Origin of the sequence: Streptomyces sp. CA-243310, assembly GCF_050936775.1 — a bacterium.
Taxonomy (GTDB): domain Bacteria; phylum Actinomycetota; class Actinomycetes; order Streptomycetales; family Streptomycetaceae; genus Streptomyces.
The window spans coordinates 2,897,916-2,955,586 of sequence record NZ_JBNJMF010000002.1 but is presented as its reverse complement, the minus strand read 5'-3'; the positions used below and the strand labels follow the sequence as shown (position 1 = coordinate 2,955,586).

The window sequence follows — 57,671 nt, the reverse complement described above, 5'->3', positions numbered from 1 at the left end:
AGCCCCCTCTCCCTCGGCAGCGACAGCCACGCCGTGATCGACCTCCTCGAAGAGGCCCGCGCGATGGAGCTGAACGAGCGGCTGCGCAGCCGCACCCGCGGCCACTGGACGGCGCACGCCCTGCTCGCCGCCGCCACCGAGGACGGGCACGCCGCCCTGGGCCTGCCCGACGCGGGCCGGCTGGAGACGGGCGCCCTCGCGGACTTCACCACGATCGCCCTGGACTCCGTACGCACCGCCGGTCCGCTGCCCCGACTGGCGGCCGAGACCGCCGTGTTCGCCGCGTCCGCCGCCGACGTCCGCCACACCGTGGTGGGCGGCCGGCACATCGTCCGCGACGGCGCCCACGCCCTGATCCCGGACGTCCCGTCCGCCCTGGCCACATCCATCGCCGCCCTGCGCGGCTGACCCGGGCGCCTGCGGCGGGACCACACGCTCTGAGAGGAACCCCCGTGACCACGACCGTCATCACGAACATCGGCAGCCTCGTCACCAACGACCCCGCCCTCGGGGACGGCAGCCCCCTCGGCCTGATCGAGAACGCGGCCGTCGTCATCGAGGACGAGCGCGTCACCTGGGTCGGCCCCGCCGACCGGGCGCCCGCCGCGGACGAGGCGTTCGACGCGCACGGCCGTGCCGTCGTCCCCGGCTTCGTCGACTCCCACTCCCACCTGGTGTTCGCGGGCGACCGCACCGCCGAGTTCAACGCCCGGATGTCCGGGCGCGCCTACTCCGCGGGCGGCATCCGCACCACCGTCGCCGCGACCCGCGCCGCCACGGACGCGGCGCTCGAAGCCAACCTGCTGCGCCACCTCGACGAGGCCCGCCGCCAGGGAACCACCACCTTCGAGACCAAGTCCGGCTACGGCCTCACCGTCGCCGACGAGGCCCGCGCCCTGCGCATCGCCGCCGCGCACACCGAGGAGGTCACCTACCTCGGCGCGCACATCGTGTCCCCCGACTACGCCGACGACCCCGCCGGCTACGTGGACCTGGTCACCGGCGAGATGCTGACGGCCTGCGCCCCCCACGCCCGCTGGGTGGACGTGTTCTGCGAGAAGGGCGCCTTCGACGGCGACCAGGCCCGCGCGATCCTCACCGCGGGCGCCGCCGCCGGGCTGATCCCGCGCATCCACGCCAACCAGCTCTCCCACGGCCCCGGCGTCCAGCTCGCCGTCGAGCTGGAGGCGGCCTCCGCCGACCACTGCACCCACCTCACGGACGCCGACGTCGACGCCCTCGGCCAGGCCTCGGCCACCACCGTCGCCACCCTGCTGCCCGGCGCCGAGTTCTCCACCCGCGCCCAGTGGCCCGACGCCCGCCGGCTCCTGGACGCGGGCGCGACCGTGGCCCTGTCCACGGACTGCAACCCCGGTTCCTCCTACACGAGTTCGATGCCCTTCTGCATCGCGCTCGCCGTCCGGGACATGCGGATGACCCCCGACGAGGCGCTCTGGTCCGCCACCGCCGGCGGTGCCCGGGCCCTGCGCCGCACCGACATCGGCACACTCGCCCCCGGAGCCCGCGCCGACCTGGTCCTGTTGGACGCCCCCAGCCACGTCCACCTCGCCTACCGCCCCGGCGTCCCGCTGGTCGCCGCGGTCTGGCAGCGGGGGACCCGCGCCGTCTGACGCGAGCACGGGCCGCACGAGCACCACGGGCCCGCACCGGCACCCACCGGCTCGGCCCGCACCGGGCCGAGCCGGCCGAAACAGGTGCGTCCGACGCGCCGTCGAACCCCCGCCGACCGGCCGCCGATCCGGGCCCGTCCCGTGTCTTCCCTCCGCAAGGCCCCCGGCGTACCTTGAGCCACCAATCTGATGTGCCGTCAGTAACTTGTCGGACATCCACGGTTCACGGTTCGAGGGGAAGACGAAGGTGTCCCACCGCACACGCACCACCGCGCTCGCGCTGGCCTCCGCGCTGGCCGGATCGGCGGCCGTCCTGACGCTCGCGCCCCCGGCCCACGCCGACGTGGTCGACGTCGCCTACAACTGCGCCACACCCATCGGGGACAAGTCGGCCGTCTCGCCCATCGACATCAAGGCGGTCAGGGCCGGCGACGGCTACAAGCTGACGATGTCCTTCCAGAAGGGCGTCTCCTCCAGCCCCATCGAACTCGGCAAGGGCGCGATGAGCCCCGGCGCCGTCATCCTCGTCGGCGGCGCCGACAAGGACTCCGTCCCCGTCTCCGGCCCGCCCAACCCCGAGGCCGTGCCCGCCGACACCCCCATCAAGATCACCGACCTCTCGGGCACCTACACCCCCAAGAAGAGCGGCAAGGTCACCTTCACCGCCGGCGTGCTCACCATCAAGGCCATGGGCACCACCACCACCTGCACCCCCGGCAACAGCCCCAAGCCCTCCCTCGAACTGGACGTCACCGCCCCCGGCGGCGCCGCGGCCCCACCCCCCGCGTCCACGGCGGCGGGCGGCGACAGCCTCCCGCAGACCGGCCCCGCCGACTCCGCCCTCGCGCTCGGCACCCTCGGCGCGACCGTGCTGCTCTCCGGCGCCGCCGGCGTGCTCTGGCTGACCCGGCGCGGCCGGCAGGCCCGGTCCTGAACGGAGCGGCCCCGCCCATGCCCGCACCCCCCGCCCCCCGACGCCTCGATCCCACGCTCCGGCGCCTCGGGTCGGCGCTGCTCGCCGGCGCCGCGCTGCTCCTCGGCGCGCCCGCCGCCGTCGCCGACGAGCCCGGCTGGACCGCCGAACCGGCCGCCGGACGGTCCGCCGGCGCCGTACGCCCGTACTTCTACCTCGCCGGCCCCTCCGGCAGCGTGCTGGAGGACCGCCTCGCCCTGACCAACACCACCGACCGGGAACGCACCCTCACCCTGCGCGGCGCCGACGCCGACAACGCCGCCGACGGGGCCCTCGCCGTACGCCCCGCCCGCCGGTCCACCGACGCCGGCTCCTGGCTCAGCTTCGGAGCGAGCGCGACCGTGAGGATCCCGCCCCGCACCCGCGCCGTGGTCCCCTTCACCGTCTCCGTGCCCCCCGCGACCCCGCCGGGCGACCACCCCGCCGCCATCGTCGCCACCGAGGCCGGCCACGAGGTCGGCGTACGCGTCCACCTGCGCGTCGGCGGGCCCACCCTGGCCGCCCTCACCGTCGAGAACGTCTCCGTACGCGGCAAGGGCGCGGCGACGCGCGTCGCCTACACCCTCGTCAACCGGGGCAATGTGACCCTCGCCCCCGAACTCGCCCTCCACGCGCGCGGTCGCTTCGGCGAGGTCCCGGGGCGCGCCGCCCACGCCCTGCCGGTCGAACTGCTGCCCGGCCGGCGCGTCGAACTCACCGAACCCTGGCCCGGCGCACCGGTGTTCGACCAGGTCCGACTGACCCTCACCGTCACCGCCCCGGGCGGCACACGGGCCACGGCCGGCGCCTCCGAATGGTTCGTGCCCTGGGGTCTCGCCGGCCGGACGGGCCTCGGACTGCTCGTCCTCGGCGCGACCACCGCTGCCGCGCTGCTCCTCGTACGCACGCGACGGACGCCCCGGGGCGAGCCGCCGGCGCCGGCCGGGTCCGTACCGCGACCGAGGCAACCCACGCCGACGGAGCACGAGTTGACGGGAGCACCCAGGTGAGCGCCCAGGTGAGTGCCAAGGTGAGTGCCAAGGTCGGCGGGACGGGCGGCGGGGCGGCCGGAGCCCGCGTCGCCAGGGTGCCGGCGGCGTCGGCCCTCGTGGTCTCGGTCCTGGCCCTGGTGGCCCTGACCCTGTTCCCGGCGGCCCCGGCCGAGGCCGCGGAGGCCAAGCCGACGGTGGCGCTCTCCCTCCAGGAGGTCGCCAAGGGCACCGGGATCACGGTCACCGGCGCCGGCTGGCGGGCCAAGACCATGGTGATGCTGTTGGTCTGCGGACAGAACATGATCGGCGGCACCAACAGCTGCGCGAACGCCGACGGCGTCGCCGTCGCGGTGGCCGACGACGGACGGTTCACCGCCCGACTCCCCGTCGTGGAACCGCCCAAGCCCTGCCCCTGCGTCGTGAACGTGACGTCCGTCAACGGCGACCAGTCCACCGTCGCCGCACCGCTGAAGATCACCGACCACCCGGTGGCCGAACTGCCCACCGACTCCGGTACGGCCCGTCTCGCGGTACTGACGGGGGTCCGGCTGGAGGGCGACGACGGGGTCCTGACCTGGTTCGGCGCCCCGCCCACCCGGAAGTTCACCGTCGTCGTCGGAAACCTGGGCTCCGCACCCGTCACCGACCCGGTCTTCCAACTCGGGACCGCCCACGGGGTGTTCGCCCCGCTGTGGGAGGAGGCCCGGTGGAAGGGCACCGTCCCGCCCGGCGGCAAGGCGGAGATCCGCCTGGACACCACCCTTTCGGCGGGGGCCCACGGCGACTACACCGTCTCCCTCAAGTACGGGGACAAGGTCCTGGCCACGCAGCCGTGGGGCGTGGACCGCCCGTACGGGGTCCTGCTCTTCTGGGGCCTGCTCCTGCTGGTCGTCCCCGCCGCCGTCTTCCGCGTCGGCATGGCCGTCGTCGACCGGGTCCGACCCCGCGGGACCGCGACCGGCGGTCGCCACCGGGGCGCCAATGCGCTCGACGCGGCGGCGACGGCGGTGACGGCCCGACTGCCGCGCATCGCCGCCGGCCGCGGATCCCCGCCCGCGCCGCCCGCCGCCGACACCCCGGCGGCCTCCCTCCAGACGACCACGGCGGTCCTGCCGTGGTTCACCCCGGACAGCGCGCCGGGACCCCAGGCACCACCAGGCCCACCTGCCCCACAGGCGTCCGCACCGTCTGAGAACCGTCCGACAACGAAGGGACATTCGTGAAGACCCAACGGAGGGTGAGCGCGGCGGCTGTCGCGCTGCTGTTCGGCGGCGCGGGCATCCTGGCGGCGGCCGCCCCCGCCCAGGCGGCCGACGCCACGTTCAAGGTGAAGTGCGTACCGCCCGCCGGCGGCGGCGCCCCGGTGGAGGGAGAGACCACCGCCAAGATCAGCGCACCCGCGACGGCCAAGGTGGGCGACGAGGTCGACGTGTCGTGGGAGACGGTCAAGCCCGCCTCCAACAACACCGACCTGATGGTGATCCCCAAGGACTCCGTGGTGCCCACCGGCTGGTTCACGGTGAGCGGCGGCGGGGCCGAGCTGAAGGTCGTCGGGGAGAAGAAGAACCCGGAGATCCCGAAGAAGGCCCCGATGGTCATGTCGACCATGAAGGGCAAGCTCAAGCTGACCAAGGCGGGGAAGATCACCCTGACGCCCGGCCGGTACGAGGTCGCCGTCTCCTTCCCCTTCGGGACCTTCGTCACCAAGTGCGCCCCCGTGGGCACCGTGATGGGCGGGACCACCATCGACGTCTCCGCCGGCTCGACGGGCGGGACGACGGGCGGCGCCACCACAGGCGGCGCGACGACGGGCGGGGCGACGACGGGCGGTGCCACGACCGGGGGAGCGACGACCGGCGGTGCCACGACCGGCGGTGCGACCACCGGCGGCGCCACCACCGGCTCCACCACGGGCGGCAGCGGCGGTCAGACCGACTTCCCGGGCAAGGCCGTCGAGGTCGCCTTCGACTGCGGCCCGGTCGTCCCCGGCGGCATCAAGACCCCGGTCACCGTCAACGCCAAGAAGAACGGCGGCGCCTACGACCTGACGGTCAAGACCGCCAAGGGCGCCATGGCCGCGCCCATGGCCTTGCCCGCCGGCGCCCTCAAGCCCTCGATGAACGTCAAGCTCGGCGGCGCCGACAGCGGCACGGTCAAGGTCTCCGGCCCTGCCAACGCCGAGCCGATCCCCGACAAGGCCCCCGTCAGCCTCAGCGACATGACCGGCACCTACAAGCCGGGCAAGACCGGAAAGGTGACGTTGACCCCCGACCAACTGACCATCGACGTCACCATGGCACCGGGCTCCACGCCCATCAACGTGCCGTGCAAGGCCACCAGCAGCGCCGTCTCGCTGGAACTGGACACCACCGCCCAGGCCGGCGGATCCGGCTCACCGTCCTCCACCGGCGGCACGAGCGCGGGCACGCCCTCGGGTTCGGGCGGCCTCGCCGAGACCGGCGCGCAGGACGACGGCGGCATCAAGGCCCTGGCCCTGGTCGCCGGCACGGTGATCCTGCTCGGCGGGGCGGTCTTCACCTTCACCCCGTGGCGCCGCCTGCGCGGCACGAGGTAGCCGCGGGAGCCCACAGGAACACGGCGGTGCGCGTTTCGTTCCGAGAGGGCGGGGCGCGCACCGCTTTCGCGCACTGGGCACGGATCAAGCCAATGATGTCCGAGCCTGGCGTGTATCGAATTAATTTCTTGTGACGTGCCCGCTTGGTGGATAGTTTTCTCGATGTCGATCAGGTGCGGGTTTTGACCAGCCCGGGCTCTTCCGGATCGGCTTTGAATTCTCATCGGGGAACGGAAAATCGCATGAAGATGAAATATGCGGTTGCGACACTGGTCGCAGCCTCAGCCTTGACGGTGTTCGGCGCGCCGACGGCAGGCGCGGCTCCTGCCGGCGGGATCGACGGCGGCTGCAAGGCGACCGCTGACTTGGACCGTCTGGGTCGCCCGAACGTCACCTCCAACTGCTCCGGACGCTTCCCCTCTGGTGCGCAGCATCGCGCGAAGATCATCTGTGACACGGTGCAGGGCGTTCGCGAGCACGTGGTCCGTCGGACCTATTACAGTGGCTGGACCTCGACCGGCGGGGCGGCCAAGGTCGGATGCGGATTCAAGTCGTTCCTCGTCGGATTCAATTCCGAGGTGCGCGGCGCCTGAGGTGTCGGTAGCCGGGGTGATTGCGCTATCTCGGTTCCGGTGAAAGTCGTGATTACTCGGAACCCCGTGTGTGCGACTTCTGGCAGCGGAAAAGCGAAAAGGATCGGCCCGGCACGCCGAAAGGCGTGCCGGGCCGTTGCCCATGCGTCAGTGCGTCAGTGCACGCCACCCATGAGGGGCTGGACCTTCTTGCGATACATGTAGATCGCGATGCCGGCGAGGATGGCCAGCGCGCCCTGGCTGGCGAACCAGCCCTGGGTGTCCGTCGGTGCGCCGATCAGCTGGAGAAGGGCGATCGCGGAGTCACCGGCGGTCACCGCGAGGAAGAAGACGCCCATCATCTGGGAGGCGTACTTCTGCGGAGCCAGCTTGGTGGTCAGCGACAGCCCGACGGGGGAGAGGCACAGCTCGCCGACCGTCTGGACGAAGTAGACGCTCACCAGCCACATCGGGCTGACCTTGCCGTCGGCGGCCAAGCCCTGGGCCATCATCATGATGCCGAAGGAGACACCGATGGCGACCAGCGCGAAGGAGAACTTGGCGAGGGTGCTCGGCTCCTTGGAGCGTCGGTTCAGTGCCACCCAGACCCAGGCGAAGATCGGCGCCAGAGCCATCACGAACAGCGGGTTCAGCGACTGGAACCAGCTCTCAGGGAAGTCGAAGCCGAAGAGGCTGCTCTCGGTGTTGTTCTTGGCGAACAGCGAGAGGGTCGAACCGGTCTGGTCGTAGATCGCCCAGAAGATCGCGGCGGCCGCGAAGAACCAGACGTACGCCGACATGCGGGACCGTTCGACCTGCGACAGGTCCTTGTCGCGCTTGATGCGCAGGATCGCCCACGTCGGCAGGACGAGACCGGCGATGGTCAGCGGCCACAGGGCGTAGTTGATCGTGAAGATGCCGGCCAGGCCGATGATCGCGTAGGCGGCGGCGGCGACGCCCAGCCAGATCAGGCCCTTCTTGAGGACGGAGGACTTCTCCTCGGCACTCAGCGGGCTGGGTACCTGGTTCGAGACCGGGTTCAGGTAGCGGAAGCCGAAGAAGTAGCAGGCGAGGCCGAGGGCCATGCCGACACCGGCCATGGCGAAGCCGATGTGCCAGTTGACCTCCTGGCCGACCCAGCCGATGGTCAGCGGGGCGACGAAGGCACCGAGGTTGATGCCCATGTAGAAGATCGTGAAGCCACCGTCACGGCGCGGGTCGTTCTTGTCCGTGTACAGCTGGCCGACCATCGTCGAGATGTTGGCCTTCAGTACGCCGGAACCGGCGGCGATGAGCGCCAGACCGATGAAGAACGAGATGGTCGCCGGTACGGCCAGCAGGAAGTGGCCGACCATGATGACGACGCCGGCGACGGCGACGGCCTTGCGGGCACCCCAGAGACGGTCGCCCAGCCAGCCGCCCGGGAGGGCGAGCAGGTAGACCATCGCGTTGTAGACGGAGTAGATCGCGACCGCGGTCGCGTCGTTCATCCCGAGTCCACCGTCGGCCACGTTCGTGGCCAGGTAGAGCACGAGCAGAGCGCGCATGCCGTAGAAGCTGTAGCGCTCCCACATCTCGGTCATGAAGAGGAAGGCCAGGCCGGTGGGGTGGCCGAGGAAGGTCTTCTCGCCCGTACCGGGCAAGTCCTTCGTCAGGCTGGAAGCCATCGTCGATCCTTGTTCTGCTCGGGACGCGTGGCTTCGTGAGCTGAACGACGCCCGGTGGGGGGTGGCCGGCACCGGCGACGAATGTCCCACCCCACGCCCCGGGGTCTCGCCCTCCGGGATGCCGGGGGTGAAGGGTCAGTCGTCACCGGGATCCACGCCCTCCGCGCATCTCGCGCGCAGGGCCCGGCCCACAGGTCATTCACTGTCATCTGGGTCGGTCGAACCGACCAGAGCAGAAGTTGAGGATCTCGGTGCGCATTTCGGCACAAAGATCCCCGGAGTAGTGCATCAGGCGTCTCGCCACCATACGACACGACACTGAGGGATATGGAAGGACTTGAGAGATGGATCACAGGTTCGCAGGGAACCGTTCGGCCACATTCGAAGGCCGTAAGTCCGTCGTGTACCCAGATGGAGAGGGCTCTATCGGCGTGCCACTCCTTTGACCCCGTGCGGACTACCATCACCCACATGACGCGTGTACTGCTCGCCGAGGACGACGCATCCATCTCGGAACCCCTGGCCCGCGCCCTGCGCCGGGAGGGCTACGAGGTCGAGGTCCGGGAGGACGGCCCCACCGCCCTGGACGCGGGACTGCAGGGCGGCGTCGACCTCGTCGTCCTCGACCTCGGGCTGCCCGGAATGGACGGCCTGGAAGTGGCCCGACGGCTGCGGGCCGAGGGACACGGGTTCCCGATCCTCGTCCTGACCGCCCGCGCCGACGAGGTCGACACGGTCGTCGGCCTGGACGCCGGCGCCGACGACTACGTGACCAAGCCCTTCCGGCTCGCCGAACTGCTGGCCCGGGTACGGGCCCTGCTGCGCCGCGGCGCCACCGAGGCCTCCCAGCCGCCCGCCACCCACGGCGTGCGGATCGACGTCGAGTCGCACCGGGCCTGGATGGGCGAGGAGGAGCTCCAGCTCACCGCCAAGGAGTTCGACCTCCTGCGCGTCCTCGTCCGCGACGCCGGTCGGGTCGTCACCCGTGACCAGTTGATGCGCGAGGTGTGGGACACCACCTGGTGGTCCTCCACCAAGACCCTCGACATGCACATCTCCTGGCTGCGCAAGAAGCTGGGCGACGACGCGGCCAACCCCCGTTACATCGCCACCGTCCGGGGCGTCGGCTTCCGCTTCGAGAAGAGCTAGTACTTACTGAGTCATGCGCCGCCGCCTGATCAACTCCACGCTCGCCGTGGTGCTCGTCGTGATCGCCGTGTTCGGGGTCTCCCTGGTCATCGTCGAGACCCGGACCATCACCAGCAGCGCCCAGGACCGCATCGGGTCCGAGGCGCTGCGCCTGGTGGGCATCGTCGAGTCGAACGTCCTGGAGAACAAGCCGATCAACCCCGCGGCGCTCGCCGAGCAACTGGACGTCGGCAAGTACGCCCGCATCACCATCCCGGGGCAGGCGCCCGTCGAGGTCGGCGACCCCATCGACGAGAGCGTCATCCGGGGCACCGCCCACGGCGAGCAGGGCGAGGAGGTGGTCGTCGAGGCCACCCGCTCGACGGTCACCCGGGAGGTCGGGCGCACCCTGGCCGTGGTCGGCGCGGTGGCGCTGCTGGCGGTCGTGGCGGCCGTACTGCTCGCCGTGCGCCAGGCCAATCGGCTGGCCTCCCCGCTCACCGACCTCGCGGAGACGGCGGAACGGCTGGGGTCCGGGGACCCGCGGCCCCGCCACAAGCGGTACGGGGTTCCCGAGCTGGACCGGGTCGCGGACGTGCTGGACTCCAGCGCGGAGCGGATCGCGCGGATGCTGACGGCGGAGCGGCGGCTCGCCGCGGACGCCTCGCACCAGTTGCGGACGCCGCTGACGGCCCTGTCGATGCGGCTGGAGGAGATCACGGTCACCGACGACCTGGAGACCGTGCGGGACGAGGCGACCATCGCCCTCACCCAGGTGGAGCGGCTCACGGACGTGGTCGAGCGGCTGCTGACGAACTCGCGGGACCCGCGGACCGGCTCGGCGGTCCCGTTCGACCTGGACGAGGTCGTCAAACAGCAGGTCGAGGAGTGGCGGCCGGCGTACCGCAGTGCCGGGCGGGCCATCGTGCGCTCGGGCAAGACGGGCATGCGGGCCGTGGGCACGCCCGGCGCGGTCTCGCAGGTGCTGGCCACCCTCGTGGAGAACGCGCTCATGCACGGCGGCGGCACGGTCGCCCTGCGTACCCGGGTGACCGGCAACCAGGCGGTGCTGGAGGTCACGGACGAGGGCCCCGGCGTCCCGCCGGACCTCGGCAACCGGATCTTCGAGCGGGCCATCAGTGGCCGGAACTCCACCGGTATCGGCCTGGCCGTCGCGCGCGACCTCGCGGAGGCAGACGGCGGACGCCTGGAGCTGTTGCAGACCCAGCCGCCGGTGTTCGCGCTGTTCCTCAGCCGCACCGCGCCGGAGCGGGAGGAAGACCCCGAGCCGACGGTGCGCTGAGCCGGGCGGCGGGCCGCGGGCCTGCGGGACGATGGTGGCCCGACCGGGCACCGGGTGACCGGGCGACCGGGTGACCGGTCTACTGGGCGGCGGACTCGTGCGCCAAGGGGACGACCGGCGTGACCGGGACCGCCGGTGTGACCGCGACGGCCGGGGCGGCCGGGCCGTCCGGCTCGGACGCGTGGCGTTCCCGCTGCTCGACGACGGTCGAGACCGCCGGGGGGCGGCTCGCCGGCAGGGCCTTGAAGACCCAGGTGCGGTAGGACCAGAAGCGGAAGACGGTGGCGACGCCGATGCCGGCGAACTTGAAGACGTTCGTGGCCAGCCTGCCGTCCATGCCCAGGCCGTAGGTCCCGGCGTAGAGCACGCCGCTCTCGATGACCAGGCCGATCGCGCTGAAGAGGGCGAACAGGGGCAGCTCGCGGGTCGGGGGCCGGCTGCCGTCGCCGCCCGACCGGTCCCGGTAGGTGAAGAAGCGGAAGCCGATGTAGTTCGTGCCGATGGCCACCACGATGGCTATCACGCTCGCCCGGACCACCTGGAGGTCGGTGGTCGCCCGCAACAGGTTGAAGACACCCAGGTTGACCAGGACACCGACTCCGCCGACGGCCCCGAATCTGGCGGCCTCCCGTGCCAGGCCGCGCAGGCGTTCGAGGGCGGATCCGTTCTTCGGCGTGCTCATGTGATCGGTCAGTCCCTGTTCGTCGTGTCCGCGGTATCCGTCGTGTCCGTGCTGTCCGTCGCCGTACCTGTCGCCATGTCCGCCCCCGGTGCGAGGGCGTCACCCGTTCTCGTCAACCCGTCCATGTTAAGTGTCGCCCCCGGAGCCCGCCCGTGCCTTCGCGTGCCTCGCGGCCCTTGCGGGGTCCGGCACGGGGTGTCCCGCGAGTCCGCGCCAGGGCTGCGTCCGGATGGCGCAATACCGACGGATACCCTGGAGAGGTGACGTTCCCGGTAGTCGGCATGGTCGGCGGCGGACAGCTCGCCCGCATGACCCACGAGGCGGGCATCCCCCTCGGCATCAGATTCAAGATCCTCAGTGACACCCCACAGGACTCGGCGGCCCAGGTCGTGAGCGACGTCGTCATCGGCGACCATCGCGACCTGGAGACGTTGCGCGCCTTCGCGCGCGGCTGTGACGTGATCACGTTCGACCACGAGCACGTACCCATCGAACACCTGCGGGCCCTGGAAGCGGACGGCATCCCCGTCCGCCCGGGGCCCGACGCGTTGGTGCACGCCGCGGACAAGGGGGTGATGCGCGCCCGCCTCGACGAGATCGGCGCGCCCAGCCCCCGCCACCGGATCGTGGCCGATCCGGCGGACGTGGTGGCCTTCGCGGACGAGGTCGGCGGCTTCCCCGTCATCCTCAAGACGGTGCGCGGCGGGTACGACGGCAAGGGCGTGTGGTTCGTGCGCACCCCCGAGGACGCGGCGGCGCCCTTCCACGCGGGTGTCCCGGTGCTCGCCGAGGAGAAGGTGGACTTCGTCCGCGAGCTCGCGGCGAACATCGTCCGCTCCCCGCACGGCCAGGCGGTGGCCTACCCGGTGGTCGAGTCCATCCAGGTCGACGGGGTCTGCGACACCGTGATCGCCCCCGCGCCGAACCTCTCCGAGGAGCTGGCGGGCGAGGCCCAGTCCCTGGCCCTGCGCATCGCCAAGGAACTCGGCGTGACCGGCCACCTGGCGGTGGAGCTGTTCGAGACCACCGACGGCCGGATCCTCGTCAACGAACTGGCCATGCGCCCGCACAACAGCGGCCACTGGACCCAGGACGGGGCGATCACCTCCCAGTTCGCCAACCACGTACGGGCGGTCCTGGACCTCCCGCTCGGCGACCCGCGCCCGCGGGCCCGCTGGACGGTCATGGCGAACGTGCTCGGCGGGGACTACCCGGACATGTACGCGGCGTACCTGCACTGCATGGCCCACGACCCCCAGCTGAAGATCCACATGTACGGCAAGGACGTGAAGCACGGCCGCAAGGTCGGCCACGTCAACACCTACGGCGACGACCTGGACGACGTGCTGGAGCGAGCACGTCACGCTGCCGGCTACCTCCGAGGGACGATCACCGCATGAGCACCTCTTCCACAGGCCCCGTCATCGGCATCGTCATGGGCTCGGACTCCGACTGGTCGGTCATGGAGGCCGCGGCCCAGACGCTGGACGAGTTCGAGATCCCGTACGAGGTCGACGTGGTCTCCGCCCACCGGATGCCGCGCGAGATGATCGCGTACGGCGAGCGGGCCGACGGCCGCGGCCTGAAGGCGATCATCGCGGGCGCGGGCGGCGCCGCCCACCTGCCCGGCATGCTCGCGTCCGTCACCCCGCTGCCGGTCATCGGCGTGCCGGTGCCGCTGAAGTACCTCGACGGCATGGACTCCCTGCTGTCGATCGTCCAGATGCCCGCCGGGGTTCCCGTCGCGACCGTCTCCGTCGCCGGGGCGCGCAACGCGGCCCTGCTGGCCGTCCGGATGCTCGCCGCCCACGACCCGGAGCTGCTGGCCCGCATGCGGGAGTTCCAGCAGGAGCTGAACGAGCAGGCCACCGAGAAGGGCAAGCGGCTGCGGGCCAAGGTCGCGGGCGCGGACTCCTTCGGATTCGGCAAGTGAGCGCCGCGCAGCGCCTGGGCGAGGCGCGTGAGCTGCTGGCCGAGCACCCGGTCGTCGACGGCCACAACGACCTGCCGTGGGCGCTGCGCGAGCAGGTCCGGTACGACCTCGATCGGCGGGACATCGCCGCCGACCAGTCGGGCCACCTGCACACCGACCTGCCCCGGCTGCGCGCCGGCGGCGTCGGCGCGCAGTTCTGGTCCGTGTACGTGCGCTCCGACTACGCGGGCGACGAAGCGGTCAGCGCCACCCTGGAGCAGATCGACCTCGTCGACCAGTTGCTCGCCCGTTACCCCGCCGACCTGGTGCGGGCCCTGACGGCCGACGACATGGAGGCGGCCCGCGCCGAGGGGCGGATCGCCTCCCTGATGGGCGCCGAGGGCGGGCACTCCATCAACAACTCGCTCGCCACCCTGCGCGCCCTGCACCGGCTGGGCGTGCGGTACATGACGCTCACGCACAACGACACCATCGACTGGGCGGACTCGGCGACCGACGAACCCCGGCACGGCGGGCTGAGCGGGTTCGGCCGCGAGGTCGTCCGCGAGATGAACCGCGTCGGCATGCTCGTGGACCTCTCGCACGTGGCCGCGACCACGATGCGCGACGCCCTCGCGGTCTCGACCGCGCCGGTGATCTTCTCGCACTCCTCGGCGCGGGCGATCTGCGACCACCCGCGCAACATCCCGGACGACGTGCTGGCACTGCTGCCCGCCAACGGCGGCGTGGCCATGGCCACCTTCGTGCCCAAGTTCATCCTCCCCGAGGCCGTCGCCTGGACCCTGGCCGCCGACGAGAACCTGCGGGCCCACGGGTTCCACCACCTCGACACCACACCCGAGGCGATGGCCCTGCACCGCGCCTTCGAGACGGAGCGCCCGCGCCCGGTGGCCACCGCCGCGACCGTCGCGGACCACCTGGACCACATGCGCGAGGTGGCGGGCGTCGACCACATCGGCATCGGCGGCGACTACGACGGCACGGCCTTCACCCCGGCCGGGCTGGACGACGTGACCGGCTACCCGAACCTGATCGCCGAGCTGCTGGCACGCGGCTGGTCGCACGCCGACCTGGCGAAGCTGACCTGGTCCAACGCCGTACGGGCGCTGCGCGACGCCGAAGCGGTGGCCCGCGAGCTGACCGCGGCGCGGGGACCGTCCAACGCGGTGCTCTTGCCGTAGCGGCGCGGGAGGGGACGGCGGGCCCGCCGTCCCCTCCCGGCCGATCACCGAGCTCTTGGATCGGCCGCGCGACACGTGGTCCACCTCACGCGCCGCACGGCACCGCGGGAACGCCCGGAGCGTCGCCGTCGCACCGTGCCGTCAGGCCCGGGGGCGGCCCATGGCGCGGTAGGTCCAGCCGGCGGCGCGCCAGCGATCGGGGTCCAGCGAGTTGCGGCCGTCCAGGACCAGCCGGTCGGAGACGACCTCGCCGAGCTCCGCCGGGTCGAGGTCGCGGAACTCGCGCCACTCGGTGAGGTGCAGCACGACCTCGGCGCCCCGGGCTGCCGCGAGCGCGGAGTCCGCGTAGCCCAGCGTGGGGAAGACGCGGCGGGCGTTGTCCATGCCCTTCGGGTCGTAGACGGTGACCTGGCCGCCCTGGAGGTGGATCTGCCCGGCCACGTTCAGCGCGGGCGAATCACGCACGTCGTCGGAGTCCGGCTTGAAGGTGGCGCCCAGCACCGCGACCCGCTTGCCGAGGAACGAACCGCCCACGGCGTCCCGGGCCAGTTCGACCATGTGGCCGCGCCGGCGCATGTTGATGGAGTCGACCTCCCGCAGGAAGGTCAGCGCCTGGTCCGCGCCCAGCTCGCCCGCCCGCGCCATGAAGGCCCGGATGTCCTTGGGCAGGCAGCCGCCGCCGAAGCCGATGCCCGCGCGCAGGAACTTCGAGCCGATCCGCTCGTCGTAACCGATGGCCTCCGCCAGCTTGACCACGTCACCGCCGGCCGCCTCGCACACCTCGGCCATCGCGTTGATGAAGGAGATCTTCGTCGCGAGGAAGGAGTTCGCGGCCGTCTTGACCAGCTCGGCCGTCGGGAAGTCGGTCACCACCAGCGGGGTGCCCTCCGCCATGGGCGTCGCGTACACCTCGCGCAGCAGCTTCTCCGCGCGCTCGCCCCGCACGCCGATGACGATGCGGTCCGGGTGCAGGGTGTCCCCGACGGCGAATCCCTCGCGCAGGAACTCGGGGTTCCAGGCCAGCTCGACCTCGTCGCCCGCCGGGGCGAGGGCGGCGAGCCGCTCGGCGAGCCGCTCGGCCGAACCGACCGGGACGGTGGACTTGCCGACCACCAGCGCCGGCCGGGTCAGGTGCGGGGCCAGCGAATCCATCGCGGAGTCCACGTAGCTCATGTCGCAGGCGTACTCGCCGTGCTTCTGCGGGGTGTTCACGCACACGAAGTGGACGTCGCCGAACGCGCCGACCTCCTCCCAGGAGGTGGTGAAGCGCAGCCGCCCCGTCGAGCCCGGCATCCCCTCGACGTGCGAGGCCAGCAGCTCCTCCAGCCCGGGTTCGTACATGGGGACGCGACCCGAGGCGAGCATCTCGATCTTCTCCGGGACCACGTCCAGCCCCAGGACCTCGAAGCCCAGCTCGGCCATCGCGGCGGCATGCGTGGCACCGAGGTAGCCGGTGCCGATCACAGTGATCTTGAGGGGCATGCGTTGCTCCAGGTGTGGCGGGCCTTTGCGGCCACCGAGCATAGGCCGGCTCGCGGACGGGGACGTTCCCGGGGAGTCGCGGCCCGTGCGGCACGCCGGCGGCCGGCGCCGGCGCGCTGTCACGCAGCTCACGTACGCGTTACATATCGCTGCCGGGACCCCGGACACTAAGATTTGGGTTACTTAACGGTAGTTAGCATCACTGATGCGTCACGCATCACCTTGGGGAGTGAGAGATCTTGGCGGGTTCTGCCGACTTCGACCTGTACCGCCCGGCCGAGGAGCACGACATGCTCCGCGAGTCGGTCCGCTCGCTCGCCGAGGCGAAGATCCTGCCGTTCGCGGCGGCGGTCGACGAGGAGTCCCGCTTCCCGCAGGAGGCCCTCGACGCCCTGGTCGCCAGCGACCTGCACGCCGTCCACGTACCCGAGACCTACGGCGGCGCCGGCGCCGACGCGCTCGCCACCGTCATCGTGATCGAGGAAGTGGCCCGCGTCTGCGCGTCCTCCTCCCTCATCCCGGCCGTCAACAAGCTCGGCTCGCTCCCGGTGATCCTCTCCGGTTCCGAGGAGCTCAAGGCCAAGTACCTCGGCCCGCTGGCCAAGGGCGACGCGATGTTCTCGTACGCCCTCTCGGAGCCCGACGCGGGCTCCGACGCCGCCGGCATGAAGACCCGCGCCGTGCGCGACGGGGACTTCTGGGTGCTCAACGGCGTGAAGCGCTGGATCACCAACGCGGGCGTCTCCGAGTACTACACGGTCATGGCCGTCACCGACCCGGAGAAGCGCTCCAAGGGCATCAGCGCCTTCGTCGTCGAGAAGGGCGACGAGGGAGTCTCCTTCGGCGCCCCGGAGAAGAAGCTCGGCATCAAGGGCTCCCCGACGCGCGAGGTCTACCTCGACAACGTCCGCATCCCCGCCGACCGCATGATCGGCGCCGAGGGCACCGGATTCGCCACCGCGATGAAGACCCTCGACCACACCCGCATCACGATCGCCGCGCAGGCGCTCGGCATCGCCCAGGGCGCCCTGGACTACGCCAAGGGCTACGTCCAGGAGCGCAAGCAGTTCGGCAAGCCGATCGGCGACTTCCAGGGCGTGCAGTTCATGCTCGCGGACATGGCGATGAAGATCGAGGCCGCCCGTCAGCTGACGTACTCGGCCGCCGCCCGCTCGGAGCGCGTCTCCGGCGGAGGCCCCCACGAGGACCTGACGTTCTTCGGCGCCGCGGCCAAGTGCTTCGCCTCCGACGTGGCCATGGAGGTCACGACCGACGCCGTCCAGCTCCTCGGCGGATACGGCTACACCCGTGACTACCCGGTGGAGCGCATGATGCGCGACGCGAAGATCACCCAGATCTACGAGGGCACGAACCAGGTCCAGCGGATCGTCATGGCCCGCAACCTGCCGTAACGACCGACGACGGCCCACTCGACGTCCACGACGGCCCCCGGCGCACCCGCGCCGGGCCGTCCGTGTCCCGGACGCACTCGGCGAGGTTCGGCTGCCGCGCGTTCCGCGGCATCGCACATCTTTCGTCGGGAGGGCCGGTGTGGGCCCGGGGAGTCGGCAGCCCACGGGTGGCGACCTGACCGGCGGGAGCATCCGCGACCTGCCCTGGGCGCGACATCGAGCCGGAGGCGGCCCCACCTGCCGTCTCCGGCCTTCGTCAGGCCCCCGATGGGCTAAATTTGTGCCCTCGTACGCCCGAATCGGTTGGGGAGACACAATGACGGAAGCGATCCTGCTTGTTGGCGGGCAGGGGACGCGTCTGCGCCCCGTGACGGTGAATACCCCCAAACCGATGGTGCCGGCCGCGGGTGTCCCGTTCCTCGCCCACCAGATAGCCAGGGCCGCGGCCGCCGGTGTCACGCACATCGTGATGGCCACCTGCTACCTCGCCGAGGTCTTCGAGCCCTACTTCGGCGACGGGTCCGACTTCGGCGTCAGCCTCGAGTACGTCGTCGAGGACGAGCCCCTGGGCACCGGCGGCGCCATCCGCAACGCCGCCCGACGCCTCACCGGCGGCCCGGACACCTCCGTCCTCGTCTTCAACGGCGACATCCTCACGGGCCTGGACATCGCCGGTCTCGTCGACTCCCACCGCGAGGCCGACGCCGACGTCACCCTGCACCTCGTGCGGGTCGAGGACCCCCGCGCCTTCGGCCTGGTGCCCACCGCCCCCGACGGGCGGGTGCTGGCCTTCACCGAGAAGCCGGAAACCCCCGAAGAGATCGTCACCGACCAGATCAACGCCGGTTGCTACGTCTTCCGCCGCAGCGTCATCGACTCCATTCCGGACGGCCGCGCGGTGTCCGTCGAGCGCGAGACCTTCCCCGGTCTGCTCACCTCCGGGGCGAAGCTCCACGGCGTCACCGAGGACACCTACTGGCTGGACCTCGGCAAGCCCGAGTCCTTCGTCCAGGCCTCCGCCGACCTCGTCCGCGGCATCGTCTCCTCCCCGGCCGTCCCCGGCCCCCGGGGCGAGTTCCTCGTCCTGCCGGGCGCCCAGGTGGCCGACGGGGCCAAGCTGTCGGGCGGTACGGTCGTCGGCGCCGGCGCCCGTGTCGCGTCGGGTGCGATCGTCCACGGCTCCATCCTGATGGACGGCGCGGTCATCGGTTCGGACACCCACGTGAGTGCCAGCCTGGTCGGCGCCGGAGCCTCGGTCGGCACGCGCACGGTGCTGGACGGCGCGGTCGTCGGAGACGGTGCGGTCGTCGGGGCCGACAACGAACTCCGCGCGGGAGCACGGGTGTGGTGCGAGGCCGAACTCCCCTCCGCCTCCGTGCGCTTCTCCTCCGACCGCTGACCGACGCCGGTGGGACCCCGGTGAGACGCCGGTGAGGAAGCCGGCGAGTCGACAGCCCCGGTGGGGACGGCCCGTGAGCCGACCCCAGCCAATCCAGCCAGCCAGCCAGCCAACCAACCCAGTGAGGCGACCCCGGTGACGGCCGAGCAGCAGACTTCCCGCGCGGCCGACGCCGCGGCCACGCGGCTCCCCGACGCGTGGGCGCGGACCCCGCTCACGGTGGTGATGCCCACCTACAACGAGGCGGGCAACCTGCCCGGCATGGTCGAGCTGCTGATGAGCCTCGACCAGCCGGGCCTGCGCCTGCTGGTCGTCGACGACTCGTCACCCGACGGCACGGGCAGGATCGCCGACGAGCTGACGGAGGGCTTCCTCACCGAGGACGGCAAGCCCCGCATGTCGGTCCTGCACCGCACCGCGAAGGACGGCCTCGGCCGCGCCTACGCCGCCGGCATGACCCGGGCGGTCGAGGAGGGCGCCGCGTACGTGCTCCAGATGGACGCCGACGGCTCCCACCCGGCCGCCAAGATCGCCGAGTTGCTCGGCGTGGCCCGCTCCACCGGCGCCGGCCTGGTCGTCGGCAGTCGGTACGTCCCCGGTGGCAGCCTCTCCGACGCCTGGGGCGCGCACCGCAAGCTGTTGTCCCGCTGGGCCAACGCCTACGCGAGCACCATCCTCGGCACCCGCGTCCGCGACATCACGGGCGGCTTCAACCTGTGGAGCGCCGACGCGTTGAAGGCGATCGACCTCGCGTCGATCGGCAGCGCCGGCTACAGCTTCCAGGTCGAGATGAAGTACCTCGCCCTGCGTCGCGGATTCCAGGTGGTGGAGGTTCCGATCCACTTCGAGGACCGCACCATCGGCGAGTCCAAGATGAACCTCGCCGTCCAACTGGAGTCCATCGCCATGCCGTGGATGCTCCGCGCCCGCTCCGGCGAGTAGCCGGGAGCGGACGCGGGCGGCGGGGGCGGTCCGGGAGCCCTCACGGCCAGGCCCCCGGAATCGTCGCCGCGATCAATCCACCTAGCGCGACTGGACGGTGACCTTCTCGTCCTTCTGGATCTGCTGGACGAGCTGCTTCACCTTGGCCTTGTCCCAGACCAGGTTGCCGCCGCGCTGTCCGGAGATCGGCATGTTCATCGACACGCCCTCGCCGCCGTTGACGCCCTTCATCGCGAAGAACATCTGGCCCATGTCCCACAGGGACATGTCCTTGTCCACGATCAGCGTCTCCAGACCGGCGCCCATCACCGGGTACAGCTGGAAGGGGTTGAGGACCGTGCTCGGAGTGGCGGCCTGACTCGCCAGCGACGACAGGAACTTCTGCTGGTTCTTCGTCCGCTGGAGGTCCGACTCGGCGAACGCGTACCGGGTGCGGACGAAGGCCAGCGACTGCTCTCCGTTGAGGGTCTGCTTGCCCGCCTTGAAGTCGGCCCCGGACTTCTCGTCCTTGAAGCCCTTCTCGATGTCGAGTTCCACGCCGCCCAGCGCGTCGACGATGTTCGCGAATCCGGCGAAGCCGATCTCGGCGTAGTGGTCGATGTGCAGACCGGTGTTGTACTCCACCGTCCGCACGAGCAGTTCCGGTCCGTCCTCGGCGTAGGCGGCGTTGAGCTTGACCCGCCGGCCCTGCCCCTTGAACGTCTTGCCGGACTGCGAGCCGACGAAGGAGGGGATCTCCACGTCCGAGTCGCGCGGCAGGGAGACCATGGTGTTCCCGCTGGAGCACTTCGCGAGGATCATCATGGAGTCCGTGCGCTTGCCCTCGGCGGAGCCCGTGTGGAGCTTCTTCTTCTCCTCGGCGGACATGCCCTCACGGCTGTCGGACCCGACGATGAGGTACGTCGTGCAGTCGCCCTCCTTCGGCCGCTCGATGACCTTGGACAGGTCGACCTCGCGGCGCACCTTGGAGTCGGCCCAGAAGTAGGTGCCGATGCCGGTGGCCAGCAGCGCGGAGACCAGGACGATCGCGCCGATCTTGATCTGTCGGGCGCGGTTCGGCGCCGGGCCGGGGGAGCGGCCCGGCCTGCCGGGGCCGGCCGGGGGCCGGCCGTCGTCGCCGCCGGGACCACCCGGGGCGCCCGCGGGTGCCCCGTAGACCTGGCCGGTGTTGTAGCCGCTGTCGTAGCCGTACCCGTCCGGGTTCTGTGCCTGCGGGGGCACCCCGTACGCGGGGGACTGCGCCGGCGGAGGGGGCGTGCCGGGGCGCCGCGTGGGCGGCGGCACCTGGGGCCGTGCGGGCTGCTGCCGCTGGATGTGCCGCATCCGCTGCGGACCCTCCGGTTGCGCCTGAGCGCCGCCGCGTCCGTACCCGTCGTCCCGGCGACCGCGGTCGTCGCGGTCGCCGGTCCACCCTTCTGGCCAGTCATTCATGCGGACAAGAATGCACGCCCCGGCGTGTCGCCCGACAGTCCGGGGCGCACTTCGTTCCGGTGCTGTTGCAGAGCTGATGCTTCCGATACCGCTTTAAGGTGTCCATATGACAGACACAGCGGGCGATACGGCGGGCGATGCGGCGGGCGAGCCTGCGGGCGAGCCTGAGGGAAAGCCCACATCGGCTTCCCGGACGACCCTCAGCCACATCATGACCGCGAACGACACCAACCTGCTCGGCACGGTGCACGGTGGCGTGATCATGAAACTGGTCGACGACGCCGCCGGCGCCGTGGCCGGCCGGCACTCCGGCGGTCCCGCCGTGACCGCCTCCATGGACGAGATGGCCTTCCTCGCGCCGGTACGCGTCGGGGACCTGGTCCACGTCCGGGCCCAGTGCAACTGGACCGGCCGCTCCTCCATGGAGATCGGCGTACGGGTCCTCGCGGAGCGGTGGAACGAGTCCACGCCCGCCACCCAGGTCGGCAGCGCCTACCTGGTCTTCGCGGCCGTCGACGCCGAGGGCAAGCCCCGCACCGTCCCGCCGGTGCTCCCGGAGACGGAACAGGACGAGCGCCGCTACCAGGAGGCGCAGATCCGGCGCACCCACCGGCTGGCCCGGCGGCAGGCCATCACGGAGCTGCGCGCGCGCCGCGCCGCCGAGGGCCTCGACGAGTGACGTCCGCCACCACCCGGGCGCGCTCCCGGGCGTGACCGCCCCCGGCGACCCGGGCGGCCGGGGCACCCCCGCCCCCGGCCTCCGGTGCTACTGGCCCGGCTTCGCGCAGACCACCTGGTCACCGGTGACCACCGCCGTCGCCCCGCCCTGGTACGGGTCCTCCGCCCGGACCGGCACCACCTTCTTGTAGTCCGCACCCGCGATCACCAGCACCGTCCGTCCCTGCCCGGCGACCGCCCGCAGTTCGCTCCCGGGCAGTGCGGTCGACACGGTGCGGGCCGAGCGGTCCCAGCGGGGGTCGTACGACACGACCGTGCGCTTGACCTCCCGGCTGGCGCCGTTGCCCGGGGCCCGGGTGGTGTCGAAGCCGGTGGCCCGCAGGCCCTCGTCGACCCGCCCGCCGAGCCCGTCGATCCGGGTTCCGTTCTCCACCTGGACCCGGATCTGCCCCGGTGGCACGTCCACCGCCACCGCGGGCTGCCGGGCGGGGCGACCCGGGCGGACGGGCTGCAGCGGCTGGTCCCGGCGCACCGAGTCGAAGAGCTTCGCCGCCTTCGCCTCGTCCCACTTCACGGTCGAGCCGATGCCCTTGACGCTGTACGAGGGGTCGCCGACCGGCACCGAGGCGAACTCCGAGGACGAGGGCGTGAACTCGCGCATCGCCTGCCCCAGGGCCAGCATCTGTTCCGAGCCGAACCCCTCGTCCGCCCGGACCGAGCCCAGCAGGGTCGAGCTGACCTCCTTGAACTTCACCGGGTTCAGCAGCACCCCGCCGCCGGTGGCCTGCTTGATCAGCGCGGCGACGAACCGCTGCTGGCGCTGCATCCGGCCCAGGTCGGAGGCGCCGTCCACATGGCGCGAGCGCACGTACTGCAGGGCCTGCCCGCCGGTCAGCCGGTGCGTGCCGGGCAGCAGGTCCAGGCCGGTGTTGGCGTCGCGCATGGTCTTCGCCGTACAGATGTCCACGCCGCCCATCGCGTCGACGGTCCTCATGAAGCTGGTGAAGTCGACCTCCAGGTAGTGGTCGATCTTCACCCGCGTCATGTTCTCGACGGTGCGGACGGTCAGGTTGGGGCCGCCCTCCGCGTAGGCCGCGTTGAGCTTCACCCCGTGCGCCTTGTGGGCCTGGCCGGTGGTCAGGTCCCGGTGGGCGGGGACCTCGGCGTAGCTGTCCCGGGGGAGGCTGATCACGCTGGCGCGTTCACGGTCGGCGGACAGGTGCACCAGCATGATCGTGTCGGTGCAGTGGCACGGGGCGCCGCCGAGGCGGTACTCCCGCTTCTCCTCCGGGGTGATCTTCTCCCGGCCGTCGGTGCCGACCAGCAGGAAGTTCACCCCGTGCCCGGCCTGGGGGCGGTTCTTCATGTCCTTGAACGGGTCGACCCGTTCGATCCCGGTGTCCAAGCCCGTCATCACGGCGTGTCCGACCGCCCCGGAGCCGAGCACCACGATCGACACCCCTGCCGCGAGCCGCACGCCCCACCGGGGCTTGTCCCTACGCCGGCGCGCCGGACCACCGCCACCGCGACGCGACGTGCGCTGCGACTGCCGTGGCCTGGCGGGACGGGTGGGGCGGTGCGGCTGGGGCACGGGGGACACCTCCGCGGGGACGACCGGAACGGCTGGGGCTGCCGGGGCTTGTGTGGTGAAAAGTCCGCCAAGTGGAGATAGGGACCGATTTGGCAGATCGTCAGAACAGTAGGCCCATACGATCAACATCTGTCCGTACCGCCCGTCCGCCGCGCACCCGGTTCCCCCGTACGCGGTAACGTGACACCGATACCCGACCTTGAAGGACCACATGCCCGCCCAGCAGCCCGCAGTCTCGGTGATCATGCCGGTGCTCGACGAGGAGCGCCATCTGCGCGACTCCGTCCGCCACATCCTCGGACAGGAGTACGCAGGCGAGATGGAGGTGGTGATCGCGCTCGGGCCGTCCAAGGACCGCACCGACGAGATCGCCGCCGAGCTCGTACGCGAGACCGCCTCCCACCCCCGAGCGCGCGTACACACCGTCCCGAACCCCACCGGCCGCACCCCCGCCGCCCTCAACGCCGCCATCAAGGCCTCGCGCCACCCCATCGTGGTGCGCGTCGACGGCCACGGCATGCTCTCCCCGAACTACATCGCCACCGCGGTCCGCCTCCTGGAGGAGACCGGCGCGCAGAACGTCGGCGGCATCATGCACGCCGAGGGCGAGAACGCCTGGGAGGACGCCGTCGCCGCGGCGATGACCTCGAAGATCGGCGTCGGGAACGCGGCGTTCCACACCGGCGGCGAGGCCGGCCCGGCCGAGACCGTCTACCTGGGCGTCTTCCGCCGGGAGGCCCTGGAACAGCAGGGCGGATACAACGAGGAGTTCATCCGCGCCCAGGACTGGGAGCTGAACTTCCGCATCCGCGAGGCCGGCGGGCTCATCTGGTTCTCGCCCGAGCTGAAGGTCCAGTACCGCCCGAGGCCCTCCGTGCGGGCCCTCGCCAAGCAGTACAAGGACTACGGGCGCTGGCGCCACGTCGTGGCCCGCTACCACTCGGGCTCCATCAACCTGCGCTACCTCGCCCCGCCGACGGCCGTCTGCGCCATCGCGGCCGGCGTGGTCGCCGGCGTGGCCGTCACGCCCTGGGCCTTCGTGGTCCCGGCGGGCTACCTCGCGGCGATCGTCGCGGGCTCCCTGCCGGCCGGCAAGGGGCTCTCGCTCAAGGCGCGGGCGCAGATCCCCGTCGCCCTCGCCACCATGCACATGTGCTGGGGCTTCGGCTTCCTGACCAGCCCGCGGGCCCTCGCGAACAAGGTCATCGCGAGCCGCCGCCCGTCGGTGCGCCGGGACACCACCGAAGTCTGAGCCGAACCGGCCCACCGGAACCCGAAAAGGGGTGACCCGGTCCCTCGCGGACCGGGTCACCCCTTTTCCGTGCCGCCGCCCCGCTCGCGCGGGGCGGCACGGTCTCACCAGCGGTACGGCTTGTACACGTCCATGCAGGCATCGCTGTCCGAGCCGTTGATCGCCTCGGCCGATTCCGGGACCGCCCCGGCCTCCGGCGGCGCCTGCCGCGGGTACGCGGCGCCCTCGCGCCAGTCGGCGCCCACGATCACGGTGATCCGCGACACCTCGGCCGACAGCTGGACCGACGTGTCGGGGACGCCCAGCGCGGCCGCGACGCTCCGCGCCTCGTCCGCCAGGTCCGCACTCGGGTAGCGGATCACGGTGGCCTTCTCCGGGGTGAGCCCGGACGCCGCCTTGGCGGCGGTGAAGCCCTTGCCCACCAGCGCCTGCGCGACGGCCGTGGCCCGCCCGTTGACCAGCGGCATGCCGGCGCCCGTGCCGTTGACCACGGACACGATGACCTTGTCGGGCGCGGTCACCGGAGCCTTCGAGGGCTCCTGGCCCGGCGAGGCCGGAGGCGACGCGGGACCGGACGGCTGCGCGCCCTCGGGGGCCTGCGGGGCGCCGTTCTTGTCGAAGGGCACGTCCTTGCGGACCATCGTCCACAGCTTGTCGGCGTCCGTCGGGTTCACGACCAGCCGGTCGACGTCCAGCGGGTCCTGGAGCGTGGGCATCGTCGTCATCGTGATGCGGTTGGTCGGGACGTTCTTGAGCTGCATCGCCAGGGAGCCCAGCTTCTTGACCGAGCCGATCTCCTCGGACACCTCCAACGCCTTGGTCGCCGCCTCGGCCAGCGCCGTGATCCGACCGACGTCGGTGAACGCGTTCTGCCCCTTCAACTCGCGCATCATCGAGTTCATGTACATGTGCTGCGCCTGGGCCCGGCCGAGGTCGCTGCTGAAGGCGTGCCGGGTGCGCAGCCACTGGAGCGCCTGCTCGCCCTTGACCTTCGTCTTGCCGGCCTTGAGCTTGAGGCCCGAGCCGCCGCCGGCGGTGGGCAGGGGCCGGTCCCAGACGTTGTTCTTCACGCAGACCTCGACGCCGCCGATCGCGTCGGCCATCTGCACCACACCGGAGAAGTCGATCGTCATCCAGTGGTCGATGTAGATGTTGGTCAGCTTCTCCCAGGTGGCGAGGGTGCAGCCCGGACCCCCGCGCCCGAGGGTCTCGTTGATCATCGCGTTGGTCTTCTTGAACTTCTCGCCGGTCTTCGGATCCGTGCACTCCGGTATGTCCACCCGGGTGTCACGCGGGACGCTGACCACCGAGGCGTGCTGCCGGTCGGCGGACACGTGCAGGAGCATCTGCACGTCGGCGAGCGGGGGAGCGCCGACGCTGTCGCGGTGGCCGCCGAGTTCGAGGTTCTCCGGCTTGTTCCGGCTGTCGGAACCGAGGAGCAGGATGTTCAGCGGGCGCTGCCCGTCGGCGTTCGCCTCGGATCTCTCCACGCCGCTCTCGCCGCTCAGCCGCTGGCCACTGCGGATGTTGCCGTCGAGGTGGCGGTAGTACAGGTAGCCGGCCGCGGCGGTCGCGAGGATCAGGAACGCCAGGACCGCGGCCACCCAGAACAGCACGCGCCGTCTGCGGCGCCGGACGGGGGACCGGTGGCCCGGGCCCCGGGAACCACCCGAGCCGGACCGGGGCGGGGGCACGCTGCCGCCCGAGGCTCCCGAACCGCCGGGTATGCCGCCGACGGCCTGGTCGGGCGCCCCCTCCCCACGCACGCTGCTGTGCCCCACGTGTACCCCCCCTATAGATCACTGCTGGTCGGTGTGATGCCGCCGGTGCCACCGACCGTCGCCACCCGCCTCGCGCGGCGGTGCGTGTCAGTCGGTACGTGTCCGTTTGTGTCCGTGCGCCGGCGAACGGCCGCCGATCGCGGCCGTTCGCCGGAGTGTGCCCCCGTGCCCGCGCCCTACTTGGCGCAGACCGCCTTGTCCGCCTCCACCCGCTGGAGACCCTCGGGCGCCTTCTGGGGCGCGGCCGCGGTCAACGGGGACCCCGCTTCCTTGAAGTCGGAACCGAGCGTGAGCTTCATCGGGGTCTTGTCCCCGGAGTTCGCCGTGCCCACCTTCAACGCCGAGGCGGACAGCCCCATCATGTCCGCCAACGCCCGCGCCTGGTCGGCCTGGTCGGGCGCGTACTCCAGCTGGGTGGTGGCCACCTTCGACGGGGCGTTGCCGCGATTGGCGGCCTTGTTCACGCCCTTGCTGTTCTGCAGCCAGTTCAGCGTGGTCTGCGCCGAACCGGAGGGGCCGCCACCGTTGAAGACGTCCACCCGGACGTCCCCGGCGGGCGAGCGGGCGCCCTGGAGCTGGGCGTCCTCCTTGGTCTTGGCCTCCTTGTCGGCGGCAGCCTTCGCCGCCTCGACCTCCGTGAGCGAGACGTCCCCCCGGATCATCTCCAACAGGGGTTTGGCGACCGAGCTGTTGAGCACGACCGTCGCCTTGCGGTTCGCCGGTTCGGCCGGGTTGTCGAGCACCGGCAAGGTGGTGAAGGTGATGTTCTTCAGGTCGATGTTCTTCAACTCGCCGGCCAGCGAGGTGAGTTGCTTGATGCCGCCGATGCCCTGGTCCACGCTCAGCGACTTGGTGGCCGCCTCCGCGAGGGAGAAGAACTTCTTCGGGCTGGTCAGCGTCTCCTTGGACTTCATCTCGCGCATCATCGAGCCGAGGAACTGCTGCTGCGTCTGGATGCGGTCCAGGTCGCTCTCGTTGCCGAAGGCGTGCCGGGTCCGTACGAAGGCCAGCGCCTGCTCGCCCTGCAAACGGTGTTCGCCCGCCTTGAGGTTGAGCTTGGAGTCCTTGTCGTTGACGTCCTTCTCCACGCACACCGGAACGCCGCCGACGGCCGTGCTCAGGTTCTTCACGGCGTTGAAGTCGACCATCATGAAGTGGTCGACCGGGATGCCGGTCAGGTTCTTGACCGTGCTCATCGTGCAACCCGGGTCGCGGCCCGACTGCCCCAGGCTGGTGTTGAAACGGGTGCCCTTCTCGGCGGGCACCTGCTTGACCGAACCGTCCGGCTGCTGCGCACTGCAGGCCGGGATGTCGGTGATCAGGTCGCGCGGGATGGACAACGCGGTCGCGTTGGAACGGTCCTTCGACACGTGGAAGAGGATCGTGGTGTCGGCGTGCCCGACGCTGCCCGAGTCCCCGTAGCCCTCGTTGCCCGCGCCGCTGCGCTTGTCGGTGCCGATGACCAGGATGTTGATCGCGCGGCCCTTGCTGAAGGTGCCCGAACTCGCGCCGGGGGTGTTGATGACGTTGATGTTGCCGTTCAGGTGCTGGTAGTAGAGGTACCCCGCCAGCGAGCCGCCGAGCAGCAGGAACGCCAGCGTGCCGCCGGTGATCGCGAGCCGCTTCTTGCGCTTGCTCGGGCCCCTGCCGCCGGCCTTGCGGGAACGCCCGCCGCGTCGACCGCCGGGCGGCCCGTCGCCGCGGCGCGGCTTCGGGACTCCGGGTGTCGCGGGGGTGCCTGTTCCCGGTGGGGCGGGACGGGTCGTACGGGATCTGCGGGGGGTGGCGACGGAAGGCTTCTGTTGCTGCGCAACGGAATCGCCCAGTCGCAGTTCGTAGTTGCCGGTGCGAGGGTTGAGAACCCACTGGTCTGCGGGGTCGATCTCGTCTGCCCGCCCACGGCTTTGCGCATCCACGGTTGCTCGAATCCTCCGTCGGTGCCTCGCGATGCGCCTCCCCCAAGGCGCACGGTCAACGTCCGGCTGCTGGTGCAAGGCCTCTTTGCTGGCCGGTGCACCGGATCGCTCACCCTATCCGGCCAGGTCAACCGCAAACCATGCCGGTGACGAATTCCACTCCCCTTATAACGCCGCAAATCGCCCAACCGGCCTGGTTCGGGGCCGGCCTTTGGGATTGCTTTACCGGCAGTTCGCGGCGTCCGCGGTGGTTCCCGTGAACGTGGGGACGGGTGAGGGGCCCGTGCCGGTTGCGCTGGGGCGGGGTTCGGGGGACGCCGTTCGGGTGTGCGAGGTGCGCTCGTTGCGCTCCCGCTCCTCCATCGGTGGCGGCGGAGTCACCTTCAGGGGCTTGTCCGCGCGCAGTTGTCCGAACAGTCGGCCGGCCTCGGGTTGTATCAGTTCGTCACGATTGGGATTGGAAGGATACGGTCGGCGCGGAACCGTGAGGAACGCTATGTGTTCGGTCGGTATGTTCCTTACGCCCCGCACGAGTTCGTACAGCCCCCGCAGTGACGCGAGCCCCGGGTCCGTGGTCACCGAGGACGTCGCCGCGTTCAGCACCGGGTAGAGCCGGGCCGGATTCAGCAGCACCCCGTTGCTCTGCACCTTGTTCACCAGCGAACCGAGGAACTGCTGCTGCCGCTCCATCCGGTCGGTGTCGCTGCCGTTGCCCAGGCTGTGGCGGGCCCGCACGAAACCGAGGGCCTGCTCGCCCCGGAGCAGATTCCGGCCGGCCGGCAGCCTCAGCTTGGCCTCCGTGTCGTTCACCGGCCGCCCGAGACAGACCTCCACCCCGCCGACGGCGTCCACCATCTGCTTGAAGCCGCTGAAGTCCACCACCATGTGGTGGTCGATCCGGATCCCGGTGAGCTTCTCGACCGTACGGATCGTGCAGGCGGCGCCGCCCCACTCGAACGCCCAGTTGAACTGCGCGAACTGTTCGCGGGTGCGTTGCCCGTCCCCCTTGAGGCAACTCGGCACGTCCGTCATCAGGTCCCGGGGGATCGAGACCGCCGCCGCGCTCTTCCGGTCGGCCGGCAGGTGCAGCAGGATCACGGTGTCCGAGCGCTGGGTGCCGCGATCCGGCCCGTACTTCGCGTTCCCCTTGCCGGAGCGCGAGTCCGAGCCGATCAGCAGGATGTTCTGGGAGCCGTTCGCGAGGTGCGTCGGGCGCTCCCGCTCGTACCGCTCCAGCTCGGCGGCGGCGGAGGTGTCCTCGGTGATGTTCCCGTCGAGCTTGTGGTAGATCCACCAGCCGCCGGCCGCCCCCGCGAGCACCAGCACGGCCACCCCCAGCCCGGCCCCGCGCAGCAGTCGGCGCCGGCGGCCGTGCGGGGGCTTCCTGGGCCCCCCGGCCGCGCCGGTGCCGCCCGGTATGCCTGCGCTGTCCGTCACTGGCGTTCCGTCCCCTCGCCGTACCGGGAGGCCGCACGGGTGGATGTGGCCTGAGCCGATCCTGCCCCCGACTCGCCGAGGCGGCCCGGGGGCGACCCCCTGTAAAGGGCCGAACGGGTGACAAATCGCTCGATGTGGTGAGGGTGCGGCCCGAGTGAGGGGGCCGCACCGCGTCGAGGGGCCCGGAAGGAGAGACGGGACCAGGGCGGCGCGGGAGGCTCAGACGGTGTGGGTGACCCGCTCGCTCTCCACCCGCTGCGCCAGCCCGTCAGGCGAGAGCCGGTCCAGGTTCCGGCACAGCACCACGGACCCGCCCGAGGCCAGCGGCGCGAAGAGACCGGCCGACAACCCCTCCCAGGTGTCGTGACCCAGACCGGACAGCACCCGGGAACCCTCTCCGAGCCCGAGCTTGACCGCGTCCTCTCGGGCGCGCGCGACGAGGGCCGCGTACGAGAGCTCCTCGCCGCCCACCACCAGCCCCGGACCGTCGGCGTCCACGGGCTGGAACGGGGCGAACCGGTCGCCCTGCCCCGGAACCTCCACCGCGTAGTCCGCGAACCCGGCGGGCGGCTGCGGGAACCTGCCGCCCAGCGGGCGCAGGGCGAGCGCGACCCGCTCCCCACCACACGCGGAGGCCTCCTCCAGCGTGTCGGGACCGGTCACGACGAGGTCCGCGGCGGCCGGATCCCCGCCCACCTCCGCGACCACCCCGACGGAGGCGCAGGCGAGCAGCCACACGGCGCCCTGCCAGTGCGCGGGAAGCAGCAGCGCGAGCCGATCGCCGGGCTCCGCGCCCAGGTCGCCCTGGAGAAGATTGGCGGTCTTGGCCACCCAATTGGCGAAGGTGGCGACGGACAATTCGACGCGCTCGCCCGTCGCGTCGTCGTAGAAGGTGACGAGCGGGCGGCCCGGATCGGCGGCGAGCGCGGATCGCAGCAGGTCGGCAGGGGTGCGGTCAGTGGCGTTCACCCGGCACAGGGTACGCGGCGCCCTCGTCCGTACGGCGGCCCCGGACTCCCTCGTACGGGGGAGGGGTATCGGCTTCGTGCCGGACGGGGCGTCAGTTCTCCGATGGCGCCGGGCGGTGAGTGCGCCGAGCATCCTTTCATGCGTGCATTCCTTGCTTCCTCGATCGGCGTCGCGACGGCCGCCGCGCTGGCCATGCCGCTCGCGCTTCCCACTCCCGCCCTGGCCACTCCCGCCCTGGCCACCCCCTCCGTCGGAGCGGTCGCCCCCGTGGACCCCGCGGGGTCCACCCAGTCACTGCGACTCGTCCCGCTGGGCCCGACCGCGGACCGCGCCACCGGCACCCCCGGCATGAGCACCGCCCCGCGCCTCCCCGAGGCACGGGGCCTGACCACTCGGGAGGTCAAGACGTTCTCGCTGGTCGGTGTCGTCTGGGACGACGCGAGCACCCAACTCCTGGGCCGGGTGCAGGTCCGCACCCGCTCCGTGAGGACGTCCGCCTGGTCCGACTGGCAGGACGTCGAGACCCACAACAGCGAACACGCCGCCGACCCCGACGCCGCGGAACGCGGATCCGGCCGCGTGCGCGGCAGCACCGCCCCCCTGTGGGTCGGCGAGTCCGACGGCATCGAGGTCCGCGTCCAGGCCGAGACCGGCGCCACCACCACCCGCGCCCCGTCCCGCCTCCCCTCCGGGATGCGGATCGAACTCGTCGACCCGGGCGTACGGACGCCGCCGCTCACCGTCGACGGGAAGAACGCCGGCCCGAAGGACGACGACCCGGACGAGGACCCCGAGGGCGACGACAAGGGCGAACCCGTCCTCCTCCCCGGCATGACCATGGAGATGGCCGAGTCCTCCTCCGCCAACGTCCCGCTCGCCCCGATCGGCGCCAACGAGATCACCGCACTCAACAAGGCCGACTCCACCGCCGACGCCGTCCTGGCCGACGAGTCCCTCGCCGCCGCGGGACGCCCGTACATCGGGCCGCGCCCCCGCATCGTCACCCGAAAGGGCTGGGGCGCGGACGAGGGCCTGCGCGAGAAGGGCTTCGTCTACACCAACACCGTCAAGGCCGCCTTCGTCCACCACACCGCCTCCGGCAACAACTACGCCTGCAAGGACGCGCCGGCGGTCCTGCGCAGCCTGTACCGCTACCACGTGGTCAGCAGTGGCTGGCGCGACATCGGCTACAACTTCGCCGTCGACAAGTGCGGCACCGTCTACGAGGGCCGGGCGGGCGGCGTCGCCAAGCCGGTGCTCGGGGCCCACACCATGGGCTTCAACACCGACAGCATGGGCATCGCGGTGATCGGCTCGTACACCTCCACGACCCCACCGGCCGCCTCGGTCAGCGCGGTCGCCCGGCTCACGGCCTGGAAGCTGGGCCTCTTCGGGGCGGACCCGCGGGCGAAGGCCACCCTGAAGTCGGGCGGCGGCAACCTGTACGCCAAGGGCCGCAACGTCAAGCTCAACGTCATCTCGGGCCACCGCGACGGCTTCGCCACGGAATGCCCGGGCCGCCTCCTCTACGGCCAACTCCCCCCGGCCCGCACCTCCGCGGCCAAACTCCAGGGCCGCTGACCCACCGGGGCCCGGCGGGGCCCGGCCATTCCAGCCTCGCCGGCGTTTGAGGCGCGGGGTCCGGGGCGGAGCCCCGAAAGCCCGGCGCAGCCGGGGCCGGGGAGACCGCGAACGGCCCGGCCCCGCCCCACCCCCCACCCGGCTACGCTCAAAGGCATGGCCGGCCGCTTCGACCCCCTCACCCGCACCGCGATCCGCGGCGGCCGCACCGACGTGCCCGCGGGCCGGGGCCACCCGGCGGGGGAGTCGACCGAAGCCCGGAGCCGGGTATGGGTCCCCGAGGGACCCGTCGACCTGGGGCTCACCCTCGGCCCCCTCCGGCGCGGCCCCGCCGACCCCACCTTCCGCACCACCCCCGACGGCTCGGTGTGGAAGACCAGCCGGACCCCCGACGGGCCCGCCACCCTCCGCGTCGCCGGCGCCGACGGCAAGGTCGGCGCCGAGGCCTGGGGGCCGGGCGCCGACTGGGTCCTGGACCGGCTGCCCGAACTCCTCGGCGCCGCCGACGACCCCGCCGCCTTCGTGCCCCGGCACCGGCTCGTGCACGCCAGCCACCGCCGTCGTCCCGGACTGCGCCTGACCCGGACCGGGCTGGTCCTGGAGTCGCTGATCCCCACCGTCCTGGAGCAGAAGGTCACCACCGACGAGGCCTACCGCGCCTGGCGCCGGCTGGTCCGCCGCCACGGCGAGCCCGCCCCCGGCCCGCGCCCGGACCTGTACGTGATGCCGACGGCCCGCGTCTGGGCCATGATCCCGTCCTGGGACTGGCACACGGCCGGCGTCGACTCGAAGCGTTCGGCCACCATCGTCCGCGCCGCCCGGGTCGCGAACCGGCTGGAGGAGGCCGTCGCCATGGACCTCGCCGCGGCGACCCGACGGCTGGAGGCCGTACCCGGCATCGGCCCGTGGACCTCCGCCGAGACCCTCCAGCGCAGCAACGGCGCCGCCGACGCGGTCACCACCGGGGACCTCCACCTGCCGGGCATCGTCGGGTACGCCCTCGCCGGGGACCGGGACGCGGACGACGCGGCCATGCTGGAGCTCCTCGCCCCGTACGAGGGTCAGCGGCATCGCGCGGCCCGCCTCATCCTGCTGGCCGGCCGCGTCCCGCCCCGCCGCACGCCGAAGATGCCGCGCACGGACATCGGCCGCCTCTGACCCCACACCCGGGGCAGGGCACCACACCCGGGGCAGGGCACCACACCCGGGGCAGGCGCCTCGCCCCGGGTACGAGAAAGGGGCCGCAGGTTGCCCCGCGACCCCTTCTCGACACCACATCCGCACCGGACCCGGCGCCTCCTCAGCGCACTTCGACGAACGCGGAGGCCGACCGCGCCGGCCGCTCCGCCGCGGCCGCCGCGGCGTGGCCCACGGCCACCGCCCCCATCGGGTCCCAGTCCTCCGGGAGCGCCAGTACCTTGCGCACCACGTCCCGGCAGAACATCGTCGAGGACACCCACGCCGAGCCCAGCCGTTCCCCGGCCAGCGCGACCAGGAAGTTCTGGACGCCCGCGCCCATCGCGACCACGAACATCTCCCGCTCCGCCGCGTCCCGCCGCGCGTGCCCGTAGTCGTGCGCCCCGTCCATGACCAGGCACGGCACGACCAGGTACGGGGCGTTGCGGAGCACGTCGCCGCGCCGCACCCGTTTCGCGACGGACTCCTCGGACCTGCCGTCCCGCCGCAGGTCGTCGATCCAGGCGTCCCTCATCGCGTCCAGGAGTTCCAGCCGCGCGGCGGCGGACTCCAGCAGGACGAACCGCCACGGCGTCGTGTGGTGCGGGGCCGGGGCCGTCACGGCCGCCGCCACCGCCCGGCGGACCGCGCCCGGGTCCACCGCCTCGTCCGTGAAGGCCCGTACGGTGCGCCGCTGCGTCACGGCTTCGCGTACCGCCTCGGAGGTCCCCAGCCGGAACATGTCGTCGGCGGGCGGGCGCACCAGGTCGGCCGCCGAGTACCCCTCGCCCAGTACGTGCGACAGCCCGCGCACGAGGGCCACGGGAAGGCCCGAGGCCTTGCCCTTGACCAGGTCGCCGGCCGCGGCCAGTTCGTCCGCCGTGGCCACTATCGTCGCGCTCAGCGGGTTCCCGTGACCGTCCACGCCACCGCGCAGGTCGTCCAGCACCCGCACGCCGGCCGAGCCGATCGCCACGTCGGTCAGCCCGGAGCGCCAGGGCCGCCCGAAGGTGTCCGTCACGATCACGCCGACGTCCACCGAGAGCGCGGCCCGCAGCCCCTCGCGGATCGCGGACGCCGAGGCGTCCGGGTCCTCGGGGAGCAGCAGCACCGTGCCCGGGGCGGTGTTCGAGGCGTCCACGCCGGCCGCCGCCATCACCAGTCCGCGGCGGTCCTCGACGATCCGCAGGGTGCCCCGGCGGGCGACCACGCGCACGGTCTCCGCGTCGATGGCGTCCTCGCGGGAATCGGCCCGGACGATCCGGCCCTCCGCCTTGGACACGATCTTCGAGGTGACCAGCAGGACGTCCCCGTCGCGCAGCCCCGGTTCGGCCGCCGCGATCAGCGCGGCCAGGTCGTCGCCCGGGGCGACCTCGGGGATCCCGGGGACGGCCCGCACCTCGTAGGAGGGAACGGTCACCGGGAGGCCTCCGCCAGCTCCAACGCCGCCCGGGCCATCGCCGCGGTGGCGTCGAGGTCGGTCATCATCAGCGGCACCGCCCGGCAGGTGATGCCGGCGGCCTCGACCTCCGCGACGGACGCGGCGTCGGCGGTGTCCACCAGCCAGCCGTCGAGCAGGCCGGTGCCGTAGTGCAGGGCGACGGCCGCGGCGGTGGACTCGACGCCCACGGCGGCCAGCACCTTGTCGGCCATCCCGCGCACGGGGGCGCCCCCGACGATGGGGGAGAGGCCCACGACGGGGGCCGAGGCGGCGGCCACCGCCTCCCGGATGCCGGGCACGGCGAGGATGGTCCCGACGGAGACCACCGGGTTGGACGGCGGGAAGACGATGACGTCGGCGGCGGCGATGGCCTCCAGGACACCGGGCGCGGGTTTCGCCTGCTCGGCGCCCACGGGTACGACGGCCTCCGCGTCCACCGCGGCGCGCATCTTGACCCAGTACTCCTGGAAGTGGATGACGCGGCGTTCGCCGGAGCCGGGCTCGGTGATGGCGACGTGGGTCTCGACCCGGTCGTCGGACATGGGCAGCAGCCGGACCCCGGGCTGCCAGCGGTCACAGAGGGCCTCGGTGACGGCGCTGAGCGGGTAGCCCGCGCCGATCATCTGGGTACGGACGATGTGGGTCGCGAAGTCGCGGTCGCCGAGGCCGAACCAGGTGGGTCCGACCCCGTACGCCGCGAGTTCCTCCTTGACGGTGAAGGACTCGTCGGTGCGTCCCCAACCCTGGTCCTCGTTGATGCCACCGCCGAGGGTGTACATCACGGTGTCCAGGTCGGGGCACACCTTCAGCCCGAACAGGTGAATGTCGTCACCGGTGTTGCCGATGACCGTGATCTCCGCCTCGGGAACCGCCGACTTGAGTCCGCGGAGGAAACGGGCGCCGCCGATGCCGCCGGCCAGAACAACAATGCGCATGCGGACAGTCTGTCAGCCGCGGGCCGCCCGTCGAGGGGCGGTGGTCGGGTGACGGGCGGGACGGGTCGGGCGTCCGTCGATCAGACGGAGAGTGCCTCCGGCCTGGCCGGGGAGCAGCTGTGCATCGGCATCTCGGTGAGGCCGGGGAAGTAGACGTGCAGGCTGACCGCCCCGTCGAGGGAGTCGTTGACGACCTCGTGGGCGTAGCCGGGGGCGAAGACGCGCTGGGAGCCGGCGGGCAGGGTCAGCGGGCCGCGCGGGGCGTGCTCGGTGAGTTCGCCGTCCAGGACGGTCAGGACGCCGGAGGAGCCGCCGTGGTCGTGCCGGCCGCTGCCCTGTCCGGGGACCCAGCTGAGCAGCCACACCTCGTAGCCGGGGCCGGTGCGCAGTCGGTGGTACCAGCGGGTGGTGGCGTCGTACTGGACCAGGTGTTCCCACTCGGCGCGGTTCTCGGCGATGGAACGGGCGAGGCCCACGAACTCGGCGACGGTGGTCGGGTGCTCGCGCGCCGGCTGGAGGAGGTGCTGTACGGAGAGGATGTCGCCGGCGATCTGGAGGTCGCTCTCGACCATGGGCGTCGCGGCGGCGGGAACGGCGGGGGCCGCGGCGGTGGGGTGCGGGGCGGTGGTGCTGTTCATCGGGGGAGTCCTCGACGGATGTCAGTCGTGCTGGCGGTTGCTGTGGGGAGCCGGTGCTCAGGGGAGCCGTGGCTCCGGTGGCATCAACAGCTGCAACAGCAACAGCGAACCTGGGCAGCGCGCAGGAACCCACGAATGGGGGTCCGGGTGGCGGCTGCGGGCGCTGACATGCGTACAAGGAGAACCGGCGAGGGGTCGGACTGTCAACCCAATGTCTGGTTTGAGGCAAAAGTTTCACCTCATCCGGTTACTGCGTCCGGAGAAAGGTTTGTGCAGTAGGGGCCGGGGCATGTGCCGCCCCGAGAGTCGTGTCAATCGCAATTCAAACCAACCGACGCCACTCGTGACCTGACTGTGATCCGCGCCGCATCTCGGGACGGATCGCAACCGCGTCACGCGGTGTCACGTCGGCTACGGGTGAGGGCGGGGTGCCGTTTCGGGCGTCGCTTTCAGGCCAGTGGCATGTGTCACGATTTTTGGCGATATGAACACTTACTGCATACGCTTGGTTCCGCAGAGTGAATAAGGGGCCCAATAGCAGATCTCGGCTTGACTGCGCTGGAGCCCCCCACTTGTAATTTCACTCGTGTCGTTACGTAGCGATCAGTGACGGCAACACCACGGGGACGCACAGACAGAGCGAGGGGCGCACATGACCGAGCTGTTTCAGGAACTGCTGGTCGAGGAGGCGGACGAGGAGCTCGGATGGCAGGAGCGCGCACTCTGCGCCCAGACCGACCCCGAGTCCTTCTTTCCCGAGAAGGGCGGCTCCACCCGCGAAGCCAAGAAGGTCTGCCTCGCCTGCGAGGTCCGCTCCGAATGCCTTGAATACGCCCTCGCGAACGACGAACGCTTCGGCATCTGGGGCGGTTTGTCCGAGCGTGAGCGCCGTCGCCTGAAGAAGGCGGCGGTCTGAGGCGCACCGCGCGCCGGCTGCCCGGCGCCGACGGCACCACGCACCTCATATCCGCCGGCACACCGGCCGCCGACCCTCCCGAAGACCGGCCCGCAGTACGATCCACCCGCGGATCCGCCCCGTCCGGAACCGCGCGCCGAACCGCAGGACGAACAGAGCAAACGGTCCGCCTCCCGCACCTTCCCCGCAGGAGGCGGACCGCTGTGTTCCGAGCCGTTAGTGTGGGGCGCTGTCCAGCAGCCTCCGAGGGCACACCACCCCCGGACCCCCGGCCGGAGGGCCCGTACCGCGATGTCCCTGCACAGCAACTCGTCGGCCTCCCACCAGGGCGCCGCCACCCCCGAGTTCCCCCGGCACGTCGTCACCGCGGTCCTCGTCGCCCATGACGGCGCGCGTTGGCTCCCCCGCGCCCTCGCCGGACTCCTCGGCCAGGAACGCCCCGCGCAGAACCACGTCGCCGCCGACACCGGCAGCGCCGACGAATCCGCGCGACTGCTGACCGAGGCCCTCGGCGCCGACCGGGTCCTGCACCTGGCCCGCCGCACCGGATTCGGCACCGCCGTCGACGAGGCCGTCCGCAGCGCCGGCGTACCGACCCCCGACGACCTTCCCTACCTCAAGCGCCCCAGCGGCTGGGACCCCGTCAGCCGCACCTGGCGGGACGACGCGTACGACCTCCCCGAACTCCCCCACGGCGAACCGGTGCAGTGGCTCTGGCTGCTCCACGACGACTGCGCCCCCGAACCCGACGCCCTCGCCGAACTGCTGCGCGTCGCCGAGGAGAACCCCGACGCCGCCGTCATCGGCCCCAAACTGCGCGGCTGGTACGACAAGAAGCAGCTCCTCGAAGCCGGCGTCACCATCGCCCGCGGCGGTCGCCGCTGGACCGGACTCGACCGCCGCGAACAGGACCAGGGCCAGCACGACCAGATCCGCCCCGTCCTGTCCGTCTCCACCGCGGGCATGCTCGTACGCCGAGACGTCTACGACGCCCTCGGCGGCTTCGACCGCAGGCTCCCGCTCATGCGCGACGACGTCGACCTGTGCTGGCGCGTGCAGAGCGCCGGCCACACCGTCCTCGTCGCCCCCGACGCCGTCATGCGGCACGCCGAGGCCGCCGCCCGCGAACGCCGCACCGTCGACTGCGCCGGCCGCTCCGCCGTCGGGGCCCACCGCGTCGACAAGGCCGGCGCCGTCTACACCGTGCTCACCAACAGCTCCGGCCGCGCCCTGCCGTACGTCCTGCTGCGGCTGCTCGTCGGCACCCTGCTGCGCACCCTCGGCTACCTCGTCGGCAAGGCCCCCGGCCAAGCCGTCGACGAGTTCACCGGACTCCTCGCCACCCTGCTCCGCCCCGGCCGGATCCTCGCCGCCCGCAAGGCCCGCCGCGGCGCCGTCGTCCCCGCCAAGGAACTGCGCCCGCTCTTCCCGCCGCCCGGCGCCACCCTGCGCGCCAACGTCGAACAACTCGCCGGGTACTTCGGCGCCGACCGCGACAGCGACTCCGCCGGCGTCAGCAGACACGGCGGAGCCATCGAATCCGGCCCCGGCGGCGACGACGCCGACTACCTGGAGATCGAACAGTTCGCCCGGCTCAAGCGGGTCGCCCGCAACCCGGCCCCCGTCCTCTTCGCCCTGCTCCTGCTCGTCTCCCTCGTCGCCTGCCGCTCCCTGCTCTTCGGCGGCTCCCTCATGGGCGGCGCCCTGCTCCCCGCCCCCGACCGGGGCCTCGACCTCTGGCGCGCCTACACCACCGACTGGCAGCCCGTCGGCCTCGGCACCACCACCGGGGCCCCGCCCTACCTCGCCGTGCTCGGCGCCGTCGCCGGCCTGCTGTTCGGCTCCACCCAGGCCGCCCTGACCCTGCTGCTCGTCTGCTCGGTCCCGCTCGCCGGCCTCACCGCCTACTTCGCGTCCCGGCCGCTCGTCACATCCCGGCTCCTGCGCGCCTGGGCCGCCGTCGCCTACGCCTTCCTCCCCGCCGTCACCGGCGCCCTGGCCGGCGGCCTCCTCGGCACCGCCGTCCTCGCCGTCCTGCTCCCGCTCATCGCCCGCGCCGCCGTCGCCGCCTTCGGCCTGGGCGGACCCGAGGCCGAAGGCAACCGGCGGGCGCTGTGGACGTACACCCTGCTGCTGACTCTGGCCACCGCCTTCACCCCCGTCGTGTGGCCGCTCGCCCTCGTCCTCGGCACCGCCGCGCTCATCACCCGCCGCGCGCGCTGGAAGACGTACGGCCCCCGCCTCCTCGCCAACCTCGGCGTACCCCTCCTCGTGCTCGCCCCCTGGTCCCTGGGCCTGCTCACCCACCCGACCCGCTTCCTGCGCGAGGCCGGACTGCCCTACGGGGCCCGCGCCGGCGCCCTCGACCTGCTCGGCATCAGCCCCGGCGGGCCCGGCGCCGGCGGCGGGCTGCTCCTGATCGGCGTCCTGCTCGCCGCGCTCGCCGCCCTGCTGCGCGCCGACCGCCGCTTCGCCGTCCGCCTCGCCTGGGCCACGGCCCTGACCGGGCTGCTCCTCGCGGTCCTCCTCAACCGCGACACCTGGGCCGGCCCCGCCACCCTCGTCTACGGCATCGGGCTCCTCGCGGCCGCCCTGCTCGGCGCCGACGGCGCCAAACACCGGGTCGCCGCCAGCAGCTTCGGCTGGCGCCAACCGCTCGCCGCGCTCATCGGACTCGCCGCGGCCGTCGGCCCGCCGCTCGCCGCCGCCGGCTGGATGTTCTCCGGCGCCGAGGGCCCGCTGACCCGCCGCGACCCCGCCCAGGTCCCGGCCGCCGCCGCCTACCTCAGCGGCGACACCAACCAGACCCGCACCCTCGTCCTCACCGGCGACTCGCCCGCCACCGTCTCCTACAGCCTGGTCCGCGGCTCCGGCGCCCGCCTCGGCGACGCCGAACTCCTCGCCGGCGCCGGCTCCGAACCCCGCCTCGCCAAGGTCGTCTCCAGCCTGGTCTCCGGCTCCGGCGCCGACCAGTCCGCCCAGCTCGACGACTTCGCCGTCCGCTACGTCGTCCTCCAACCCGGCGCGCCCGCCCACTTCCGCCAGGTACTCGACGCCACCCCGGGCCTCAAGGCCGTCCAGGACGACGACGTCGCCTCCTGGGAGGTCGAACGGGCCCCGGCCCGCGCCGTCATCGTCCCCGGCCGCCAGGGCCAGGCCCCCGTCGCCATCGAAGCCGGGCCCGTCGAGGTCCACACCACCATCCCGGCCGGCGAGGAGGGCCGCGTCCTGCGCATCGCCGACCGGGCCGACCCGGGCTGGCAGGCCACCGTCGACGGCAAGCCGCTCAAGGCCAAGACGGTCGACGGCTGGGCCCAGGGCTTCGAACTGCCCGCCGGCGAAGGCCGCCTGGACCTCGTCCACGAGGACGCCGCCGGCCGCGACGCCTGGCACTGGGCCCAGGGCCTGCTCGCGCTGGTCCTGCTCGTGATGGCCCTGCCGGGCCGCCCCGCCCGGCTCGACGACGACCTCCCCGAGGAGGACGCCGCCATCCCCGCCCAGGCCGACGCCGCCGGGGAAGGCCGACGCGCCCGCCGCCTGCGCGCGGAGGCCGAGGCCGAACAGCGACCCACGACCCCCACGGCCGCCGTCGCCGACCCGTACGCGCAGATCCCCGCGCAACAGGCCTACGGCGAGGAGCAGTACGCGTACCAGGACTACCCGTACGAGCAGCAGCAGGCCCCGCAGGAGCCCTCGTCGCAGCAGTACGCCGAGCCGTACCCGTACCCGCCCCAGGACCCCTACCCGCAACAACAGCAGTACCCGTACCAGTACGAGCCGTACGAGAACACCTACGGACAGCACGAACCGCGTCCGGACGGGAGCCCCCAGCAGTGAAGCAGCGCGCACCCCTGACGCTCGCGGCGGTGGCCGCCGCGCTGGCCGCCGTCACCGGCATCGCCTCGCTCACCGCGCCCGCCGCCCCCGCCGCCGAGGGCGCCGCGGGCGCCTCCCGGATGCCCGTGGAACGGTCCGTGCTGACGTGCCCGGCACCCAGCACCTCGGACATCGCGGAGACCACCTACACCTCGATCACCCCCGGCAAGCCGGGCGCCCCCGGCACGGCCCGCCTCCTCACCAGGGACGGCAAGCCCGTCGTACAGCCCAAGGAGCCGGGCAAGCCCGCCGGAGCCGCCGCCTCGGGCGCCGAGGCACCCCCGCTGACCGGCTTCGCCGACGGGGCCATGGCCCCCGGCTGGACCGCCCAACAGACCACCAAGGTCGCGGTGGGCCAGTCCCGAGGCCTCCTCGGCGTCGCCTGCACCCCGCCCGGCACCGACTTCTGGTTCCCCGCCCTCAGCAGCGCCAAGGGCCGCCTCGACTCCATCCACCTGACCAACCCCGACGACACCGAGGCCACCGTCCAGGTGAAGCTGTACGGACCGGACGGCCTGCTCAAGGACAAGCCCGGCAGCCCCGAACGGCTCCCCTACAAGGTCGACCCCCGCGCCAGCGCCAAGGTGATGCTGTCCGACTTCCTCCCGGGCACCCAGCTCACCGACCTCACCGCCCGCGTCACCGTCGTCACCGGCCGGGTCGGCGCCACCGCCCAGATCGCCGAGGAGGGAGTCGGCGTCGACTGGCTGCCGGCGTCCACCGGACCCGCGGGCAGCCTCGTCCTGCCGGGCATCCCGGCGGACGCCACCTCCGTCCGGCTCGTCGCCTTCGCCCCCGGCGAGGACGACGCCGACCTCAACCTCCGACTGGCCGGCCCCGGCGGCTCCATCAGCCCGGCCGGCAACGAACAACTGCACGTCAAGGCCGGCATGACGGCGAGCGTGGACCTCAAGGACGTCACCCGCGGCGAGGTGGGCTCCCTCCACCTGACCCCCGCGGACCCGAAGAAGGCCACCCCGATCGTCGCGGCCGTCCGCGTGGTCCGCGGCACCGGGGCCAAGCAGGAGCTGGGCTTCCTCCCGGCGACCGCCCCCGTGGGCGCACGGGCCACCGTCGCGGACAACCGGCTCGACGACAAGGCGACCCTGCTCGCCCTCACCGCCGCGGGCAGCGGTGACGCGAAGGTCCGCGTCACCGCCTCCCCGGGCACCGACGGCGGCGAACCCACCGTCAAGGAAGTCACCGTCAAGGCGGGAACCACCCTGGCCGTTTCCCCGCCGCCGACCCCCACCGGCGCGAAAGGCGCCTACGCCCTGACGCTGGAAACCCTGTCCGGGGGCCCCGTGTACGCCTCCCGCACGCTGACCCTGCCGCAGGACGGCATCCCCATGTTCACCATCCAGCCCTTCGGCGACGACCTCTCCACGGTCTCGGTCCCCAAGGCCGTCGAGGACCTCTCGATCCTCACCAGGTGAACCGCCGCGGGGCTCCGCCGGCACCCGGCGGAGCCCCGCGGCGCACGCGCCGGCGAAGCCGTCAGTCCTGCTGCCCGTAGCGCGGATCCACGATCTCCGGCGAGAGCCCCAACAGCTCCGCCACCTGCTCCACCACGATCTCGTGCACCAGCACGGCCTTCTCGTCGCGCCCCTTCGCCCGGATCTCCACCGGCCGCCGGAACACCACGATCCGGGCCGGTCGCCCGTCCCGGGCCTCCACCAGCCCGCCGAGCGGCACCGCCTCGTCGTTCCAACCACCGTCCGCGCCACCCGGCGGCCCCGGCACGTCCGCGACCACGAACTCCACCTCGGCGAGCTGCGTCCAGCGCCGCTCCAACCGCTCCACGGAATCCCGTACGAGATCGCCGAACAGCTCCGCCCGGCTCGCCGACAGCGGCACCTGAGGTGGCGCCACCGGCCCGCGCATCCCCCGCCCGTGGCGGTCGCGCCGCCGGGGCCTCGGCTCGTGGGGGGTCCCTTCGGGACTCGTGGGAATCGGGGGCTTCAGCGGGCTGTCCGTCACCCTCGCAGGGTAGCCGTCACCCTGCCCCCCGGCAGGGCCTCCCGACGGCCGCGGCCCCATGTCGCACCGCGAGCAATCCGGCCGGGGCCGGGGCCCGTTCAGGGCGACACGGGGACGTACCCGGTGGGGGAGTCGTCGCGGCCCGGTCAAGAGTGCGGTACCGTCCAACGTCGTGAGCCTTGTACGTCGCTGTTCGCGCACCGCGTGCGGCCGCCCTGCCGTCGCCACACTGACGTACGTCTACGCCGACTCGACCGCAGTTCTCGGCCCGCTCGCCACCTATGCCGAACCCCACTGTTACGACCTGTGCGCCGAGCACTCCGAACGCCTGACCGCCCCCCGGGGCTGGGACGTGGTGCGCCTGACCGACGGTTCGGCCCCCTCCCGCCCCAGCGGCGACGACCTCGAAGCCCTGGCCAACGCCGTGCGCGAGGCGGGCCGCCCGCACGACCGCGCCGCCCAGGCGGGCGGCCCCGGACCCGGCGCCCCCACCCCCGGCGAGACCCGGCGAGGACACCTGCGCGTCCTGCGCTCGCCCGACTCCTGACCCCGCCGCTCCCCCCTCGGCTCGTCCGAAGGAGCGATCCGGGCACAGGGTAGGTTTGCCCCACCGCACGGATCCTTCAGGGGGGCAGGCAGTGGCCGCAGATCTTTCGAACATCGTCAAGGCGTACGACGTGCGCGGCGTCGTGCCCGACGAGTGGGACGAGTCGCTGGCCGAACTGTTCGGCGCCGCCTTCGTCGAGGTCACCGGCGCCACCGCCATCGTGGTCGGCCACGACATGCGCCCCTCCTCGCCCGGCCTCTCCGGCGCCTTCGCCCGCGGCGCGGCCGCCCGCGGCGTGGACGTCACCCTGATCGGACTGTGCTCCACCGACCAGCTGTACTACGCCTCCGGCACGCTGGACCTGCCCGGCGCGATGTTCACCGCCTCGCACAACCCGGCCCGGTACAACGGCATCAAGCTCTGCCGCGCCGGCGCCGCCCCCGTGGGCCAGGACACCGGCCTCGCCACCATCCGCGAACTCGCCGAGAAGTGGACCGACGAAGGCGCCCCCGCCGTCCCCGCCGGCACCGTCCCCGGCACCATCACCGAGCAGGACACCCTCACCGGGTACGCCGACCACCTCAAGGCCCTGGTCGACCTCACGGCCGTCCGCCCCCTCAAGGTCGTCGTCGACGCGGGCAACGGCATGGGCGGACACACCGTCCCCACCGTCTTCGAGGGCCTCCCGCTGGACCTCGTCCCCATGTACTTCGAACTCGACGGGACCTTCCCCAACCACGAGGCGAACCCCCTCGACCCGAAGAACCTCGTCGACCTCCAGGCCCGCGTGCTCGCCGAGGGCGCCGACCTCGGACTCGCCTTCGACGGCGACGCCGACCGCTGCTTCGTCGTCGACGAGCGCGGCCAGGGCGTCTCCCCCTCCGCCGTCACCGCCCTCGTCGCCGCCCGCGAACTGGCCCGCAACGGCGGCGCCGGCGTCGTCATCCACAACCTGATCACCTCCTGGTCCGTCCCCGAGGTCGTCAAGGAACACGGCGGCACCCCCGTCCGCACCCGCGTCGGACACTCCTTCATCAAGCAGGAGATGGCCACCTCGGGCGCCATCTTCGGCGGCGAGCACTCCGCGCACTACTACTTCAAGGACTTCTGGAACGCGGACACCGGCATGCTCGCCGCGCTCCACGTCCTCGCGGCCCTCGGCGGCCAGCCCGGCACCCTCTCCGACCTGGTCTCCTCCTACGACCGCTACGCCGGCTCCGGCGAGATCAACTCGACCGTCGCCGACCAGGCCGGCCGCACCGCCCTCGTCCGCAAGACCTACGGCTCCCGGGACGACGTCACCATCGACGAACTCGACGGCCTGACCGTGACCACCGCCGACTGGTGGTTCAACCTGCGCCCGTCCAACACGGAACCGCTGCTGCGCCTGAACGTCGAGGCCCGCGACACCGCGACCCTCGAAAAGATCCGCGACGAGGTCCTCGCGCTCGTCCGCGCGTAGGCACCGGACCACAAGCGCCTCGCAGTACCGGGCCGGGCCGCGTCACACGCGGCCCGGCGGTACGCTGACCTCGCCCAATCCGCATGTTCGAAGGGAAGCGCCCCATGCCGCTCGAAGCCGGCCTCCTGCAGATCCTCGCCTGTCCCGCCTGCCACTCGCCCCTCGACGACAGGTCGGCCGACGAGAACACCCCCGAGCTGATCTGCACCGGCCAGGACTGCGGCCTCGCGTACCCGGTCCGTGACGGCATTCCGGTCCTCCTCGTGGACGAGGCCCGCCGCCCCGCCTGACCCGCCCGCGCAGACGCTGAGACCGGTTCCGTCCCCCGGGGCCCCCGCCCCCGGGTCCGTCCACACACGGCCGGAGGCCGCCATGCTCGACGAGTCACTCCTCGACGACCCGGACGCCCTGGTCCGAGCCGACCGCCGGGGCCTGTTGCGCGGCGCCGCCGACGCCGGAGCCAGGGTCCGCACCGCCGCCCGGCACGCCGCCGAGGCCGGCCTGGCCGACCTGCGGCCCGACGGCCGCCCCCGCGCCGTGCTCATCGCGGGCTCCGGCACCGCCGCAACCGGCGTCGCCGACCTGCTCGGAGCCCTCGCCGGCGCGTCCGCGCCCGTCGTCCGCCTGGACCCCACCGGCGTCGCCCACGCCTCCGGCGCCCTGCGCTGGGCGCTGCCCGGCTGGGCCGGACCGGTCGACCTGCTGCTCATCGCCACCACCGACGGAACCGAGCCCGGGCTGGGCCTCCTCGCCGAGCAGGCCTACCGCCGCGGCTGCACCGTCGTCGCCGTCGCCCCCGAACGCTCCCCGCTGACCGAGTCCGTCGACGGCGCCCACGGAGTGCTCGTACCGATGGCCGGCGCCCCGTACCAGGAGTACGACGAATCCGCCGCGGCCGGCCCCGGCGCCCTGTGGGCCCTGCTCACCCCGCTGCTCGTCCTCCTCGACAAGGTCGGACTCGTCACCGCGGCCCCCGCCACCCTCCAGCTCGTCGCCGACCGGCTCGACCGCACCGCGGAGCGCTGCGGACCGGCCATCGTCACCTACTCCAACCCGGCCAAGACCCTCGCCTCCGAACTCGCCGAATCCCTCCCGCTCGTCTGGAGCGAAGGCCTCGGAGCCGGCCCGGCCGGACGCCGGTTCGCCGCGACCCTCGCCGAACTCGCCGGCAGGCCCGCCCTCGCCGCCGAACTCCCCGAGGCGCTGCCCGCACACGGCCTGCTCCTCGCCGGGGCCTTCGCCGCCGGCGCCGACCCCGACGACTTCTTCCGCGACCGCGTCGACGAACCCCAGGCCCTGCGCGCCCGCGTCGTCCTGCTGCGCGACCGACCCACCGGCGGCCTCAGCGCCGCACCCGCCGCCCGCGAGCTCGCCCTCGGCCACGACACGGCCATCAGCGAACTCGAACCGGAGGAGGGAACCGAGTTGGAACAGCTCGCCGAACTCCTCGCCATCACCGACTTCGCCACCGCCTACCTGGCGTTGGCGTCAGGGGGACACCGCTGAGGCACACCCGTGCCCGCCCGCCCAGCCCCCATCAAGACCCAGGAAGACGACGATGGACCGTCTGACGAACACCATCCGCCCCTACGCCTGGGGATCGACCACCGCGATCCCCGCCCTCCTGGGGGTCGAGCCCACCGGTGAACCCCAGGCCGAGATGTGGATGGGCGCCCACCCCGGCGCCCCGTCCCGCCTCGATCGCGGAGCCGGCGAGGTCAGCCTCTCGGACGTCATCGCCGCCGACCCCGAGCGCGAGCTGGGCGCCGCCACCGTCGCCAGGTTCGGCCCCCGACTCCCCTTCCTGCTCAAACTCCTCGCCGCCGGGGCCCCGCTCTCCCTCCAGGTCCACCCCGACCTGGAACAGGCCAGGGCCGGCTTCGCGGACGAGGAACGCCGGGGCGTCCCGATCGACGCGGGCCACCGCAACTACAAGGACGCCAACCACAAGCCCGAGATGATCTGCGCCCTCACCCCCTTCGAAGGCCTGTGCGGCTTCCGCGCCCCGCTGGAGACCGCGGAACTCCTCGCCGGCCTGGGGGTCGACTCCCTCAAGCCGTACGTCGACCTGCTGCACGCCCACCCCGAAGAGGCCGCGCTGCGCGAGGTCCTCACCGCCGTCCTCACCGCCGACCGCACGGAGATGGCCCGCACCGTCACCGAGGCCGCCACCGCCGCCGCGCGCCTCGGCGGCCCCTACGCCCCGTACGCGGCACTCGTCCACGACTACCCGGGGGACCCCGGCGTCATCGCGGCCATGCTGCTCAACCACGTACGACTGCAACCCGGCGAGGCCATGTTCCTCGGCGCCGGCGTCCCGCACGCCTACATCGACGGACTCGGCGTCGAGCTGCTCGCCAACTCCGACAACGTGCTGCGCGCGGGCCTCACCCCCAAGCACGTCGACGTGCCCGAGCTGCTGAAGATCGTCGACTTCGCGTCCGGCGACCCCGCGGTGCAGCGCCCCGAAGGCGGCGCCGAGGAGGTCTACGAGACCCCCATCGACGAGTTCCGGCTCTCCCGCTTCCTCCTCGCCCCCGGCGGCGCCCCGCAGCTCCTCCCCGACCGCACCCCGCAGATCCTGCTCTGCACCGCCGGCGCCCCGCAGGCCGGCGAACTGACCCTGGCCCCCGGCCAGTCCGCCTTCGTCCCCGCGGGCGAGAGGGCCGAACTGTCCGGGAGCGGGACCGTCTTCCGCGCCACCGTCGTGGTCTGACGTACGGTCCCTACCGGCGGCTGCGACAATATGCGGCCGTAGCGCGGCGCCCCGGCCCAGGGGCGCCACATCGAGGAAGGGACACCCAGCACCCATGAGCGCGTCGGGCGGTACCAAGGCGATCGTGGCGGCACTCGCCGCCAACCTCGCCATCGCTGTAGCCAAGTTCGTGGCCTATGTCTTCAGCGGCTCGTCGTCGATGCTCGCGGAGAGCGTGCACTCGCTCGCGGACTCCGGCAACCAGGGGCTGCTGCTCCTCGGCGGCAAGAAGGCCAAGCGCGAGGCCACGCCGCAGCACCCCTTCGGGTACGGGCGCGAGCGCTACATCTACGCCTTCCTGGTGTCCATCGTGCTGTTCACCGTCGGTGGCATGTTCGCCATCTACGAGGGCATCGAGAAGATCAACCACCCGCACCCGATCGAGCAGTGGTACTGGCCGATCGGCGTCCTCGTCTTCGCGATCATCGCGGAGTCCTTCTCCTTCCGCACCGCCATCAAGGAGTCGAACGAGATCCGCGGCTCGCTCACCTGGGGCCAGTTCATCAAGCGCGCCAAGGCCCCCGAGCTGCCCGTCGTCCTCCTCGAAGACTTCGGCGCGCTCATCGGTCTGGTCCTCGCCCTCGGCGGCGTCGGTCTGGCCCTGGCCACCGGCGACGGCGTGTGGGACGGCATCGGCACCCTCTGCATCGGCGTCCTGCTGATCGTCATCGCCATCGTGCTCGCCGCCGAGACCAAGTCGCTGCTGCTGGGCGAGGCCGCCGGCACCGAGGACGTCGACAAGATCACGGCCGCCCTGGTCGACGGCGACGTGGTCACCGGCGTCATCCACATGCGCACCCTGCACCTCGGCCCCGAGGAGCTGCTCGTCGCCGCGAAGATCGCCGTCCGACACGACGACACCGCGACCGAGGTGGCCAACGCCATCAACGAGGCCGAGGCCCGCATCCGCGCCGCGGTCCCGATCGCCCGGGTGATCTACCTGGAGCCGGACATCTACAACGCCGAGGCCGCGGCGGCCGGGGCCAACCCCGCGGCCACCCCCGGCGGCGATCCCGCCCACTGACGCACCCGAGAACGCACGAAGGCCCCCGCCGCCCAACGGCCGCGGGGGCCTTCGCCCGTCCCGCCCCGGCTACGCGATCTCGCGCAGCACCGCGAGGACGGCCGGCCCGTCCGGTGCACCCTGCAGTCGGTCCCGGAAGTCGACGTCCATCAGCTTGCGCGACAACAGGGCCAGGATCCGCAGGTGTTCGTCACCGGCCGCCGCCTCCGGCACCGAGATCATGAAGACCAGGCGGGCCTTCGTCCCGTCCGGCGAACCCCACTCGACGCCCTCGTCGGACCGGGCGAAGCCCACCGTCGGCCGGGATACCGCGTCCGTCTTGGCGTGCGGGATCGCGATCGACTCGCCGAGCCCCGTCGTCCCCCGCGCCTCCCGGGCGAGCGCGACCCGTACCAACTCCTCCACGTCACGGACGTTGCCGGTGGCCGCGAGCATCTCCGCCATCTCCCGGATCGCCGCCTCCTTGGTTTCCGCGACCAGCTCCGTCTTCACGGTCCGCGCGGTCACATACCCGGAGAGCACCTCCGTCCCACCGTCGTCCGCACCGTCGTCCGCGCCGGCAGAAGCCCCCGCCACGACCGTCGCGTTCGCCTCCGCGGCAGCGGTCCCGGCATCGCCGGTCCGAGGGGCCGGGACCGCCCCCTCGACCGCGCCCGCCGCACCCGCGCCCACCCCGACGAGCACCGGCTCGGGCACCGGCCCCGGCACGGGCCGGGCGACGGAACGACTCCGCCGCTCCTTGAGCCCGATCAGCGCGTTGGTCGTCAGCGCGGTGACCACGACACCCGCCGCGATGGCGACGAAGAACATCGCGAGCCCGCTCACCGCGCCGAACAGCGCGACGATCGGCCCGCCGTGCGGCACCGAGTTCTCGACCCCGGCCATCCCCGCGACGGCGCCGGCCACCGCGCCACCGAGCATGTTCGCCGGGATCACCTGCGCCGGGCGCGCGGCGGCGAACGGGATGGCCCCCTCGGATATGCCGAAGAAGCCCATGAAGAGGGCGGCGATGCCCGTCTCCCGCTCCTGATCGCCGTAGAGCCTGCGCCGCAGCAGCGTGGCCAGGCCCTGACCGAGCGGCATGACCGGGATGGCGGCGGCGGCCATGCCCATCACGGCGTTGTTCGTGCCGATGAGACCCACGGCGACGAGGAAGGCCGTCTTGTTGACCGGACCGCCCATGTCGAAGGCGATCATCAGGCCGATGAGGACGCCGAGAACGATCGCGCTGGAGCCGGTCATCCCGTTCAGCCAGTCGGTCAGGTGCGTGAACACCCAGGAGATCGGCCGCCCGATCACGTAGATGTAGAGCAGACCGAGGGCCAGCGTCGAGACGATCGGGATCACGATGATCGGCATGATCGGCCGGACGAACCTCGGGACCCTGACCTTCTTGATCCAGATCACCAGGTAGCCGGCGAGGAAGCCCGTCGCGATGGCGCCGAGGAACCCCGCGTTCGCCTCCGCCCCGTAGACGGTCGTGGCCTCCGCGGCCAGGAAACCGCCGAGCATGCCCGGGACCAGCGCAGGCCGGTCACCCAGCGCGTAGGCGATGTACCCGGAGAAGATCGGCAACATCAGCTTGAAACCGAGGCCGCCGAGGGCGTTCACGTAGAACCAGAACGACCCCTCGTCGAAGGTGATGCCCTTCGCGGACGAGTGGCCGCCGAGCGCGATCGAGACGGCGAGCAGCAGACCGCCCACCACCACGAAGGGGATCATGTGCGAGACGCCGTTCATCAGCGCCTTGTACGCGGCGCTGCGCTCGTTGTCGCCGCCCCCGGAGTTCTCCGACGACGTCGCCCCCGACTGCACCGGCGCGCTCCACACCCGCTCGATCAGCTCCTCGGGCCGGTGGATCCCGTCCGCCACCCCCGTCGACAGGACCCGCTTGCCCGCGAACCGCGTGCGATCCACCTCCTTGTCGGCGGCGATGATGACCCCGTCCGCCTCCCTGACATCGTTGTCATCGAGTACGTTCTCCGCCCCGATGGACCCCTGGGTCTCCACCTTGATGTCGATGCCGAGCCGCTCCGCGGCCTGCTGGAGCTTCTCCGCCGCCATGTAGGTGTGCGCGATCCCCGTGGGGCACGCGGTCACGGCGAGCAGCCTCGGGCGCCCGCCCCCGCTCGCGCCCCCGCCACCGGGAGGGCCTGCCGGACTGGTCACTGAGATCTCCTTCGTGCCGTAGGTCCTGCGGGATCGCACTCACGACCCGATCCCACCGCATCCTTCTACACGCGCGGGCCGACCAAAAGACCGAAAGGCCCTCGACCCCTCCGCCGGACGGCCCGAATCCGCCGGGCACTTCTTCTCCGGCCCGCTGGGGCTCACCGGGCCGGTCGGTGTAGATTCGTCATCAGTGTCAGGCGTCGCTGCTGATGGCGGTCGGGCGGTCCTCATGACCGGCCGAGGGGAGAGAGGGCCCTCGACGGACTGTGCTCGGTGCACGGGTCCGCCCATGCACGGCTCAGCCGTACCCACCCTCTCGAACCATGAGGAGCAGCACCCATGGACTTCAAGGTCGCAGACCTCTCCCTTGCCGCGTTCGGCCGCAAGGAGATCACCCTGGCCGAGCACGAGATGCCCGGCCTGATGTCGATCCGCGCCGAGTACGCCGAGGCCCAGCCGCTGGCCGGCGCCCGCGTCACCGGCTCCCTGCACATGACCGTGCAGACCGCCGTCCTCATCGAGACCCTCGTCGCCCTCGGCGCCGACGTCCGCTGGGCCTCCTGCAACATCTTCTCCACCCAGGACCACGCGGCCGCCGCCATCGCCGTCGGCCCGAACGGCACCCCGGAGAACCCGCAGGGCGTACCCGTCTTCGCCTGGAAGGGCGAGACGCTGGAGGAGTACTGGTGGTGCACGGAGCAGGCGCTGACCTGGCCGAACACCCCCACGGGCGGCCCGAACATGATCCTCGACGACGGTGGTGACGCCACCCTCCTCGTCCACAAGGGCGTCGAGTTCGAGAAGGCCGGCGCGGCCCCGGACCCGTCGACGGCGGACTCCGAGGAGTACGCCCACATCCTCACCCTCCTCAACCGCACCCTCGGCGAGGCCCCGCAGAAGTGGACGCAGCTCGCGTCCGAGATCCGCGGCGTGACCGAGGAGACCACCACCGGCGTCCACCGCCTGTACGAGATGATGGCCGAGGGCTCCCTGCTCTTCCCGGCGATCAACGTGAACGACGCCGTCACCAAGTCGAAGTTCGACAACAAGTACGGCTGCCGCCACTCCCTCATCGACGGCATCAACCGCGCCACCGACGTCCTCATCGGCGGCAAGGTCGCGGTCGTCTTCGGCTACGGCGACGTCGGCAAGGGCTGCGCCGAGTCGCTGCGCGGCCAGGGCGCCCGCGTCATCGTCACCGAGATCGACCCGATCTGCGCCCTCCAGGCGGCCATGGACGGCTACCAGGTCGCGACCCTGGACGACGTCGTGGAGACGGCCGACATCTTCATCACGACCACGGGCAACAAGGACATCATCATGGCCTCGGACATGGCCAAGATGAAGCACCAGGCCATCGTCGGCAACATCGGCCACTTCGACAACGAGATCGACATGGCCGGCCTGGCCAAGATCGACGGCATCGTCAAGGACGAGGTCAAGCCCCAGGTCCACACCTGGAAGTTCCCCGACGGCAAGGTCCTGATCGTCCTCTCCGAGGGCCGTCTGCTGAACCTCGGCAACGCGACCGGCCACCCCTCCTTCGTCATGTCGAACTCCTTCGCGGACCAGACCCTGGCCCAGATCGAGCTCTTCACGAAGCAGGCGGAGTACCCCACCGACGTCTACGTGCTCCCCAAGCACCTCGACGAGAAGGTGGCCCGCCTCCACCTCGACGCCCTCGGCGTCCGCCTCACCACCCTGCGCCCCGAGCAGGCCGCCTACATCGGCGTCAAGGTCGAAGGCCCGTACAAGGCCGACCACTACCGCTACTGATCCCCGACGGATCCGCGGCACGGCACCACAGGCAGGCCCCCGGCACCACGCCGGGGGCCTGCCCCCGTCCCCGCCCCAAGGCCCCCGACCACCCAGGCCCCTGCGGCCGTCCGAGAATTGGGACCCGATGCCCCGCGGCCGCTACTCGCTCCACGACCCGCACGACCACACGCCCCTCGGCGAGGAGCACTTCCACTGCGCGCCCGGCCCCTCCGGATGGCGCTACGTCGCCCAGCGCACCTCCCCGAACGGCGATCACGCCGGCTCGGTGGACCTGGCCGTCGACGAGATCGGCCGCCCCATCCGGCTGGAGGTCAACGCCTCCGGCTGGCAGGTCCGCGGCGCCGCCATCGACGGCGTCACCTGGGTCCGTACCGACCCCGCCGGCGCGGAGGCCACCGAGGGCAACGTCCGGGCGCCCGGATTCACCGGCACCTCACCGGCCTTCCTCGTCGCGACGACCCGCCTGCTGCGCCTGACCCCGGGCGATCCCGCCACCCGCGTGCGACTTCTGGCCCTCACCGACCCGGTCCTCGCCGCCCGCACGGTCGACCAGGCCTGGGAGCTCACCGGACGCGAGGAACACCCCACCGACAGCGGCCCGCTCGCCGTGGACGCGTACCGCGTCACGGCCCTGGACACCGGCGAGGTGCACACCGTGCACATCGCCGGCGACGTCGTCCTCTCCGCCCCCGGCATCGAACTCGAACACCTGGAGACCCCGCCCTCGACGTTCGAGGACCCCGCCCCGTAGCCCCTCGCGGTCACAACCTCACGCGGGCGGCGCGAACCCGGTCCCGCCGCGCGGCGGGACGACGGGGGAGCCCTGCGCCGGAGCGACCACCGCGGGGTGGACGGGCGGCGCGACCGGCGGCGCCGTCACCACCGGCGCCGGCACCGCGGGCATCGCGCCGTACGGCACGGGGGCCGGCGCGGCCTGCGCTCCGTAAGCGGCCGGCTGCGGAGCCGCCCCGAAAGCCCGTGCCGCGTCCCGCGACTGCCGCTCGTGCACCACCGCCATCAGGAACGCGGCGGCCGGCACCCCCGCCGGCGGCGGGGTCCCGGTACGCGCCACGACCTCGTCCGCGAGCTTCGCCGCCATCGCGGCGCCCGTGTGCGGGTCCAGCTGGTTCATACGCGTCAGGTACTGCCTGATCGTCAGCCACAGTCCGTCCGGTACGGCCGACAGGTCCAGTCCCGTGAACCGCCCCGCCAGCCACGGCGGCGGCGGAGGCACCGGCATGACCCGCGCTCCGGGCACCCGCTCCCGGACCACGAGCGTCCCCGCGAACACGTCACCGAGCCGTCGCCCCCGCGACGACACCAGCGAGGCGATGCACGCCACGCTCCCGAAGGTGATCAGCAACTCCACGACGCCCATCGCCCCGCGCACCAGCGCGTGCCGGAACCGGATGGGCCCGCCGTCCTCCCGCACCACACGCAGCCCCAGCGCCAACTTCCCGAGCGAGCGTCCGTGGGTGAGCGTCTCCACGGCGATCGGGACACCGACCAGCACCAGCAGGAACATGCCCACCGACACGGCGGCCTGGGCCGCGCCGTCCAGCGAGGCCGTCGCGAACACGACGCCGATCGAGACGAGCAGGTACCCGGCGCCGTAGACGAGCACGTCGAGACAGATCGCCAGCGCCCGGCTCGGCAGTCTCGCCGGCCTCAACCCCAGGACGACCGCGTCCCCCGTCACCAGATCGCTCACTGATGCGCACCCTTCATCCGCCCTGACCCGCCCCTGTTTCCCCCAGTCTGCCAAGCTGACCACAGGAGAAGTAAGCCGTCACGGCTGGGCTGGGGCAGGGGAGCGGTAAACGGAATGGATGTCGACGTCTTCGTGGCGGCCCACCAGGCGCAATGGGCGCGTCTGGAACAACTCCTCGGCCGGGGCCGTCGGCTCACCGGCGAGGAGGCGGACGAACTCGTCTCGCTCTACCAGCGCACCTCCACCCACCTGTCCCTGATCCAGTCGAGCGCCCCGGACCCGATGCTCATCGGCCGTCTCACGCAGCTCGTCGCCCGCGCCCGCGCCACCGTCACCGGCGCCCGCCGCGCCGGCTGGCGCGACGCCGCCCGCTTCTTCACGGCCGGATTCCCGGCCGCCGTCTACCGCAGCCGCCGCTGGTGGATCCCCACGGCCGTGCTCTCGATAGCCGTCGGCGTCCTGCTCGGGTGGTGGATAGCCACCAACCCCGAGGCACAGAGCGTCATCGCCGCACCGGACGACCTGAGGCGACTCACCGAGCCGGGCGGCGAGTACGAGACGTACTACTCCAGCCATCCCGCGGCCTCCTTCGCCGCCAAGGTCTGGACGAACAACGCACAGGCGGCCGCGATGTGCCTGGTCCTGGGCGCGTTCCTGGGGCTGCCGGTTCTCTGGATCCTGTTCCTGAACATGGCCAACCTCGGAGTCGGCATCGGTCTGATGGCGTCCGCCGGTCGCCTCGACGTCTTCCTCGGCCTGATCCTTCCGCACGGCCTGCTCGAACTGACCGCGGTCTTCGTCGCCGCCGGCATGGGCCTGCGCCTGGGGTGGACGGTCATCGACCCGGGCCCCCGCACCCGCCGCGCCGCCCTCGCCGAACAGGGCAGAGCCGCCCTCGGCATGGCCATCGGCCTGGCCTTCATCCTCTTCATCTCCGGCCTCATCGAGGGCTTCGTCACCCCCTCCGGCCTCCCCACCTGGGCCCGCATCACCATCGGCGTCGCCGCCGAGGCGGCCTTCCTGGTCTACGTCTACGTCCTGGGCGGCCGCGCCGCCCGAGCCGGCGACGTGGGTGACGTCGAGGAAGCCGACCAGACGGCGACGCTCCCCACCGCGGCCTGATGTGCGGACGAGCCGGCCGAGCTGCTAGTCTCCTCGTCGTCCCGCAAACACCGTTGACACGGTCGCAGCGGGGAGGTAGATTCGAACGGTTGCCTCGAACTGGACAAGTTCGGCAGCGATGGTTTAACGTCTCTCTCGCCCCCAGGAATTGAATTCCAAGTGGGCACAATCGACTCTTCTTCCAGAAAGTCTGAAGCCGGGAAATCCGGTGGAAAACTTCTGATAGAGTCGGACTCGCCGGAAAGGGAAACGCGAAAGCGAAGAACTGGAAAGCGAAACCCGCTTCGACCGGGAATCGGACACGAAAGAGTCTGATAGAGTCGGAAACGAAGGAAGCGCCCGGAGGAAAGCCCGAGAGGGTGAGTACAAAGGAAGCGTCCGTTCCTTGAGAACTCAACAGCGTGCCAAAAATCAACGCCAAAAGTTGATACCCCGTCCATTTCGGTGGATGAGGTTCCTTTGAAAAAGACCTGTGAGGTCGCAATCTTCGGGTTGTGGTGCTTGCAGGCGATTACACAGCGAGGACGCAGTGGTCGATCGGTCTTATTCCGACATGATCGGCCCGCTCTAAGTGCGTGTGCACCCGATTACGGGTAAACATTCATGGAGAGTTTGATCCTGGCTCAGGACGAACGCTGGCGGCGTGCTTAACACATGCAAGTCGAACGATGAAGCCCTTCGGGGTGGATTAGTGGCGAACGGGTGAGTAACACGTGGGCAATCTGCCCTTCACTCTGGGACAAGCCCTGGAAACGGGGTCTAATACCGGATAATACTCCTGCCTGCATGGGTGGGGGTTAAAAGCTCCGGCGGTGAAGGATGAGCCCGCGGCCTATCAGCTTGTTGGTGGGGTAATGGCCCACCAAGGCGACGACGGGTAGCCGGCCTGAGAGGGCGACCGGCCACACTGGGACTGAGACACGGCCCAGACTCCTACGGGAGGCAGCAGTGGGGAATATTGCACAATGGGCGAAAGCCTGATGCAGCGACGCCGCGTGAGGGATGACGGCCTTCGGGTTGTAAACCTCTTTCAGCAGGGAAGAAGCGAAAGTGACGGTACCTGCAGAAGAAGCGCCGGCTAACTACGTGCCAGCAGCCGCGGTAATACGTAGGGCGCAAGCGTTGTCCGGAATTATTGGGCGTAAAGAGCTCGTAGGCGGCTTGTCACGTCGGATGTGAAAGCCCGAGGCTTAACCTCGGGTCTGCATTCGATACGGGCTAGCTAGAGTGTGGTAGGGGAGATCGGAATTCCTGGTGTAGCGGTGAAATGCGCAGATATCAGGAGGAACACCGGTGGCGAAGGCGGATCTCTGGGCCATTACTGACGCTGAGGAGCGAAAGCGTGGGGAGCGAACAGGATTAGATACCCTGGTAGTCCACGCCGTAAACGTTGGGAACTAGGTGTTGGCGACATTCCACGTCGTCGGTGCCGCAGCTAACGCATTAAGTTCCCCGCCTGGGGAGTACGGCCGCAAGGCTAAAACTCAAAGGAATTGACGGGGGCCCGCACAAGCAGCGGAGCATGTGGCTTAATTCGACGCAACGCGAAGAACCTTACCAAGGCTTGACATATACCGGAAAGCATTAGAGATAGTGCCCCCCTTGTGGTCGGTATACAGGTGGTGCATGGCTGTCGTCAGCTCGTGTCGT

At 71.9% G+C, this 57,671-nt stretch carries 46 protein-coding genes and 1 rRNA gene (2 of these 47 cut by a window edge); 32 read left to right on the top strand and 15 right to left on the bottom strand.

Going from position 1 to position 57,671, the window contains the following annotated elements; all coding sequences use genetic code 11:
* From ACQEVM_RS30885 to ACQEVM_RS30855, 7 genes are all read left to right on the top strand, one after another.
* Positions 1 to 408 carry the end of a formimidoylglutamate deiminase gene (locus tag ACQEVM_RS30885; protein WP_433084424.1) on the top strand. It extends 936 nt beyond the left edge of the window, so only the last 408 of its 1,344 coding nucleotides appear in the window; its start codon lies off the left edge, out of view; it ends in the stop codon at positions 406 to 408.
* 44 nt (positions 409 to 452) lie between these two features.
* Positions 453 to 1,631 carry an imidazolonepropionase gene (gene hutI / locus ACQEVM_RS30880; protein ID WP_433084422.1) on the top strand — a complete coding sequence of 393 codons (1,179 nt, stop codon included), beginning with the start codon at positions 453 to 455 and terminating at the stop codon, positions 1,629 to 1,631.
* Between the two features lie 247 nt (positions 1,632 to 1,878).
* Positions 1,879 to 2,565: an LPXTG cell wall anchor domain-containing protein gene (locus tag ACQEVM_RS30875; RefSeq protein WP_433084420.1), complete on the top strand. Its 687-nt coding sequence runs from the start codon at positions 1,879 to 1,881 to the stop codon at positions 2,563 to 2,565.
* Positions 2,566 to 2,582: 17 nt separating this feature from the next.
* Positions 2,583 to 3,593, top strand: a complete 1,011-nt coding sequence (locus tag ACQEVM_RS30870) for a COG1470 family protein (protein ID WP_433084418.1) — start codon at positions 2,583 to 2,585, stop codon at positions 3,591 to 3,593.
* Positions 3,594 to 3,703: 110 nt separating this feature from the next.
* Positions 3,704 to 4,798, top strand: a complete 1,095-nt coding sequence (locus ACQEVM_RS30865) for a hypothetical protein (RefSeq protein ID WP_433085489.1) — start codon at positions 3,704 to 3,706, stop codon at positions 4,796 to 4,798.
* Positions 4,795 to 6,150 carry a hypothetical protein gene (locus tag ACQEVM_RS30860; protein ID WP_433084416.1) on the top strand — a complete coding sequence of 452 codons (1,356 nt, stop codon included), beginning with the start codon at positions 4,795 to 4,797 and terminating at the stop codon, positions 6,148 to 6,150. Before ACQEVM_RS30865 ends, ACQEVM_RS30860 begins: the two co-directional genes overlap by 4 nt.
* A 242-nt stretch (positions 6,151 to 6,392) precedes the next feature.
* Entirely contained in the window at positions 6,393 to 6,743 is a 351-nt protein-coding gene (locus tag ACQEVM_RS30855; RefSeq protein ID WP_433084414.1) for a hypothetical protein, read from the top strand.
* 155 nt (positions 6,744 to 6,898) lie between these two features.
* Here ACQEVM_RS30855 and ACQEVM_RS30850 read toward each other — a convergent pair whose 3' ends face one another.
* The gene (locus ACQEVM_RS30850; protein WP_433084412.1) at positions 6,899 to 8,389 is read right to left on the bottom strand and encodes a peptide MFS transporter; all 1,491 of its coding nucleotides are present in this window, start codon (positions 8,387 to 8,389) and stop codon (positions 6,899 to 6,901) included.
* A 471-nt stretch (positions 8,390 to 8,860) separates the two neighbouring features.
* Here ACQEVM_RS30850 and ACQEVM_RS30845 point away from each other — a divergent pair, with 471 nt between their 5' ends.
* Positions 8,861 to 9,538, top strand: a complete 678-nt coding sequence (locus ACQEVM_RS30845) for a response regulator transcription factor (protein WP_053681251.1) — start codon at positions 8,861 to 8,863, stop codon at positions 9,536 to 9,538.
* A gap of 13 nt (positions 9,539 to 9,551) precedes the next feature.
* Positions 9,552 to 10,820: an ATP-binding protein gene (locus ACQEVM_RS30840; RefSeq protein WP_433084409.1), complete on the top strand. Its 1,269-nt coding sequence runs from the start codon at positions 9,552 to 9,554 to the stop codon at positions 10,818 to 10,820.
* Between the two features lie 79 nt (positions 10,821 to 10,899).
* On the opposite strand, the gene ACQEVM_RS30835 is transcribed toward ACQEVM_RS30840, so the two are convergent.
* Positions 10,900 to 11,502, bottom strand: coding sequence for a GtrA family protein (locus tag ACQEVM_RS30835; protein ID WP_433084407.1), 603 nt, complete (start codon positions 11,500 to 11,502; stop codon positions 10,900 to 10,902).
* Positions 11,503 to 11,762: 260 nt separating this feature from the next.
* Between ACQEVM_RS30835 and ACQEVM_RS30830 the strand changes: the two genes are divergently transcribed.
* Genes ACQEVM_RS30830 through ACQEVM_RS30820 form a run of 3 tightly spaced genes read left to right on the top strand, consistent with a single transcriptional unit; the run spans position 11,763 to position 14,616 of the window.
* The gene (locus tag ACQEVM_RS30830) at positions 11,763 to 12,902 is read left to right on the top strand and encodes a 5-(carboxyamino)imidazole ribonucleotide synthase (RefSeq protein WP_053681255.1); all 1,140 of its coding nucleotides are present in this window, start codon (positions 11,763 to 11,765) and stop codon (positions 12,900 to 12,902) included.
* Positions 12,899 to 13,435 (top strand): 5-(carboxyamino)imidazole ribonucleotide mutase, encoded by a 537-nt coding sequence (gene purE, locus ACQEVM_RS30825; RefSeq protein WP_433084404.1) that lies wholly within the window; start codon positions 12,899 to 12,901, stop codon positions 13,433 to 13,435. Before ACQEVM_RS30830 ends, purE begins: the two co-directional genes overlap by 4 nt.
* Positions 13,432 to 14,616, top strand: coding sequence for a dipeptidase (locus tag ACQEVM_RS30820; protein WP_433084402.1), 1,185 nt, complete (start codon positions 13,432 to 13,434; stop codon positions 14,614 to 14,616). Before purE ends, ACQEVM_RS30820 begins: the two co-directional genes overlap by 4 nt.
* Before the next feature lie 141 nt (positions 14,617 to 14,757).
* On the opposite strand, the gene ACQEVM_RS30815 is transcribed toward ACQEVM_RS30820, so the two are convergent.
* Positions 14,758 to 16,098 (bottom strand): UDP-glucose dehydrogenase family protein, encoded by a 1,341-nt coding sequence (locus ACQEVM_RS30815; RefSeq protein ID WP_433084400.1) that lies wholly within the window; start codon positions 16,096 to 16,098, stop codon positions 14,758 to 14,760.
* A 239-nt stretch (positions 16,099 to 16,337) separates the two neighbouring features.
* Here ACQEVM_RS30815 and ACQEVM_RS30810 point away from each other — a divergent pair, with 239 nt between their 5' ends.
* From ACQEVM_RS30810 to ACQEVM_RS30800, 3 genes are all read left to right on the top strand, one after another.
* Positions 16,338 to 17,510, top strand: coding sequence for an acyl-CoA dehydrogenase family protein (locus ACQEVM_RS30810; RefSeq protein ID WP_031147482.1), 1,173 nt, complete (start codon positions 16,338 to 16,340; stop codon positions 17,508 to 17,510).
* A gap of 316 nt (positions 17,511 to 17,826) precedes the next feature.
* A complete protein-coding gene (locus ACQEVM_RS30805) occupies positions 17,827 to 18,909 on the top strand; it encodes a sugar phosphate nucleotidyltransferase (RefSeq protein WP_433084397.1) in 1,083 nt (360 codons plus the stop codon).
* Between the two features lie 135 nt (positions 18,910 to 19,044).
* Entirely contained in the window at positions 19,045 to 19,851 is an 807-nt protein-coding gene (locus ACQEVM_RS30800; protein WP_433084395.1) for a polyprenol monophosphomannose synthase, read from the top strand.
* 81 nt (positions 19,852 to 19,932) lie between these two features.
* Here ACQEVM_RS30800 and ACQEVM_RS30795 read toward each other — a convergent pair whose 3' ends face one another.
* A complete protein-coding gene (locus tag ACQEVM_RS30795; RefSeq protein ID WP_433084393.1) occupies positions 19,933 to 21,282 on the bottom strand; it encodes an LCP family protein in 1,350 nt (449 codons plus the stop codon).
* Between the two features lie 106 nt (positions 21,283 to 21,388).
* On the opposite strand from ACQEVM_RS30795, the gene ACQEVM_RS30790 reads away from it, so the two are divergent.
* Positions 21,389 to 21,961, top strand: a complete 573-nt coding sequence (locus tag ACQEVM_RS30790) for an acyl-CoA thioesterase (protein WP_433084391.1) — start codon at positions 21,389 to 21,391, stop codon at positions 21,959 to 21,961.
* An 87-nt stretch (positions 21,962 to 22,048) separates the two neighbouring features.
* Here ACQEVM_RS30790 and ACQEVM_RS30785 read toward each other — a convergent pair whose 3' ends face one another.
* Positions 22,049 to 23,437 (bottom strand): LCP family protein, encoded by a 1,389-nt coding sequence (locus ACQEVM_RS30785; RefSeq protein WP_433084389.1) that lies wholly within the window; start codon positions 23,435 to 23,437, stop codon positions 22,049 to 22,051.
* Positions 23,438 to 23,762: 325 nt separating this feature from the next.
* On the opposite strand from ACQEVM_RS30785, the gene ACQEVM_RS30780 reads away from it, so the two are divergent.
* A complete protein-coding gene (locus tag ACQEVM_RS30780) occupies positions 23,763 to 24,803 on the top strand; it encodes a glycosyltransferase family 2 protein (protein ID WP_433084387.1) in 1,041 nt (346 codons plus the stop codon).
* A 104-nt stretch (positions 24,804 to 24,907) separates the two neighbouring features.
* Here ACQEVM_RS30780 and ACQEVM_RS30775 read toward each other — a convergent pair whose 3' ends face one another.
* From ACQEVM_RS30775 to ACQEVM_RS30760, 4 genes are all read right to left on the bottom strand, one after another.
* Positions 24,908 to 26,584: an LCP family protein gene (locus ACQEVM_RS30775; RefSeq protein WP_433084385.1), complete on the bottom strand. Its 1,677-nt coding sequence runs from the start codon at positions 26,582 to 26,584 to the stop codon at positions 24,908 to 24,910.
* Positions 26,585 to 26,760: 176 nt separating this feature from the next.
* The gene (locus ACQEVM_RS30770) at positions 26,761 to 28,500 is read right to left on the bottom strand and encodes an LCP family protein (RefSeq protein ID WP_433084383.1); all 1,740 of its coding nucleotides are present in this window, start codon (positions 28,498 to 28,500) and stop codon (positions 26,761 to 26,763) included.
* A gap of 222 nt (positions 28,501 to 28,722) precedes the next feature.
* Positions 28,723 to 29,937 (bottom strand): LCP family protein, encoded by a 1,215-nt coding sequence (locus ACQEVM_RS30765; RefSeq protein ID WP_433084381.1) that lies wholly within the window; start codon positions 29,935 to 29,937, stop codon positions 28,723 to 28,725.
* A gap of 219 nt (positions 29,938 to 30,156) precedes the next feature.
* Positions 30,157 to 30,906, bottom strand: coding sequence for a TIGR03089 family protein (locus tag ACQEVM_RS30760; RefSeq protein WP_433084379.1), 750 nt, complete (start codon positions 30,904 to 30,906; stop codon positions 30,157 to 30,159).
* Between the two features lie 138 nt (positions 30,907 to 31,044).
* Between ACQEVM_RS30760 and ACQEVM_RS30755 the strand changes: the two genes are divergently transcribed.
* Positions 31,045 to 32,487, top strand: coding sequence for a peptidoglycan recognition protein family protein (locus ACQEVM_RS30755; protein ID WP_433084377.1), 1,443 nt, complete (start codon positions 31,045 to 31,047; stop codon positions 32,485 to 32,487).
* A 156-nt stretch (positions 32,488 to 32,643) separates the two neighbouring features.
* Positions 32,644 to 33,645: a DNA-3-methyladenine glycosylase family protein gene (locus ACQEVM_RS30750; RefSeq protein ID WP_433084375.1), complete on the top strand. Its 1,002-nt coding sequence runs from the start codon at positions 32,644 to 32,646 to the stop codon at positions 33,643 to 33,645.
* Positions 33,646 to 33,787: 142 nt separating this feature from the next.
* On the opposite strand, the gene ACQEVM_RS30745 is transcribed toward ACQEVM_RS30750, so the two are convergent.
* The 3 genes from ACQEVM_RS30745 to ACQEVM_RS30735 form a co-directional block, all read right to left on the bottom strand.
* On the bottom strand, positions 33,788 to 35,083 hold the full coding sequence (locus ACQEVM_RS30745) for a coenzyme F420-0:L-glutamate ligase (protein WP_433084373.1): 1,296 nt from the start codon (positions 35,081 to 35,083) through the stop codon (positions 33,788 to 33,790).
* Positions 35,080 to 36,039: a 2-phospho-L-lactate transferase gene (gene cofD, locus ACQEVM_RS30740; protein WP_266971230.1), complete on the bottom strand. Its 960-nt coding sequence runs from the start codon at positions 36,037 to 36,039 to the stop codon at positions 35,080 to 35,082. The genes ACQEVM_RS30745 and cofD overlap by 4 nt, the downstream gene beginning before the upstream one ends.
* 80 nt (positions 36,040 to 36,119) lie before the next feature.
* A complete protein-coding gene (locus tag ACQEVM_RS30735; protein ID WP_433085487.1) occupies positions 36,120 to 36,611 on the bottom strand; it encodes a cysteine dioxygenase in 492 nt (163 codons plus the stop codon).
* Positions 36,612 to 37,329: 718 nt separating this feature from the next.
* On the opposite strand from ACQEVM_RS30735, the gene ACQEVM_RS30730 reads away from it, so the two are divergent.
* The 3 genes from ACQEVM_RS30730 to ACQEVM_RS30720 all read left to right on the top strand — a co-directional run bounded on the left by ACQEVM_RS30730 (position 37,330) and on the right by ACQEVM_RS30720 (position 42,905).
* Positions 37,330 to 37,593: a WhiB family transcriptional regulator gene (locus ACQEVM_RS30730; protein ID WP_003983763.1), complete on the top strand. Its 264-nt coding sequence runs from the start codon at positions 37,330 to 37,332 to the stop codon at positions 37,591 to 37,593.
* A gap of 291 nt (positions 37,594 to 37,884) precedes the next feature.
* The gene (locus tag ACQEVM_RS30725; RefSeq protein WP_433084370.1) at positions 37,885 to 41,430 is read left to right on the top strand and encodes a glycosyltransferase family 2 protein; all 3,546 of its coding nucleotides are present in this window, start codon (positions 37,885 to 37,887) and stop codon (positions 41,428 to 41,430) included.
* Positions 41,427 to 42,905, top strand: a complete 1,479-nt coding sequence (locus ACQEVM_RS30720; RefSeq protein ID WP_433084368.1) for a DUF5719 family protein — start codon at positions 41,427 to 41,429, stop codon at positions 42,903 to 42,905. The genes ACQEVM_RS30725 and ACQEVM_RS30720 overlap by 4 nt, the downstream gene beginning before the upstream one ends.
* 61 nt (positions 42,906 to 42,966) lie before the next feature.
* Here ACQEVM_RS30720 and ACQEVM_RS30715 read toward each other — a convergent pair whose 3' ends face one another.
* Complete coding sequence (locus ACQEVM_RS30715; protein ID WP_433084366.1) at positions 42,967 to 43,509, bottom strand: metallopeptidase family protein; 543 nt, start codon at positions 43,507 to 43,509, stop codon at positions 42,967 to 42,969.
* A 112-nt stretch (positions 43,510 to 43,621) separates the two neighbouring features.
* Between ACQEVM_RS30715 and ACQEVM_RS30710 the strand changes: the two genes are divergently transcribed.
* The 6 genes from ACQEVM_RS30710 (at position 43,622) to ACQEVM_RS30685 (ending at position 49,237) form a co-directional block, all read left to right on the top strand.
* Entirely contained in the window at positions 43,622 to 43,996 is a 375-nt protein-coding gene (locus tag ACQEVM_RS30710) for a DUF3499 domain-containing protein (protein ID WP_433084364.1), read from the top strand.
* A 91-nt stretch (positions 43,997 to 44,087) separates the two neighbouring features.
* A complete protein-coding gene (locus ACQEVM_RS30705) occupies positions 44,088 to 45,458 on the top strand; it encodes a phosphomannomutase/phosphoglucomutase (RefSeq protein ID WP_433084362.1) in 1,371 nt (456 codons plus the stop codon).
* A 104-nt stretch (positions 45,459 to 45,562) separates the two neighbouring features.
* On the top strand, positions 45,563 to 45,748 hold the full coding sequence (locus tag ACQEVM_RS30700; protein ID WP_433084360.1) for a Trm112 family protein: 186 nt from the start codon (positions 45,563 to 45,565) through the stop codon (positions 45,746 to 45,748).
* A gap of 82 nt (positions 45,749 to 45,830) precedes the next feature.
* A complete protein-coding gene (locus tag ACQEVM_RS30695) occupies positions 45,831 to 46,964 on the top strand; it encodes an SIS domain-containing protein (protein ID WP_433084358.1) in 1,134 nt (377 codons plus the stop codon).
* Between the two features lie 52 nt (positions 46,965 to 47,016).
* Positions 47,017 to 48,174, top strand: a complete 1,158-nt coding sequence (gene manA, locus ACQEVM_RS30690) for a mannose-6-phosphate isomerase, class I (RefSeq protein ID WP_433084356.1) — start codon at positions 47,017 to 47,019, stop codon at positions 48,172 to 48,174.
* 94 nt (positions 48,175 to 48,268) lie between these two features.
* On the top strand, positions 48,269 to 49,237 hold the full coding sequence (locus ACQEVM_RS30685) for a cation diffusion facilitator family transporter (protein WP_433084354.1): 969 nt from the start codon (positions 48,269 to 48,271) through the stop codon (positions 49,235 to 49,237).
* A gap of 69 nt (positions 49,238 to 49,306) precedes the next feature.
* Here ACQEVM_RS30685 and ACQEVM_RS30680 read toward each other — a convergent pair whose 3' ends face one another.
* Complete coding sequence (locus ACQEVM_RS30680; RefSeq protein WP_433084352.1) at positions 49,307 to 51,406, bottom strand: fructose-specific PTS transporter subunit EIIC; 2,100 nt, start codon at positions 51,404 to 51,406, stop codon at positions 49,307 to 49,309.
* Positions 51,407 to 51,748: 342 nt separating this feature from the next.
* Between ACQEVM_RS30680 and ahcY the strand changes: the two genes are divergently transcribed.
* Positions 51,749 to 53,185 carry an adenosylhomocysteinase gene (ahcY, locus tag ACQEVM_RS30675; protein ID WP_433084350.1) on the top strand — a complete coding sequence of 479 codons (1,437 nt, stop codon included), beginning with the start codon at positions 51,749 to 51,751 and terminating at the stop codon, positions 53,183 to 53,185.
* A 127-nt stretch (positions 53,186 to 53,312) separates the two neighbouring features.
* Positions 53,313 to 53,939 (top strand): hypothetical protein, encoded by a 627-nt coding sequence (locus ACQEVM_RS30670; protein ID WP_433084348.1) that lies wholly within the window; start codon positions 53,313 to 53,315, stop codon positions 53,937 to 53,939.
* A gap of 18 nt (positions 53,940 to 53,957) precedes the next feature.
* Here the strand turns inward: ACQEVM_RS30670 and ACQEVM_RS30665 are convergent, their stop codons facing one another.
* Complete coding sequence (locus tag ACQEVM_RS30665) at positions 53,958 to 54,899, bottom strand: RDD family protein (protein ID WP_433084346.1); 942 nt, start codon at positions 54,897 to 54,899, stop codon at positions 53,958 to 53,960.
* A gap of 114 nt (positions 54,900 to 55,013) precedes the next feature.
* On the opposite strand from ACQEVM_RS30665, the gene ACQEVM_RS30660 reads away from it, so the two are divergent.
* Positions 55,014 to 56,021 carry a stage II sporulation protein M gene (locus tag ACQEVM_RS30660; protein ID WP_433084344.1) on the top strand — a complete coding sequence of 336 codons (1,008 nt, stop codon included), beginning with the start codon at positions 55,014 to 55,016 and terminating at the stop codon, positions 56,019 to 56,021.
* Between the two features lie 600 nt (positions 56,022 to 56,621).
* A 16S ribosomal RNA gene (locus tag ACQEVM_RS30655) occupies positions 56,622 to 57,671 on the top strand (it continues 475 nt past the right edge of the window).

Coding starts and splice junctions, on each gene's coding strand:
- ACQEVM_RS30795 (WP_433084393.1), bottom strand. CDS start 21,282: ATGAATGACTGGCCAGAAGGGTGGACCGGCGACCGCGACGACCGCGGT.
- ACQEVM_RS30670 (WP_433084348.1), top strand. CDS start 53,313: ATGCCCCGCGGCCGCTACTCGCTCCACGACCCGCACGACCACACGCCC.
- ACQEVM_RS30735 (WP_433085487.1), bottom strand. CDS start 36,611: ATGGTCGAGAGCGACCTCCAGATCGCCGGCGACATCCTCTCCGTACAG.
- manA (WP_433084356.1), top strand. CDS start 47,017: ATGGACCGTCTGACGAACACCATCCGCCCCTACGCCTGGGGATCGACC.
- ACQEVM_RS30845 (WP_053681251.1), top strand. CDS start 8,861: ATGACGCGTGTACTGCTCGCCGAGGACGACGCATCCATCTCGGAACCC.
- ACQEVM_RS30660 (WP_433084344.1), top strand. CDS start 55,014: ATGGATGTCGACGTCTTCGTGGCGGCCCACCAGGCGCAATGGGCGCGT.
- ACQEVM_RS30700 (WP_433084360.1), top strand. CDS start 45,563: ATGCCGCTCGAAGCCGGCCTCCTGCAGATCCTCGCCTGTCCCGCCTGC.
- ahcY (WP_433084350.1), top strand. CDS start 51,749: ATGGACTTCAAGGTCGCAGACCTCTCCCTTGCCGCGTTCGGCCGCAAG.
- ACQEVM_RS30780 (WP_433084387.1), top strand. CDS start 23,763: ATGCCCGCCCAGCAGCCCGCAGTCTCGGTGATCATGCCGGTGCTCGAC.
- ACQEVM_RS30790 (WP_433084391.1), top strand. CDS start 21,389: ATGACAGACACAGCGGGCGATACGGCGGGCGATGCGGCGGGCGAGCCT.
- ACQEVM_RS30695 (WP_433084358.1), top strand. CDS start 45,831: ATGCTCGACGAGTCACTCCTCGACGACCCGGACGCCCTGGTCCGAGCC.
- ACQEVM_RS30870 (WP_433084418.1), top strand. CDS start 2,583: ATGCCCGCACCCCCCGCCCCCCGACGCCTCGATCCCACGCTCCGGCGC.
- ACQEVM_RS30850 (WP_433084412.1), bottom strand. CDS start 8,389: ATGGCTTCCAGCCTGACGAAGGACTTGCCCGGTACGGGCGAGAAGACC.
- ACQEVM_RS30685 (WP_433084354.1), top strand. CDS start 48,269: ATGAGCGCGTCGGGCGGTACCAAGGCGATCGTGGCGGCACTCGCCGCC.
- ACQEVM_RS30715 (WP_433084366.1), bottom strand. CDS start 43,509: ATGGGGCCGCGGCCGTCGGGAGGCCCTGCCGGGGGGCAGGGTGACGGC.
- ACQEVM_RS30815 (WP_433084400.1), bottom strand. CDS start 16,098: ATGCCCCTCAAGATCACTGTGATCGGCACCGGCTACCTCGGTGCCACG.
- ACQEVM_RS30805 (WP_433084397.1), top strand. CDS start 17,827: ATGACGGAAGCGATCCTGCTTGTTGGCGGGCAGGGGACGCGTCTGCGC.
- ACQEVM_RS30840 (WP_433084409.1), top strand. CDS start 9,552: ATGCGCCGCCGCCTGATCAACTCCACGCTCGCCGTGGTGCTCGTCGTG.
- purE (WP_433084404.1), top strand. CDS start 12,899: ATGAGCACCTCTTCCACAGGCCCCGTCATCGGCATCGTCATGGGCTCG.
- ACQEVM_RS30855 (WP_433084414.1), top strand. CDS start 6,393: ATGAAGATGAAATATGCGGTTGCGACACTGGTCGCAGCCTCAGCCTTG.
- ACQEVM_RS30725 (WP_433084370.1), top strand. CDS start 37,885: ATGTCCCTGCACAGCAACTCGTCGGCCTCCCACCAGGGCGCCGCCACC.
- cofD (WP_266971230.1), bottom strand. CDS start 36,039: ATGCGCATTGTTGTTCTGGCCGGCGGCATCGGCGGCGCCCGTTTCCTC.
- ACQEVM_RS30835 (WP_433084407.1), bottom strand. CDS start 11,502: ATGAGCACGCCGAAGAACGGATCCGCCCTCGAACGCCTGCGCGGCCTG.
- ACQEVM_RS30730 (WP_003983763.1), top strand. CDS start 37,330: ATGACCGAGCTGTTTCAGGAACTGCTGGTCGAGGAGGCGGACGAGGAG.
- ACQEVM_RS30750 (WP_433084375.1), top strand. CDS start 32,644: ATGGCCGGCCGCTTCGACCCCCTCACCCGCACCGCGATCCGCGGCGGC.
- ACQEVM_RS30755 (WP_433084377.1), top strand. CDS start 31,045: ATGCGTGCATTCCTTGCTTCCTCGATCGGCGTCGCGACGGCCGCCGCG.